This is a genomic window from Ralstonia sp. UNC404CL21Col (assembly GCF_000620465.1).
GTDB lineage: Bacteria > Pseudomonadota > Gammaproteobacteria > Burkholderiales > Burkholderiaceae > Ralstonia > Ralstonia flatus.
The window spans coordinates 286,747-341,868 of sequence record NZ_JIBE01000003.1 but is presented as its reverse complement, the minus strand read 5'-3'; the positions used below and the strand labels follow the sequence as shown (position 1 = coordinate 341,868).

The window sequence follows — 55,122 nt, the reverse complement described above, 5'->3', positions numbered from 1 at the left end:
GTAATACACCGAATAGCCTCCGTAGTACGGGTACGGCGTGTAGTACGGCGCGGCCGCATAAGCGCGCGCTTGGGCGTCACGCTGGATGGCCTGATCGGATTCGCGCAGCGCCTTGGCATTCAGCGCGTCCAGCTTCTTGCGCTCTTCTGGCGACAGCGGTGCCGGTGCCGCAGCCTGCGTATCGTCCGGCAGCCGGGCGGTGTAGGGTGTGCCGCCCGGGCCACGCGGTACCGCAACGCAGGCTGAAGCCAGCAGCGCCGCCCCGAGCGGCAAGGCCAGCGCGGCAGCGCGTGAAAGAATCAACGATCGTAGGGACGAAGTCGTGGGCTCGGACATGGTGCGTTCCGCAGCAGGCGGCAGATGAGGTAACTGGCGACTTAGAGCGTGGGCGGCCCTGATAAGTGCCGCGCGCCACGCGTACTTCATACTATGTCGCCGTGTTCAGTGGCGCTGGTCGGATGCTTCCTGAATGCCTTGTGCGACCGTCTCTTGGGCGAAGAGCTGTGCACAATCCACAGCATCGAAGCTGTAGTGCTGGCCGCAGAATTCGCAATCGATTTCCACCTTGCCGCATTCTTCCAGAATGCTGTCGACTTCGGGTTGGCCAAGCGTACGCAGCATGGAGCCCACGCGCAGCCGAGAGCACGAGCAGCGAAAACGCGGGCTCTGTGGCTCGAACATGCGGATGCCGGCCGATTCCATTTCTTCCCAATACAGGCGCTTGATGAGCGTGTCGATCGGCTGCTCGAGCAGTTCGTCGCGGCGCAGGGTCTTGCCGAGCTGGCAAACGCGTTCCCACGTGTCGAGGTCCTGCTCCTGCACGTCCTTGTGCAGCGGCTGGCCCGTTTCACCGACCTGCGCGGGGGCATGGCCGGTGCGGCCTTCCATTGCCCCGCCATATGAAGGCAGGCGCTGCAGCAGCATGCCCGAGGCGACCTTGTCGTTGGCAGCCAGCCACAGGCGCGTGTCCAGCTGCTCGGAGCTTTGCATGTAGTGCTCAAGCACCTCGGTAATGCTCGCGAGCGGTCCGTTCTCGTCGGACAGCGGCACGATGCCTTGATATGGCTGCTGGCCGGGCAGCTTGTCCTGCGGATCGAGCGTGATGGCGAATCGTCCGTTGCCATGCACGTTGACCATGGCGGCCAGCGTGGCGTCGTCGGCAATCTCAGCGTCTTCGGCAATCTTGGCGGTGGCGCGCATCGACAGGTCGGAGTTGCACTCGACGACCAGCATGTGCACCGGGCCGTCGCCGTGCAGCTGCATGACGAGCGCGCCGTTGAACTTGAGGTTGGCCGACAGCAGCGCGGCGGCGGCCATCATCTCGCCCAGCAGAGTACTGACCGGGGCAGGGTAGCGGCGGCGGCCCAGCACCTCCTGCCACGTCCCTTCCAGGCGCACCAGTTCACCGCGCACGGGCGCGGCGTCGAATACAAATTTCTTCAGCTCGTCAGTCATCCATCGATCCGTTTCAGTTGCTGCTTGTACATCGCCTGGCGCACCGCATACGTTTCGGTGTTCAAGTGCATCTTGGCGATGTCGTCTTCCGTCAGTTTGCGCACAGCCTTGGCGGGCGCGCCCAGAATAAGCGTGCCGTCTTCGAAGACCTTGCCTTCGGTGACGATCGCACCCGCGCCCACCAGGCAGTTCTTGCCGATCACCGCGCGATTGAGCACCACCGCCTGAATGCCGATCAGCGAGCCTTCGCCGATCGTGCAGCCATGCAGCATGGCCTGGTGGCCGATCGTTACGCGGTCGCCGATGTTCAGCGGGCAGCCAGGATCGGTGTGCAGCACCGAGCCTTCCTGCACGTTGCTGGCCTCGCCCACGGTAATCGGCTCGTTGTCGCCGCGGATGACGGCGCCGGGCCATACGCTCGCGCGCGCTTTCAGCTCCACGCGGCCGATGACGGTCGCTTCGGGGGCCACATAGGCGTTGGCGTCAATGGTCGGTGCAACATCGCCGAGTTGGTAGAGGGCCATGCGATCGGTCTCCAGAATCTGCGTAGATGGGGGAAAGGGGCGCGTCTTCAAGCTTGCCGGGCAAGGCAAGCCGATGCGTCGAATTAAAATGGCGGAAAGTCCAAATTGTACGCTGATGACCGCTCCGCAACCTCGCCACCCAACGCCCGCTGACACGCTCCGTCATGCAGCCCTTGCCGCGCTGTGTCTCACCGATCCGGCCAGCAAGGTGGACGTCACCCTTCGTCTGGGCGAGCGTGCCAAGGGCGTCGACGCCGCGCGCTGGGGTATTGACGAAGCCATTGCGGCACCGGAAGGCGGTGTGCCCGGGCGGCCGGAGGCCCCGGTGCTCGTGCCGCCTGCCGAGGTTCCGCGTCGCCGTGCGATCGATACGCCACGCGGTCGGGGCGCGCTGCTGCACGCGCTCGCGCACATCGAATTCAACGCCATCAATCTTGCGCTCGACGCCGTGTGGCGTTTTGCCGGCATGCCGGTGGCCTTCTATCAAGACTGGACGCGCGTGGCGGCGGAAGAGGCGACGCACTTTTCGCTGCTTTCCGCCCATCTGGCCACGCTGGATTGCCGCTACGGCGATCACCCCGCCCACGACGGCCTCTGGCAAATGACGGAGAAAACCGCCGCCGATCCGCTCGCGCGCATGGCGCTCGTGCCGCGCACGCTGGAGGCGCGCGGGCTCGATGCTTCGCCGCCGATCCGCGCCAAGCTCGCGCAGGCTGGCGATATGGCGGCTGCAGGCATCCTCGACATCATCCTGCGGGACGAGATTGGCCACGTCGCGGTCGGCAACCGGTGGTACCGCTGGCTCTGCGAGCGCGCAGGGCTGGACCCCGTGCCGACGTATCGCAAGCTGGCCGAACAATACGGTGCGCCGCGTTTGCGCGGGCCGTTCAACCTTGAAGCGCGGCGTCAGGCCGGTTTCGACGACGATGAGATTGCTGCGCTGGAAGCCTCGTTCTAAGCGCTACGGGGTTGTCCATCCGCCGCTATAATCGCCGGAAAAAGAACGATCGTTCGATTTCTACTCGGTGACGGAAACCATGGACTCCACCACACAGCCTGCCGCACGTCAGGCCTCCCGCTCGACCTATCTACCCGTGCGCGGCCTGCGCTACCACATCCGCGAATGGGGCGAGCCGGGGGCGCCCATCTTGTTCCTGTTTCACGGGTGGATGGATGTGTCGGCGTCGTTCCAGTTTCTGGTCGATGCGCTGCGCGAGCGCTGGCATATCGTGGCGCCGGATTGGCGCGGCTACGGCCAGACCGCCCGGCCCACCGATGCCCCCGGCGTCGAGAGCTACTGGTTTGCCGATTACGTGGCCGACCTCGAAGCCATCATCGATCACTATCAGCCGGAGGGGCAGGTGACGCTGGTCGGGCACAGCCTGGGCGCCAACGTGGTGTGCCTGTACGCGGGCATCCGGCCCGAGCGCGTTCGGCGCGTGGTAGATCTGGAAGGCTTCGGCATGTCGGCGTCGAAGGCGTCGCAGGCGCCGCGCCGCTATGCGCGCTGGCTCGATGAACTGAAGGACAAGCCGCGCCTCAACACCTACGCCACCGTCGAAGACGTCGCCGCGCGCCTCCAGAAAACGAATCCGCGTTTGCCGGCCGACAAGGCGGCATTCCTGGCGCAGCACTGGTCGAGCCGGAATGCCGAAGGCCGCTGGGAAATCCTTGGCGACCCGGCGCACAAGATCATCAATCCGCAGCTGTATCGGTTGGATGAGGTGATGGAAATCTGGCGCCGGGTTACCGCGCCCGTGCTCCACGTCGAGGCCGTCGATTCGCCCACGCTAAAAGCCATTGCAGGCGATGTGCCGCTGGCCGAATTCAAGACGCGCTTTGGGGCGTTCCCTGATTTCCGTGAGGTGCTGATTGCAGATGCGGGCCACATGCTGCATCACGATCAGCCGGAGCAGGTGGCCGCGCTCATTGAAGAGTTCTGCATGCAGCGTTGAGCGGAAGCTCAATCGAGAAACCGCTGTGCCGTGCCGGCCGGCGGCAGGATGCAGGTGTCTGACCGCCCAAACCATCGATAGCGGTTGCGCGCGACGCGGCGGTAAACGGCGTCGCGCAGTGCCGCAGGGATCAACCAACCGATCCATGCCAACCGCCACGGCCAGCCGAGCACATGCAGGATGCGCAGGACGGCAGCGCTTTCCCGCCACGCCTTGCCGTCACGCACGAACAGGACGGTATCGACGTCATCCGGATCCACGCCGGCCTGCGCGAGCAACCGTCGCCCGGTCTCGCCTTGCATGGAGGCAAAGCGCAGCATGCCTTGTCGATCATGTCGCAGCAGAAACTGGATGGAGCCGCTGCACAGCAGGCAGTGCGCATCGTAGACGACGATCATGCGCGTTCCACCGTCGCCAGATCGAGATAACCTCGATACGCCGCTACCACGCCGAGCAACGGCACGCTGGCGCGGACGTTGAAGTGGAAGCGGTCACCGTCGCCTGACTCCTCGGCCAACACGGCGGGCCGCAGCCAGGCAGGGCACGGGATGCCGAGAAAGCGTAAGCCTTGCAGGCGCATCTGCAACACGCCTTGATGTGTCTCCAGCGCAAAGAACAGACGCACCGCGCCGAGCCGCTCTGTGAGGTGCCCCCGGCGCAGCGACAAGGTCGAGCGCATCGTGTGGCGGGGGAATTGGCGTGTCCAGGTTTCTTCCGTGGCTGCGGTCTGAAGCGTGATGCGGATCGGGCCGCGCGTCGGTGTCCGCGGCGTGCGAATGCACCATGCAAGCACGCGTGCGAGGCGCGATGCGGGCGGTTCCGTTTCGACCTCGCCGTGCAGGGTCACCGCGCCGGTCATTCGGTGGAATGTCTGCACGGCCGGCGCCAGCTCCGCATACCGCGCGCCGAGCACGGTTTCGTAGAGCGACGGTGCGCGCATGCGAGAACTTATTCCTTATTCCGCCGTGACATGCAGCTTCGTCTGCAGCCCCGCATCGTTGCTCGAATGCGTATGCACGAGCGTTTTGTCGGGGTTCGCGTAGCGATAAGCGCGCCGCAGCGCCATCGCCACTTCATGGAAGCCAGACAGGATCAACTTCTGTTTGTTCGGATACAGCGCGATATCGCCGGCCGCAAACACGCCAGGGCGCGACGTCTCGTACGCCGTTGTTTCCACGGTGATGCGGCCCGCGCGCATTTCCACGCCCCAGTTGGCAATGGGGCCCGGCTCGGAGACCAGCCCATATAGCGCGATCAGTTCATCGCAGGGCAGCACGGTTTCGCCGTCGCGCCCGCGGATGGCTGCGCCGGTGAGTGTGCCGTCGGGCGTGCTGTCCAGGCGCGAAAGCATGCCGAGCACAAAGTCCATTTCGCCGGCGGCCACGGCGGCGCGCATTTCAGCAACGCTCGCGTCGGCTGCGCGGAAGCCCTCTCGCCGATGGACCAGCGTCACGCGTGCGGCGACGTTGCGCAACGCGAGTGCCCAGTCGAGCGCGGAATCTCCGCCGCCGGCAATGACGACGCGCTTGCCTGCAAAGCGCGCGGTGTCGCGCACGGCGTAATGGAGATGGCGACCTTCCAGCGCGGCCGCTTCAGGCAGGGCCACGCGTTGTGGCGTGAACGCGCCGTTGCCCGCCGTAATCAGGACGGCGGCGCAGTCGAACGCGTCCCCGGCGCTTGTCGTGACGCGAAAGCGCTGGCCGTGCTCGGTTTCCAGCGTTTCGACGGTCTCAGCGCGTCGGTTGCACAGAATGGGGTAATTGAACGGCGCGCACTGGGCCATCAGCCGATCGACGAGTTCCTGTGCGGTGCACGACACCAGCGCCGGGATGTCGTAGATGGGCTTTTCCGGGTACAGCTCGGTGCATTGACCACCCGGGCGGTCCAATGCATCCACCAACACACACGACATGCCGAGCACGCCCGCCTGGAACGCCGCAAACAGCCCGACCGGCCCGGCGCCCACGACGAGCACGTCGATACGTTGTTCCACGGGCTGGGGGGAAGCGGCATTCAGAGTGGCGGCGGAGGTCATGGCAAAGCGCAGGGAACGAAACAATGCGGGCACTATAGCCTGCAGCAAGCGGCGCGCCGCGAACACCGCCACGGGCTGTCAGGTCTTCCGGATGCCGAGCGGTGGCGGGCAGGGCCCCGCGTTGCGCGCCGCAGCAGTAAAATGGCGGAATGCCGAACATCTCCGCCGCCTCCGCCCGAAATGCCGATCTGCACTGCCATTCGACCGTGTCGGACGGCATGCTTGCGCCGCACGAAGTGGCCGCGCGCGCTGCCGCCCACGGCGTGACGCTCTGGGCGTTGACCGACCACGACGAAGTGGGCGGACAGGCCGCCGCACGCGAAGCCGCGACGGCGCTGGGCATGGAATACCTCGCGGGCGTCGAGATTTCGGTGACGTGGGCCGGGCGCACGCTGCACATCGTTGGCCTCGGCATCGATCCTGAAAATGCCGATCTGGTGCAGGGGCTGGAACGCACGCGCTCCGGCCGCTGCGCCCGCGCGGAAGACATCAGCGCGGCGCTTGCCAAACTCGGTATCGAAGGCGCTTACGAAGGTGCGTTGCGCTACGCCGGTAATCCGGACATGGTCTCCCGCACGCACTTCGCGCGCTTCCTCGTCGAGCATGGCCACTGCCGGGATATCCACGAGGTGTTCGACCGCTATCTGGGCGACGGCAAGCCGGGTTACGTGCCGCATCGCTGGTCGCGCCTCGCCGAGGCGATCCACTGGATCAAGGGCGCCGGGGGCGTCGCGGTGATGGCGCATCCGGGGCGGTACACGCTATCGCTGGTCGAGCACGGCGCGCTGTTCGATGAATTCAAGGCGCTGGGCGGGGAGGGCGTCGAGGTCATCACCGGCAGCCATACGCCCGACCAATACGCGTTGTATGCCGACGTTGCCCGTCGCTACGGCCTGCTGGCGTCGCGCGGTTCAGATTTCCACGGCCCGGGTGAGGGCCGCGTCGAACTTGGCACGCTGCCGCCGCTGCCCGACAACCTGACACCGGTCTGGAGCCGGTGGATGTCCTGAGCGCGCGCCTGCCATGTCCCAGTTCTTCCAGATTCATCCGACCACGCCGCAAGGGCGCTTGATTCGCCAAGCGGCGGAGATCATCCGCGCCGGCGGCCTGGTCGCGCTGCCTACCGATTCCTGTTACGCGCTCGCCTGCCATCTGGACGACAAATCCGCCGTCGAGCGCCTGCGCCGCGTGCGCGGCATCGACGAAAAGCATCACCTCACGCTGATGTGCCGTGACCTTTCCGAGCTGGCCACGTTTGCGCGCGTCGACAACAAGCAATATCGCGTGCTGAAGGCGGCCACGCCTGGGCCGTTCGTCTTCCTGCTGGAAGCGACCAAGGAGGTGCCGCGCCGGCTTTCGCATCCGTCGCGCAAGACGATCGGCCTGCGCGTACCGGAACACGCGATTCCCCTGGCGCTGATGGCCGAACTGGGTGAGCCGCTGCTTTCCGCCACGCTGCAGCTGCCCGGCGATGACGAGCCGCTCAACGAGGCCGAGACCATTCGCGATCGGCTCGAAAAGCAGCTTGAACTCGTCATCGACGGTGGCCCGGCCCCGGCCGAACCTACCACCGTCGTCGACCTGACGAGCGGCGAGCCCGAACTCGTGCGCCAGGGCCGGGGCGATCCTGCCCGCGTGGGGTTGTAGGCGACGCCTTGGCGCGTGCTTCGGTGGCGCCGTGGTGCGGCGCGCGCTTGCTACAATAGCCCGCCTATGGACCCCACACTGATCCAGAACATCGCGGTTTACGCGATCCCCGTCCTGTTTGCCATCACGCTCCACGAGGCGGCGCATGGCTATGTCGCGAAGCATTTCGGCGACGATACGGCCTATGTCATGGGCCGCATCAGCATCAACCCGCTGCGGCACATCGATCCCATCGGCACGATTGCGATGCCGCTGTTGCTGTATTTCGCCACCAAGGGCGCGTTCGTGTTTGGTTATGCCAAGCCGGTGCCGGTGCGCTTTGGCCATCTGCGTGATCCGCGCTGGCATGGCATGTGGGTGGCGCTGGCCGGGCCTGCCACCAACTTTGTCCAGGCGATTTTCTGGGGCGTGCTGGCAGTTGTGTTCGCGGTGGGCGGCGTGAATGAGCCGTTCCTGATCGGCATGGCGCGCGCCGGCATTCTGGTCAATATGGTGATGGCGGCGTTCAACATGTTCCCGCTGCCGCCGCTCGATGGCGGCCGTGTGCTGGCTGCACTGCTGCCGCCCAGGATGGCGCTGGGGCTGTCACGCATAGAACCGTTCGGCTTCTTCATCGTGATGGCGTTGATCATTTCCAACGTCATTACCAATGTCTGGATGCGCCCGATCATGGCGCTGCTGTTTCAACTGCTGCAGTGGATTCTGAGTCCGCTGCAGATGCTGTTTTCCTGAGTCTTCAACTCCATTTCCCACATGTTTCCTGACCGCGTTCTCTCTGGCATGCGTCCGACCGGTGCGCTGCACCTGGGGCATTACCACGGCGTCCTGAAAAACTGGGTCCGGCTGCAAGCCGAGTACCCGTGCTTCTTCTTCGTCGCCGACTGGCATGCGCTGACCACGCACTACGAGTCGCCCGAGGTGATCGAGGAGTCGGTGTGGGAGATGCTGATCGACTGGCTGGCTGCAGGCGTGGATCCGACCCAGTCCACGCTGTTCATCCAGAGCCGCGTGCCCGAACACGCCGAACTGTTCCTGCTGCTCTCGATGGGCACGCCGCTGGGCTGGCTCGAGCGCGTGCCGACGTACAAGGATCAGATCGAGAAGCTGAAGGAAAAGGATCTCTCCACCTACGGCTTCCTCGGCTACCCGCTGCTGCAGGCCGCTGACATCCTCATCTACCGCGCTGGCTTTGTCCCCGTGGGCGAAGACCAAGTGCCGCACGTCGAGATGACGCGTGAAGTGGCCCGCCGCTTCAACTACCTGTACGGCCGCGAACCCGGCTTCGAAGAGAAGGCGCTGGAAGCGGCCAAGAAGCTCGGTGGCAAGCGCGCCAAGCTGTATCTGGAACTGCGCACCGCCTACCAGGAGCGTGGTGAAGACGAAGCCCTGGAGCAGGCCCGCGCACTGCTGGCCGAGTCGCAGAGCCTTTCGATGGGCGACCGCGAACGCCTGTTCGGCTACCTGGAAGGTGCTCGCAAGATCATCCTGCCCGAGCCGCAGGTGCTGCTGACCGAGGCATCGCGCATGCCCGGTCTTGATGGCCAGAAGATGTCCAAGTCGTACGGCAACACGATCCGCATGCGCGAGGACAAGGAAACCGTCGAGAAAAAGGTTCGCACCATGCCGACCGACCCGGCCCGCGTGCGCCGCACCGATCCGGGCGATCCGGACAAGTGCCCGGTCTGGCAGCTGCACCAGGTCTACTCCGATGCCGACACGAAGGAATGGGTGCAGAAGGGCTGCCGCAGCGCAGGCATTGGCTGCCTGGAATGCAAGCAGCCGGTGATCGAGGGCATCCTGCGTGAACAGCAGCCGATGCTCGAGCGCGCTCAGAAATACATGGACGATCCGTCCCTGCTGCGCGCCATCATCGCCGACGGCTGCGACAACGCCCGGAAGGTCACGCAAGAGACCATGCGCGAAGTGCGCGAGGCGATGGGTCTGACGTACAGCTGATAGGCCGTCGATGTCTGCTGCCGCATCGGATCCGCATACGCTTGCTGCGCCGTCGCCGTGGGTGCTGCGCTGGGCGGCTGAACTGCCGGCGGGCGCCTCCGTGCTGGACGTGGCCTGCGGCAGCGGCCGCCATGCGCGTTGGCTGGCTGCACGCGGCCTGCGCGTAACCGGCATCGACCGTGACGCGGTAGCGCTTTCGGGCCTTGCGGGCATCGCCCAAACCCTCGTCGCCGACATCGAAGGGAACCCGTGGCCGTTGCCCGCCGGGGCCACTTTCGATGCGGTTGTCGTCACGAACTACCTGCACCGGCCGCTATGGTCGCGCTTGCTTGCAGCCGTCGCGCCGGGCGGCCGGTTGATCTACGAAACCTTTGCCGCGGGAAACGAAACCGTCGGGAAACCGTCGAACCCGGCATTCCTGCTGGCGCCGGGTGAATTGCTTGACGCGGTGCGAGGCCCGTTGCGGGTGATCGGCTACGAAGACGGTTTTCTCGCATCGCCCCGCGAGGCTTACGTGCAGCGGGTTTGCGCGGTTCGCGAGCCTGCTGGAGCGGTTGCGCCGCGCTACGCACTTTGAAGTTGCTGAGGACGGCGGCTTACCCGTCTCTTGGCGGGTCTCAGATGTGGCGAATCCGTTCTGACGATCCGGTACAATCCGACTGTTTACGTTCACGCTTTTGTCTGCTTTCGAAACCATGATCCAGATTTCCGGCAGTCTCGTCGCCATCGTCACGCCCATGCACGAGGACGGCAGCCTTGATTTCCCGTCCCTGCGCAAGCTCATTGACTGGCACATCGCCGAAGGCACCGACGGCATCGTGATCGTCGGCACCAGCGGTGAATCGCCGACCGTGTCGGTGGAAGAGCACCGTGAGCTGATCCGCGTGGCGGTCGAGCAGGCCAACAAGCGCATCCCCATCATTGCCGGCACCGGCGGCAACTCCACCACCGAAGCGGTGGAGCTGACGGCCTACGCCAAGCAGGTGGGCGCCGATGCCTCGCTGCAGGTCGTGCCGTACTACAACAAGCCGACGCAGGAAGGCATGTATTTGCACTTCCGCAAGGTGGCCGAGTCGGTGGATCTGCCGGTCATTCTGTACAACGTGCCGGGCCGCACTGTGGCCGATATGACGGTCGAAACGATGCTGCGTCTGGCTGAAGTGCCGGGCATCATCGGCGTGAAGGAAGCGACCGGTAACATCGACCGCGCCGCGCAACTCATCAAGGGCGCGCCGGCCTCGTTCAAGATTTACAGTGGGGATGATCCGACCGCCATCGCGCTGATGCTGCTGGGTGGGCACGGCAATATTTCCGTGACGGCCAACGTTGCGCCGCGCGCCATGCACGAACTGTGCGCGGCGGCGATGCGCGGCGACGTGGAAACGGCTCGCCGCATCCATATGCAACTGCTGTCGGTGCACAAGAATCTGTTCGTCGAGTCGAACCCGATTCCCGTCAAGTGGGCTCTCCAGGCCATGGGCAAGATGGAAGGCGGCATCCGCCTGCCGTTGACGCCGCTGGCACCCCAGTATCACGAGGTTGTGCGCGCATCCCTGAAGGATGCCGGGCTGCTCTCCTGATTGTTTCAAGGCGCTTCTCAGGCCCTTAAGCCATCGTTCTCATCTGAAGGATCGCAAGTCAATGAAACTGCACCAAACCCGTCGCGGGGCTGTGGCGACGTCCGCTCAACTGTTGCTGGCCGCGCTGTCGGTTGCCCTGATTTCCGGTTGCGATACCGTCAATGAGGTGATGCAGCCGGACCGCATCGATTACAAATCGCAGGCCAAGAAGGGCCCGACCCTTGAGGTCCCGCCCGACCTGACCGGCATCCAGGCGGATCGCCGCTATGCTGCACCGGACACGGGCACGACCACGCTGTCGGCCTATACGTCGACGGCGCCGAAGGTCACGACGCCGGGCTCGGGCACTGACAACGTGCTGCCCGCCGTGTCCGACATGCGCATCGAGCGTGATGGCAATCAGCGCTGGCTGGTCGTGAAGACCACGCCGGATGCCCTGTGGCCGCAATTGCGCACCTTCTGGCAAGAGCTGGGCTTCCTGTTGGTGATCGACTCGCCCGAGACCGGCATCATGGAAACCGACTGGGCCGAGAACCGCGCGAAGATTCCGCAGGACATCATCCGCCGCACCGTCGGCAAGGTGTTCGATGGTCTGTACTCGACGTCGGAGCGCGACAAGTTCCGCACCCGCATCGAGAAGGGGCCGAATGGCTCGGTCGAGGTCTATATCTCGCATCGTGGCGCGCAGGAACAATTGGTGGGTTCGTCCAAGGACCAGACCGTGTGGACGCCGCGCCCGGCCGATCCCGAACTCGAGGCCGAATTCCTCTCACGCCTGATGCAGCGTCTGGGCGCCAGCAAGGAAGCCGCGCAGCAGAAGCTCGCACAAACGCAGGCTGTGCATCCGGTGCAAGACGGCGCGAAGGCCGAGCCTGCTCCGCGCACGGGCCCGTCGCTGCTGACGCAATCGAATGGTCAGCCGGCTCTGCAAGTACCGGAACCCTTCGACCGCGCCTGGCGCACCGTGGGTCTTGCACTGGATCGCGTCAACTTCACCGTGGATGATCGCGACCGTTCGCAAGGCGTGTACTTCGTCCGCTACGCTGATACGCGTGCCGAAGCGAATGCACCGGGCTTCTTCTCGCGCCTGTTCTCGGGCACGAAGATCGAAGACCTCAAGCGTGCCAAGCGTTACCGCGTGGTGGTGAAGGATGCCGGCACGTCGTCGACGGTGCTGGTGCAGAACGACGACGGCTCCGCGCAAACCGGTGACATCGGCAAGCGCATCCTGTCGCTGCTCGACGAGCAACTGCGCTAATCGACGTTATGCAGTACGGCTGCCTGGGTGGGCGATGACACTGAGATTCGCCAGCCTTGGCAGCGGCAGTGAAGGGAATGCGCTGCTCGTCGAATCGGCGAGCGGTGCGACATGCACGCGCATTCTGCTCGACTGCGGATTCGGTATCCGCGAGACTGTGCGGCGGCTCGAACGCCTGGGCTGCACGCCGGAATCTCTCAACGCTATCCTTGTCACGCACGAGCATAGCGATCACGTTGGCAGCGCCTACGCGGTTGCCGCCAAATTCAATATCCCGGTCTGGACCAGCCACGGCACATATCGCGCGACCGAAAACCTGCGCGGCGCCGACCGCGCGGCCGTGCGTTTCTGCCGCGCCGACGATGTGTTCTCCGTCGGCGATCTGCAAATCTTGCCTTACACCGTGCCGCATGACGCGCGCGAGCCGCTGCAGTTCGTCTTCAACGACGGGGCACGGCGCCTGGGGGTGCTGACCGACGCTGGCATGTCGACGGAATATCTCTGCACGCATCTGGCAGGGATGCACGCCCTTGTGCTCGAATGCAATCACGACCGCGACATGCTGGCCAATTCAGCGTATCCGTGGTCGTTGAAGCGTCGCATCGGCGGGGATTTTGGCCACTTGGCCAATGACATTGCCGCCGCGATCCTCACGCGCGTGCGCCACGATGCGTTGCATACGGTGGTGGCTGCACATCTGTCCAAGCAGAACAACACGCCGTTGTTGGCTGCCGAAGCGATTGCCGCGCCGCTGGGCGCTTGCGTTGAAGACGTGCCGATCGCCGATCAGGAAGAGGGCCTGCTTTGGCGCACCGTTTGAGGGCCTGAGGCCTGTCTGGAGCGGCTTGTAAGATTCAGAAACAACTTTGAATGGCGGATGGGCGCGTCATTGCTGCCACGAACTGAAACTTAGATCGCGCCCATGAAAAAAGCCGACCCGAGGGTCGGCTTTTTGTCTCGCGAGAAACGCGATTATTGCTTAGCAGCCGGAGCCGAAGCGTCAGCAGCCGGAGCCGAAGCGGCAGCGTCCGAAGCAGCCGGGGCAGCCGGGGCAGCCGGAGCTGCAGCAGCGTCCGAAGCAGCCGGAGCCGGAGCAGCAGCGGCCGGAGCCGAAGCTTCCGGAGCAGCGGCCGGAGCAGCAGCTTCTTCTTTCTTACCGCAAGCAGCCAGAGCAACAGCAGCCATCAGCGAGGCGATCAGGAGAGACTTTTTCATTTTTTCGATCCTTAAACTGAATATGGAAAGCGAACAACAGAAAGGGCGATGAATAATTACCGGTAATTATCGCTCAGGTACTACACCTTCTTCTATGCTGGCAGCCAAGCCGCACGAGGGCTGCTCGGCTTGCAAGCTAGCGTCGGATTATAGCGACCTTTACCTACCCTGTGTAGTTGAGTCGGGCCTGACGCACGTACGATTCAAACGCTTTTGTAACGATCTGTTTCAACGCGGAATCATCGCTGCGCAGGGCCAGCCAACCTCAGCCAGCCTTCTTCGTACCATGCGTGCAGCGTGTCCATCAGATCCGGCAGGCCGGCCGCCGCATCCACCGACGCGGCGCTCGCACGACGTGCGTCGGCCAACGCGGAAAGCCACGCAAGCAGCGTTCCCGACGGCTCGAACGTGTCGCCGTTGATCCAGAAGCGTTGCGCGTCATACAGCGCCTGCGTTCGCGCATCGAGGACGATGCCTTCCTTGCGCGCCCGGGCCGTGAAGCGTGCAAGCGGCAAGCGGGGCTGCGTCACGAAGTCGACGTGATCCTTCGGCTCGGACAGATACGCGCCGAGGAATTCACCAACGAGATCAGGCGTCCAGCGCAATGCGTTGAGCTTCTGCGCAAGCGCCTTGACCATGGCGGCGGGCAGTTCGCCGGGGTGTTCGGTCGGCTTTTGGTCGGGGTCTGCGTAGCGACCTTCAAAGTTGGGATCGTCTTCCAGCGTTTGCGACAGGAAGCCCAGAAAGTGGCCCGCCAATTCTCGGTACGACGGTGAGCGGAAACCGATCGAGTATGTCATGCAATCGCCCTCGGCCACGCCGTCGTGCGCGTAGTGCGGGGGCAGATAGAGCATGTCGCCGGGTTCGAGCACGAATTCCTCTTCGGGCCGGAAATTGGCGAGGATTTTCAGCGGCAGATCAGGGATGAGCGTGAGGTCCTCCTGTGCGGAGATGCGCCAGCGGCGTTTGCCGTGCGCTTGCAGCAGGAACACATCGTACGAATCGAAGTGCGGGCCGACGCCGCCGCCGTCGGTTGCGAAGCTGATCATCACGTCATCGAGCCGCGCGTCGGGAATGAACCGGAAACGTTGCATCAGCGCTTCGACCGCCGGCTCGACGAGGTTCGCGCCTTGCACAAGCACCGACCAGTTGCGGGTCTTGCGCGACGGTAGCGGGCGTTCGTCGAAGGGGCCGTGATTGAAGGACCAGCGCCCGCGCGATTGCGCGATCAGTCGGGACTCGACATCGTGGCGCGCAGCCAGGGCAAGTACGCGTTCGGGCGAGAGCGGAAAGTGCAGCGCACGCATCTCGTCGGGAGAAAGTGCCTGACGGATCAGCAGAGGCTTTTTCTGCCAGTGCGTGCGCATGAAATCGCGCGGTGACAGACCGCCGAGAAGTTGCGCCGGATGCCCCGCTGGAAGAGCAGGTTGGACGCCGCCATCGGCAGCGTATAATGGGACTTCGTTCATGGAGTGCGCAATTGAAAATCGCGAAGAATACGGTGGTGTCGGTGGCTTACAAACTGTCCGACGCGCAGGGCAACGTCATCGAGGAATCCGATGAGCCGATGGTGTATTTGCACGGCGGCTATGATGGCACGTTCCCCAAGATCGAGGAAGCGCTGGACGGCCACGAGCAAGGCTACGAGACCAAACTGCAGCTCGAGCCGGACGACGCTTTCGGTGACTACGATCAAGAGCTGATCAAGATCGAGCCGCGCGATCGTTTCCCCGAGCCGCTCGAAGTCGGCATGCAGTTCGAGGGCGTGCCCGAAGATGGCGATGAAGAAGATGCCATCGTCTACACCGTCACGGATGTGGCGGAAGACAAGGTTGTGCTGGATGGCAACCACCCGCTGGCCGGCATGGCGCTGCGCTTCGAGCTGAAGGTGACGGAAGTGCGTGAAGCCACCGCGGAAGAAATCGAGCACGGCCACGTGCATGGTGAAACCGGCCTCGAAGTGGTGGACGAGGACGAAGACGACGACAAGCCGCACACGCTGCACTGATCGGCGGTTTATCGAGTTACGAAAACGGGAGCTTCGGCTCCCGTTTTTTATTGCGCGGGCGCCGGTGCAATCTCCGGGGCGGGCGCCGGCGTGTTGTCGAGGCGGCGGCTGCGGATATGGAAGAGCGGCGTGCGGCCCGGCGTGACAGACACCTCCAGCCAGCGGTCGAGCACCGGCGAACCATAGGTGCGTGCGCGCATGACGTGCGGATCCGGCCGGCCGTCTTCGTCCTTGAGCGGGCGGTCGAGCATGAACGTCTGGCTGGCACCGTGGATCAGGAGGACGGCACCGTCGTAGTCGCGCGTGAGCGTGCGCAACTGGCGCTTGAGCGCCAGATAACCGTCATGCGAACGGCGGCGCAATAAACCGTCGAGCAGGGTGGGTGCGCGGCGCCGCTCCCAGCCATCTTCGAAGAGCGGATCGGCTTGCATCATGACGACCACGCCGGCCATCTTGCGTTGACGCGCGACGGCAAAGGCGCGAGCGAGCCATTGACGATTGGCTTCGAGGCGGTCTTCGTATTCGCCGTTGCGCCCGCCCGCGGTTTTGTAGTTGTTGTTGTCGCCGGGCACGTTGAGGGTGACGAACAACACGTCGTTCATCGTCCAGCGCGTGTTTTCGCGGTAGCTGCGGAACTTGGCCTGATCCGACTGGCGCATGACCGTCATAGTGCGCTGGCCGAGCGTGTTGTCGTCGGGGTAGAACAGCTCGCGCAGGCGCACCAGGCGCTCCACCGGGTCGAAGCTGCCCGCCGCGGGGCGCTGGCAGTCGCTCCAGTCGTGGTCGCCCGGGATGTAGATGACGGGTGCGATCAGGCTGTCGAGCAGGTCGTGGCGCGCTTCGAGCAGCGTGTCGGCGCACGATTCATCGCGGCCCTTGAGGTTGCCCAGGTGAACGACGAAGGCCGGATGTTCGGCGTCGATGGCGTCCAGCAGCGTGCGCACGGGCGCGACATCTTCGGGGCGTTCGGGAAGGTTGCCGATGACCGTGAAGGCGAAGGCGGACGGCGCGTCATTTGCAGGCTTCGCGCTCTTGGACGCAGCGGGCGCAGCCACCGGCAGCAGCATCGCCAATGCCAAGGCGATGCATGGAAACCTGCGGGAAGTTGCGCCGCGCCGTGTCATCGGAATCAGGCGGACGGGCTCGCCAGCGCCTTGAGCCGGTACAGCGCATCGAGCGCTTCACGCGGCGTCATGTCATCGGGATCGATGCCGGCGAGTGCCTCCGTCAGTGCACTGTCGGGGGCGTCGGCCTCGTCTTCATCGTCGATGGGCGTATCGGCGGCAAGTGCGAAGAGGTCCAGCTGAGGGGTGGCGCCGGTGTCGGCGGAATGCTGCTCCAGCCACGCGAGCCGCTTGCGCGCGGCGCGAATGACCGGCTGCGGCACGCCCGCCAGCTGCGCGACCTGCAGGCCGTAACTCTGGCTGGCCGGGCCCTCCTGCACGGCATGCAGGAAGACGATACCGTCACCATGTTCGACGGCGGAGAGGTGCACGTTGGCGGCCTGAGCAAACTCCTGCGGCAGTTGCGTCAGCTCGAAATAGTGCGTGGCGAACAGCGTGTGGCTGCGGTTGTGCGACAGCAAGTGACGCGCGATCGCCCAGGCGAGCGCAAGGCCGTCGAACGTGCTCGTGCCGCGGCCGATCTCGTCCATCAGCACGAGGCTGTTGGGCGTTGCACGGTGCAGGATGGCGGCGGCTTCCGTCATTTCGACCATGAAGGTCGAACGACCGCCCGCCAGATCGTCGGCGGCGCCGATGCGCGTGAAGATGCGGTCGATCGGGCCGATGACGGCCGCTTCCGCCGGCACAAATGCGCCCACGTAGGCGAGCAGCACGACCAGCGCGGTTTGCCGCATGAAGGTCGATTTACCGCCCATGTTCGGGCCGGTGATCAGCAACAGCTTGCGCGCCTCCTGCAGCATGCAGTCGTTGGCGACGAACTGTTCGACTTGCTGTTCGACCACGGGATGGCGTGCGCGCGTCAGCTCAATGCCGGGTGCATCGGTCAGCGTGGGGCGCGACCACGACAGCGCATGCGCGCGCTCGGCGAGCGTTGCCAGCACATCAGCCTGCGCCAGCGCGGCGGCAATGCGCTTGAACTCGGCCAGATGCGGCAGCAGTTTTTGCAGCAACTCTTCGTAGAGGACTTTCTCGCGCGACAGGGCACGGTCCTGCGCGGACAACGCTTTGTCTTCGAACGCCTTCAGCTCGGGTGTGATGTAGCGCTCGGCGTTCTTCAGCGTCTGGCGGCGGCGGTAATCGTCCGGCACCTTGGCGGCCTGGCCGTTGGTGACTTCGATGTAGAAGCCATGCACGCGGTTGTATTCGACGCGCAGATTAGCGATGCCGGTGCGCTCGCGTTCGCGGGCTTCCAGATCGACGAGGAACTGGCCGCAGTTTTCCGAGATGTCGCGCAGCTCGTCGAGGTCGGCATCGTAGCCGCGCGCGATGACGCCGCCGTCGCGCACCATGGCCGCCGGCTCGGCCATCACGGCGCGCTGCAGCAGGGCGTGGGCGTCTTCGGGCAAGCTGAGCGCGGCGTACAGCTCGGTCAACAGCGGAGCCGCGTCGCTTTGCGGCAGTTCTTCGCGAATCTCGGGCAGGCGCGCCAGCGTGTCACGCAGCGACGACAGATCGCGCGGCCGCGCTGACAGCAGCGCCAGCCGCCCCGTAATGCGCTCCACGTCTGACAGCGTGCGCAGCGTCGCACGCAACGTTTGCCAATCGCTGCCGAGCAGCACTTCAATCGCCTGCTGACGCGCTTGAGGCACGGCGCGATCCCGCAGCGGATGATGCAGCCAGTGGCGCAGCAGGCGGCTGCCCATGCTGGTCGCGCAGGTGTCGAGCAGCGAGAACAGCGTCGGCGATTCCTGCCCGCGCAGCGTCTCGGTCAGCTCAAGGTTGCGGCGCGTGGCGGTGTCCAGGCCGATGAATTCGCTTTCGTGCTCGACGGTCAGGCCGATCACGTGGCGCAGCGATTGGCCTTGCGTGGCCGCTGCGTAGTTCAGCAGCGCGCCGGCAGCCGCCAGTGCGGCCGTCAACGTTTCCGCGCCAAAGGCGACGAGGCTCGCCACGCCGAGTTGTTCACGCAGGCGGCGCGTGCCGGCTTCCACGTCGAAATGCCAATCGGGCAGGCGCGTGCGGGCGACATCCACCTGGAGGGTATTGAGCGTCGCATCGTCGGCCAGCACTTCGGCGGGGCGGATGCGTTCGAGTTCGCGGTCGAGCTGGTCGGGGCTGCATTCCATCACGCGCAATTCGCCGCCCACGAGGTTGAGCCACGCCAGGCCCATCAGCGGTGCCGCGCCCCGCTTGCCGGGCAGGTGCGCGATGGCCAGCAGATGGTTGTTGACCTTGTCGGAGAGCAGCGCGGCGTCCGTCAACGTGCCGGGTGTGACGACGCGCACGACCTTGCGCTCGACCGGTCCCTTGGTCGTGGCGGGGTCTCCGATTTGCTCGCAGATGGCGACGGATTCGCCCAGCTTGACCAGCTTGGCGAGGTATTGCTCCGCGGCGTGGAACGGGATGCCCGCCATGCGGATCGGATGTCCGTTGGAACTGCCGCGTGCAGTGAGGGTGATGTCGAGCAGGCGGGAGGCTTTTTCGGCGTCTTCAAAGAAGAGTTCGTAAAAGTCGCCCATGCGGTAGAAGACAAGCGTGTCCGGATGCCCAGCCTTCAAGCGAAGGTACTGTTGCATCATCGGAGTGTGCTTGTCGAAAGGGCCGTATTTCGGGTCGATCTCCAGAACCGGAGCGGAGTGTTCAGCCATGAGTGCTCAAAGCGCAGCGCGCCGCCCGATGTGATCCGATCAGGCCGCGCGCGGAAGGTGTTGAATCGCGCAATTGTTGCACACCCGCGATGCGGCTTCACCGTCCATCGTCGGTGAGCCGGGCTTCGAGAAAGTCGAGAAAGCACGCGATCCGCGAGGCCAGCTGCGTGTTGCGGTAGTACACCGCGTGAATCGGCTGCAGCACCTCGACCGTGGCATCCGGCAGCACCTGCACGAGATCCCCCGTGCGTCGGTCTTCAGCGCTCATGAAGTCAGCCAGGCAGACGATGCCGACGCCCTGCAGAGCAAGCTGCCGCAGCGTTTCACCGCTGGAGGCCTTGAGGGTGGGTTCGATGCGCAACCGGTCGCCATGCGGGCCGCGCAGGGGCCATTGGTTCAGCGATTCCGGCTGCCCGAAACCGAGCAGGATGTGCTTCTGCAAGTCGTCGACGTTGCGTGGCCGGCCGTGCGCTTTCAGATAGGCGGGGCTTGCCAGCACGCGCAGCCGCCGCGTGCCGAGCAGCCGCGCCCGCAGGGTGGAGTCACGCAGCGGGCCGATGCGGATCGCCACGTCGGTGTCTTCTTCCAGCAGATCGATGATCAGGTCGTCGGTGTTCAGCTCCAGCTCGATCTGCGGATACTGCGCGCGGAAATCCGGCACCAGCGGCGCCACCACATGCAGCATGAACGGCATGGCAGCGTTGATGCGCAGACGGCCGGCGGGCTGCTGGCGGCGCAGGGCCATCTGCTCTTCGGCCTCGTCGACGGCGGCGAGGATGCTGCGCGCCTGCGCCAGAAACGTCGCGCCCTCGTCGGTGAGCGACAGCCGCCGCGTGGTGCGCGAGAGCAGGGTGGTGTCCAGCTTCTCTTCCAGGCGGCGCAGCGCGCGGCTTACGCCAGATACCGTCTGGCCGAGCTGCTCAGCCGCCGCCGTGACAGAGCCCGTGTCGACCACCGTGCGGAAGGCGAGCAGTTCTTCGAGCGTGGTTTTCATGTTCGATTATCAATTTCAGATCAAAAGAATTCTGCCCAATATGGCGCCATTTGCAAAGATCGCTTGGGGCGCGGCTCGCGGTGGATCGGTGCAAACGGAGGGCGGCCGGCCGTTGCTCGGGGTCGTCCCCTCAAGGTTGGCGGCCTGCCTGCCGATAGACCATTCGGACCCCTAAAACCATAGTGGGAACGCGTTTGCGCAAATGGCGCCTCGCGGTTCCGCATCCGGAGACTCTGGAATGAGCAAGCTCAGCTTTCGCCAAAAGCTTTGGCTGCCGTTGGTCATCAGCCTTGTCGCGCTGACGTTGATCTCGGTATTCAACGCATATCAGGCGCGCGAGATCCGCGTGGAGGAGCGCAAGAACAACCTCATCAGCGTGACGACCATGGCGATGAACCTGGTCAAGCAGTACGACGACCTGACCAAGAACGGCACGTTAAGCAAAGAGGCCGCGCAGAAGCAGGCGCTCGACCGTTTCAAGGCGCTGCGCTACGACAAGGACGGCTACTTCACCATCACCAGCTCCAACAACGTGGTGGTGATGCACCCGATCAAGCCGGAGTTCATCGGCAAGGATCAATCCGGCTTCAAGGATGCGCAAGGCAATGCGGTCTACGTGGGCCTGACCAACGCGGCCAAAGACCCGAAGGGCGGATTCACGAGCTACGTTTGGCCGAAAGTCGGTGGCACGGATCCGGTGCCCAAGACGGCGTTTGCAATGCGCTATGAGCCGTGGGATTGGGTCTTCTCGACTGGCGTCTACATGGACGACATCAACGCCGCGTTCATGACTTCGCTTTACCAGACCGGCGGCCTGCTCGTGCTCGTGGGCGGCTTGCTGGTCCTGCTGGGCAGCATCGCCAATCGCGGCCTGCAACGCACGCTGGGCGGTGATCCGGCTTACGCGGCCGATGTGGCCAACCGCATCGCCGGTGGCGACCTGACGGTGGAGATTGCCACCCGCGCCGACGACAACCACAGCCTGCTCTACGCCATGAGCCGCATGCGCGGCGCGCTGGTGGACACCATCGGCCGCATCAAGGGCGCGTCGGAAACCATCGGTACGGCCACGCGCGAGATCGCCAGCGGCAACCTGGACCTGTCGTCGCGCACGGAACAGCAGGCCAGCTCGCTCGAAGAAACGGCTTCGGCCATGGAGCAGCTGATGTCGACCGTGCAGCAGAACGCCGACAACGCGCAGCAGGCCAACCAATTGGCGGCCTCTGCCTCGGATGTGGCCGTGCGCGGCGGCGATGTGGTGACGCGCGTGGTGGAAACCATGGGCTCGATCAACGCGTCGTCCCGCAAGATCGTCGACATCATCGGCGTGATTGACGGCATTGCGTTCCAGACGAACATCCTTGCGCTGAATGCGGCGGTGGAAGCCGCCCGTGCGGGCGAACAGGGCCGTGGTTTTGCCGTGGTGGCCGGTGAGGTGCGCAGCCTTGCGCAACGCAGCGCTGCTGCCGCCAAGGAGATCAAGGCGTTGATCGACGATTCCGTGGTCAACGTGGATGCAGGCAGCGCGCTGGTGGAAGAAGCCGGCACGACTATGCGCGAGATCGTCGCGAGCGTGAAGCGCGTGACCGACATCGTTGGCGAAATTTCGTCGGCGAGCCAGGAACAGCGCTCGGGCATTGAAGAAGTGAGCCACGCGGTCACGCAGCTTGACGACGCCACGCAGCAGAACGCTGCGCTGGTGGAGCAGGCGGCCGCCGCTGCGCAATCGCTGGAAGAGCAGGCCGTGAGCCTGACGCAGGTGGTGGCGCAGTTCCGCCTTGACGCGCATGCGCTGCGTGCGCCGGCCATGGTGGCGCGGGTTGAACCGCCTGTTGCGCCGGCCAAGCCCGTGGCACTCGCAACGCCGACGGCACCGGCAGCACCCAAGGACGAAGCGCCGCGGCGCGGGGCCGCCAAGCCGAGCACCGAAGCCGCTAAGCCCAAGCTGACGTCGCGCAAGCCGCCTGTGTTGCGAAAGGCGGCTGCCAAGCCGGTCGAGCGAACCGAAAAGAGCCCGGCTGCACCGGCAGCGATTCCCGCGAGCCTGACCAAGGCGAAGCCTCTGGTCGCCGCTGGAGACGACGCCGACTGGGAAACGTTCTGACCCACGACTGACCTTCCCCTCGTTGACCCCGCGCACCGCAAGCATGGGCTTGCCTGTGGGGATCCCGGAGACAAGATGGACCGCGTTTTGAAGAACACCAGCGTGCGCGCTGGCCTGCTGGCGATTCTGATCACCTTTGCACTGATGATTGTGGTCGGGGCGGCGGTGGGTGTATTGGCGCTGCGTACCACGAACGCCGCGACTGAGCGCGTGCACGAGATTTCCGAGCGCAGCATGCTGCTGAACGACGCGTACAAGGACATGCAGCGCGCACGCACCGGCATGTCACGCCTGTACAGCGTCCTGCGTGAAAACATGGACGACGCGGCAAAGACGGCAGCGCTTGCCAGTTCGGAGAAAGGCCTCAAGAAGGCTATCGAACAGGTGGAAGCCTTCAAGAATGCGCCACGCATCGAAGGGGTCGACGAGTCGCTGCGTCAGGCGATCGTCCAGGCCGCGCAAACGCACATCGAAGCCGTGCAGCGCGCCCTGGCGGCGTTGCGCGCCGGCGATGCCGCTGCATATGCGCAGCTCAACTACAAAGACGTGACCGATACCGGCGCCGCGTGGTCGGTGCAGATCGAGAATTTCCAGCAGCTCGTCAAGAAGCTGGCCAAGGACGAGGCCGACGACGGCCGTGCGCGTTACGAAACGATCCTGAAGTTCGTGGCGCTCGGCATTGCCATGGCACTCGCGTTGATCGTGGCGGTGTTCTACGGTCTCAAGGCCTTCGTGATCACCCCGCTTAACGAAGCCGTCGCTGTGCTCAGCCGCGTGGCCGAGGGCGATCTGGCCGTGCACGTCAGAACGGGTGGCCGCAATGAACTCGGCCGCCTGCTGGCTGCCGTGGGCCGCATGCGCGAGAGCTTGGTGAACACCGTGCGCCAGGTGCGCAACAGCTCGGATTCGGTCAACACCGGCGCGCACGAAATCGCCAGCGGCAATCTCGATCTGTCTTCGCGTACCGAGCAGCAGTCCGCCTCGCTGGAGAAGACGGCCGCGAGCATGGAGCAGATGACCTCCACCGTCACCAACAACTCCGAGAACGCCCGCCAGGCCAGCGCGCTGGCGTCAAATGCGGCAGACCTCGCTTCGCGCGGCGGCGAGGTCGTACGCGGCGTGGTAGCCACCATGGACGACATCAGCGCGGGCTCACGAAAGATGGCCGACATCATTGGCGTGATTGACGGCATTGCCTTCCAGACCAACATCCTCGCGCTGAATGCGGCAGTGGAAGCGGCCCGCGCCGGCGAGCAGGGCCGCGGTTTTGCCGTGGTGGCCGGCGAGGTGCGCGCGCTGGCTCAACGCAGCGCTGCGGCCGCCAAGGAAATCAAGACGCTGATCGACGATTCGGTGTCGCGCGTGCAAGCCGGGCACTCGCAGGTGGCGCAAGCCGGCGAGACCATCTCCGAGACGGTGGAAGCCGTGCGCCGCGTCGCCAATATCGTTGAAGACATTGCTTCCGCCTCGGCCGAGCAGACGCAGGGCATCCTGCAGATCGGCCAGGCTGTGACGGAAATGGAGCAGGTGACGCAGCAGAACGCCGCGCTGGTCGAACAGGCGGCCGCTGCCGCGCAGTCGCTGGAAGAACAGGCGCAGAACCTCACGCAGGTGGTGTCGCAGTTCCGGCTGGATGGTGCAGAGACCGCCGCCGTAGCCGTGCAGAAGCCGGAGAAGGTTGCCAAGCCTGCGGCCAAGGCCACTGCCAAGCCGGTCAGCGCAGCCAAGCCCGCACGTGCCGCGCTGCGCAAGCGTGAAGCGAAGACGGCAACTCAGGCGTCGGCGCCGGTCGCTGCTGCCGCAGTCGTTTCGGCTGCCGCTCCCGCACGCAAGCAACCGCTGGCTGTGGCCGGTGGTGGTTCCGACGCCGATTGGGAAACGTTCTGATCGGTTGCGAACTCAAGCTTCGAGCGCTGGGCCATCGATGCGTTTGGCCCAGCTTTCCACCTCGCCTCGCGCAAGGCGGCCTTCCACCAGCTTGCGCCATGACGGCGTGAGCGGCAGCCTCAGCATGTCGGTCAGCGCTGCACGGTCGAGCATGTTGCGGTAAAGCACATCCAGCACGCGCGACAGCGGCCATTGCGGCCACGGGCGCTCGAGCCATTCCAGCGTATCGCCCGCGCGCAGCGTGCCGCCTTCCAGAACCCGGTAATACCAGCCCGTGCGGCCCGTGTGTTGCACGCGGCGCGCCATGTCGCGCGTGTTGAAGCGGTCGTTGAGCTTCCAGCACGGCTGGCGCAGTTGCGACACTTCCAGCATCACACTGCCCGCGCGCAGACGGTCGCCCACGCAGATGTCCGCTTCGGTGATGCCGGTGGTGCTCACGTTCTCGCCAAACGCGCCGGGCTGTGCGAGCACGGGTTGCGCGCCGATATCCACTTGCCAGGCCGCGTAGTGGTCGAACGGATAGTGGTGGATTGCCTTGTCAGGGCCGCCGTGCACACGCAAGTCGCCTTGCTCGTCGCCCACGATGCCGTTGATGCCGACTTCCACTGTGTCGCGTACGGGGCGCTTGTCGATGGCGCTGCGTGAGCCTGGGCGCGTGTAGTCGACCGCGCGTCCGGCGAGGAGGGTCTCGATGCGGATGGGGCCGGGCAGCGTCATGCGGCCTCCACGCGGTCGAGCCAGGCAGCGAAGACCTCGCGCGCACGTTGCGACAGGCGCTGCGCCACCGAGGGCACCTGTGCTCGCAACGCGCGCGGGTCGACACCCGCTGCGCCGAGTTCCGCAGCATGCCCGATCAGCCAGGCTTCCAGCTCCTCCAGATTTGCCTCCAGGTGGAATTGCAGCGCGAGCGCGTGGTTGCCGATGGCGAAAGCCTGTTCTGTACAGACTTCCGTGAACGCCAGCCGTCGCGCGCCGGGCGGCAAATCGTATCGGTCGCCATGCCAGTGCAGCACCGGCGTGCCGTCGGCCAGCGGCGCGAGCGGCGAGTCTGCGCCGTCGGCTGTGAGCGTCACCGGTGCAAAGCCGATCTCCTTTACGCCCATCGGCTTGACTGCCGCACCCAGCGCCCGTGCGATCAGCTGGGCGCCGAGGCAGATGCCCAGCAGCGGCTTGCGGGCGGCCAGCCGCTGCGCAATGGCGGCGGCTTCATCGCGTACGAACGGATACGTCGCATCGTCATACGCGCCGATGGGCCCGCCCAGCACGATCAACAGATCGGCATCCACCATGTCGTCGGTCGGCACCGGCTGCACGCCCACGTCGACGGTGCGCACCGTGTAGCCGCGCGCTTCCACCAGCGGCTGCAGGATGCCAAGGTGCTCGAATGGAACGTGGCGCGGGGCGAGGGCGGTCTTCATGGCAGGCGATGGCGTTGAGGGCGGGGGCTCATTGTGAATGAGGTACGCGGCACGCAAAACCCGTGCGGTTTGCGGGGGATTGCCGGGATATGGTGTTCTATTGAGCGAACTGCGTTTCCAGGCAGTTGCGTATTGCTGGATAGCTCAAACAAAAAAGCCCTCGCACTGGGCGAGGGCTTTTCAGTGCCTGCTTGAAGCAATCAAGCTTCAGCCTTCGACCGCGAGAATGGCGAGGTGATCTTGATCATCTGCACGAAAGCCTTCGGGTTGCCGGCCAGGATTTCGCCTTGGTCCAGATAGCCCGATTCGCCGGTGTAGTTGCCCACCAGGCCGCCCGATTCCGTCACGAGCAGCGAGCCTGCGGCCATGTCCCACTTGCTCAGGCCTTGCTCGAAGAAGCCGTCGAGGCGGCCGCAGGCGACGTAGGCGAGGTCCAGCGCGGCGGCGCCGGGGCGACGCAGGCCGGCGCAGTTTTCCGTCATGGTCGCAAACAGGCGGGTGTAGTCGTACAGGCCTTCCAGATCGCGGTAGGGGAAGCCCGTGCCGATCAGGCAGTCAGCCAGCTTGTCGCGGCGCGTGACGCGGATGCGACGGTTGTTCAAAAACGCGCCGGCGCCCTTGGAGGCGGTGAAGAGTTCGTCGCGCGTCGGGTCGTACACCACGGCCTGCGTGACGACGCCACGCTGCATCAGCGCGATCGATACGCCATATTGCGGAAAGCCGTGGATGAAGTTGGTCGTGCCGTCCAGCGGGTCGATCACCCAGACGTTTTCGCTGGCGGTTTCGCCGTCGGCCCAGGATTGGCCGGACTCTTCCGCTAGAATCGCGTGATCGGGGTAGGCAGTCTTGATGACTTCGATGATCGCCGCTTCAGCTGCGCGGTCGACTTCGGTGACGAAATCGTTGTGTTGTTTGCGCTCGGTGCGCAGGCTATCGACGTCGAAGGACGCGCGGTTGATGACGGTGCCGGCCTTGCGAGCAGCCCGGACGGCGATATTGAGCATCGGATGCATGTGGGATCTCCGCGCCTGGCGCGCCGATTTTTCGGAAGCGGCTGCAGGCGAAACAACACAACGAATTGTAGAAGAACGAGCGGCGGGCCAATCTCGCGATCCTGCCCGCCGTCAAAAGAGTGGCCGTATTGTATATGAACCCCGCCTCCGGCGCCCCGCGAATTGCGCCAATGAGCACCCCGAACACCACCCCCGCCGACCCCGAAACGCTGCGCCAGCGCGCCGCGCGGTGCCGTTTTGTCCTGGTCGAGACCAGCCACCCGGGCAATGTCGGGTCCACGGCACGTGCGCTCAAGACGATGGGATTTGGCGAGCCCGGCAGCTTCGTGCTCGTCCGCCCGCGCGAGGCTGAGGCCCAACGCCACGCCGATGCCGTTGCCATGGCAAGCGGCGCCGATGACGTGCTGGCCGCCGCCCGCGTGATTGACGACATTGGCGAAGCGCTGGCCGGCGCCTCGCTCACCATTGCGCTGACGGCCCGCCCGCGCGAATTCGGTCCGCGCCGCATCGGCCCGCGTGCCGCTGCAGAAGAAGTGGCCGCATTGCTGGCCGCGCCGGACACCACCGTCGCCTTCGTCTTCGGCAACGAGCGGTTCGGGTTGCCCAACGAGGTGGTGGAGCGCTGCCATGTGGTCACGCACATTCCAGCCAACCCGGCGTATGCCTCGCTGAACCTGTCGCAGGCCGTGCAGTTGATTGCGTACGAGGTGCGCATGGCGCTGCTGGCCGGCACCGGCACGGGCGACACGCGCATGGAAGGCGTCGGCTTTGTCGGCGAGCCAGCCACGGCCGAGCAGATCGACGGGATGTTCGAACATCTGGAGCTGGGCCTGGTCGAGATCGGCTTTCTCGACCCGGCCCAGCCGAAAAAGCTGATGCCGCGCCTGCGGCGTCTGTTCGCCCGCACGCAGCTGGAGACCGAAGAGGTCAACATCCTGCGCGGGATCGCCAAGCGCATGCTCGGCCGCCGTGCCGAAGCCACTACGCCGCCCACCGGCGCTGCCGACGACTGTCGCTGATCGCCCCGAAAGCCGCCCCCTTGTTGATCCAGCAGGGCGGCATTCCCTGCATGTCTGGCTAAAACCCTTGCCGCAGCGCGGTAAGGCAATGCCTTACACTGCCCTCAGCGCATCGCGCATATAGATATAACAATCCACACACCTCAAGATGTTCACACGCATTCGCGAAGATATCGGCGCCATCATGGAGCGAGACCCGGCCGCGCGCAGCCGCTGGGAAGTGCTGACCTGCTACCCAGGTCTGCACGCCATCATCGTCCATCGGGTCGCGCATGCGTGTTGGCACGGCGGCTTCCGGTGGCTGGGGCGGTGGTTCTCGCACCTCGGGCGCTTTCTCACCGGCATCGAGATTCATCCCGGCGCGACGGTCGGCCGGCGCGTGTTCATCGACCACGGCATGGGTGTCGTGATTGGCGAAACGGCTGAGATCGGTGACGACTGCACGATCTACCAAGGTGTCACGCTCGGCGGCACGTCGCTCTACAAGGGCGCCAAGCGGCACCCGACGCTCGGCAAGGGCGTGGTGGTCAGTGCGGGTGCCAAGGTGCTTGGCGGTTTTGTCATCGGGGATGGCGCGCGCGTTGGCTCCAACGCGGTCGTGCTCAAACCCGTGCCGCCGGGGGCAACGGCGGTTGGCATTCCGGCGCGCATCATCGAACGCGATGTGGCGACCGAGGCCCAGTCTGTGCTCAAGCAGGAGTTTTCAGCGTATGGCATTACGCCGGATGCGGACGACCCGGTATCGCTGGCGCTTAAGCGGCTGATCGACCACAGCGAGCTTCAGCAGGAGCGCATCGAGTCGATTCTTTCTGCGTTGGATCGCCTGGGCGCGCACCTGGAGAATTCGCCGAACGATCCATTCGACGCAAGCCAACTGAAGCAGATGCTCAAGTAAGCGGCGGGCGCGTGATGACAGGTCAGGCCGTCACTTGCTCGACCGTGAGCGCGCCGTCCTGCAGTTTGAGGAAGCTGCCGCGCGGCTGTACCTGATCGAAATCCCAGTCGGAAAGAACCCAGCGGTCACCGCTCGGCTCATGATGCAGTTGCGGGCGGTGCGTGTGGCCGTGAATGAGCGTGGACGTGCCCGATGCCTTGAGCAGCGCATCCACCGCTTCGGGAGCGACGTCGCCCATCATCGCGGCAGCGCGGGGCTCACCGGCGACATTGGCGGACATGGCGCGGCCGGCTTCGCTTTCCGCGCGCATCTTCTGCGCGATCCTCAGCCGCCAGCGCAGCGGCATCGCCAGGAATATCGACTGCACCCAGCGCTTGCGCGTCCAGTGGCGGAAGCGCATGTACGCCGTGTCGCGCGTGCAGAGGGCGTCGCCGTGCGCAAGCACGATGCGCCGGCCTTCGTCCGTTTCGAGCACGGAGGGGTCGGGCAGCAGCGTGGCGTGCGCAGCCTTCAGAAAACGCTTGCCGAGCAGGAAGTCCCGATTGCCGTGCATAAACAGCACGCGCGTGCCGGCCGCTGCGAGTTCGGCAAGCAGGTGGGCGATGTGCTGGTGGAACGGATCAGCGAGTTCTTCATCGCCGACCCAGTATTCGAAAAAGTCACCCAAGATGACGAGCGTGCGTGCCTCGCGGGCGCGCGTGCGCAGGAAGCGCTCGAACACGGCGGCAGTGGCCGGCATGCTGGCCGTGAGGTGCAGATCCGAAATAAAAAACACCGGCCCGGAAACCCGGACCGGTGTCTTCAGCGCGGAGGCCTGTGCGGCGTGCGCTGCGTCGATCATTCGATCACTTCAGCGCTTTCGATGATCACGTCTTCCATCGGCACGTCCTGGTGGAAGCCACGGTTGCCCGTGCGCACCGAGCGGATCTTGTCGACCACGTCCATGCCTTCGGTCACCTTGCCGAACACGGCGTAGCCCCAGCCTTGCGGCGTCGGCGACGTGTGGTTCAGGAAGTCGTTGTCGACCGTGTTGATGAAGAACTGGGCCGTGGCCGAGTGCGGGTCGTTGGTGCGTGCCATGGCAATGGCGCCGCGCTCGTTCTTCAGGCCGTTGTTGGCTTCGTTGTCGATCGGAGCCTTCGTGGGCTTCTGGTTCATCTTCTCGCCCGGCTCGAAGCCGCCGCCCTGGATCATGAAGCCCTTGATGACGCGGTGGAACACCGTGCCGTTGTAGTGGCCATCCTTCACATAGGAGACGAAGTTCGCAACCGACTTCGGTGCCTTCTCGGCGTCCAGGGCCAGCGTGATGTCGCCGTGGTTGGTGTGCAGCTTGACTTGGGTCATGGTGAATTCCTTGGGTAGGGCAAAAAGCGTTACTTGGAGACGACGGTGGCCGATTCAATCAAGATCGGCTTCACGGGCACGTTCTGGTGCGGGAACTTGGTGGTGGTTTCCACCGCCTTGATCTTGTCGATGGTGTCGGTGCCCTCGACGACCTTGCCGAAGACGGTATAGCCGTAACCGTCCTGACCAGGGTAGTTCAGCATGTTGTTGTCGACCACGTTCACGTAGAACTGCGCGGTGGCGGAGTTCGGGTCCATGGTGCGCGCCATGGCGATCGTGTACTTGTCGTTCTTCAGGCCGTTCTTCGATTCGATTTCGACCGGCGGGCGCGTGTCCTTCTGTTTCATGTCGGGCGTGAAGCCGCCGCCTTGGATCATGAAGCCGTCCATCACGCGGTGAAAGATCGTGCCCTTGTAGAAACCGTCCTTCACATACTGAAGGAAGTTGGCGACCGTCTTCGGTGCCTTGTCCGGATACACCTCAACGGTGAAATTGCCCATCGACGTCTTGAACTGCACGCGCGGCGCAGACGCGGTGGCTGCCGTGGCGGCGGTGGCCGTTACGGCGAGTGCACACAGGAGTCCGGCTAAGAGAGAGCGAATACGGAGCATGGTCAGCGAGAGAGAACTTGGGTTGGGAAAAGCAGGATCGGCCGCGTCTTTTTACTGACGCTTGGCCGGCTTGGCGCTCACGCCGCTGGCTGCGGGCAGCGTGGTCGTGGCGGGTTTCGACGCAGGGCGTACGCCCGGCAGATCGGGCAAGGCATCCAGGCGTGCACGCGCGGTGGCGTTCTTCGGGTTCAGCTTGATGGCGCTTTGGTACGACTGTGCGGCCAGGCGAACGTAGACATCGCCCAGATTCGATTGCGCCAGCGCATTTTCCGGCGCCACGCGGTTCGCCATGATCAGGCTGTCACGTGCACGGAGGAGTTCGCCCCGCTCGGTGTACAGCGCGGCCAGGTTGATGTACGGCTCGGGCAGCTCCGGGAAGTCCTGCGTCATCTGGCTGAAGGCGACGATCGCGTCGTCTGCGCGGCCGAGGCCGGCAAGTGCAACACCGCGTTGGAAGCGGGCCTGCGCGTTGCGCGGCTGAGAGGCGACATCCTTGTCCAGCTCGGTCAGCGCCTCGGCGTATTGCTTCTTGGCCAACGCGTCGTCGATGCGCTTCTGGCGTGCCACCTCGGGCGCTTGCTGCGTGCTGGGCATCAAATCGGCCGGCAAGGCAAAGCCGGCGGTCTGGGCGAAGGCCGGTGCCGCGGACATCGCGAGCAGGCTAGCCAGGGTTGCAGCGGTCTGACGCAGCGGTCTGTTCATGAGAATCGGTTCCGTTATACTCCGCCGCATTCTAACAAACCGTCTTTGTGCGCAGCAGCGGCCGTGCGCGCCGGGAAAGGTTCTTGACGGGGAGCATGCCAGGCGCACTGGCAGGCGGTCCCGTCAGCGCAGTTCCGGTAAGATATGCCGCTAGTTTTGCAGGCGCCTCGCCGGCGCCGATTGCCTCCAATTTAGTCCGCCCGCAACGTTGTACCTCGCATGCGCGGCGCGCTGAGTCTCCCGACACCGCTTCATGGAATCACTCAAGATCTACAACACGCTCGCGCGTGAGAAACAGACGTTCGTCCCCATCGAGCCCGGCCGCGTGCGCATGTACGTGTGCGGGATGACGGTGTACGACTACTGTCACGTGGGGCATGCGCGGGTCATGGTGGTGTTCGACATGGTGCAGCGTTGGCTGCGTGCGTCAGGTTACGAGGTGACCTACGTGCGCAACATCACCGACATCGACGACAAGATCATCAAGCGTGCAGTGGAGAACGGCGAGACGATGAGTGCGCTGACGGGCCGCTTCATCGCTGCCATGCACGAAGACGCCGATGCACTTGGCGTGCAGCGCCCCGACCACGAGCCCCGCGCCACCGAATACGTGCCGCAGATGCTGAACATGATCGGCAGGCTGCAGACGAACGGCCTCGCCTATCAGGCCACCGACGGCGACGTGAACTACGCGGTCCGCAAGTTCCCCGGTTACGGCAAGCTGTCGGGCAAGTCGCTCGAAGACCTGCGTGCGGGCGAGCGTGTGGCTGCCAACGATGCCAAGCAGGATCCCCTCGACTTCGTGTTGTGGAAATCCGCCAAGGCCGATGAGCCGGCCGAGTCGCGCTGGGCGTCGCCGTGGGGCGAGGGCCGCCCGGGCTGGCATATCGAGTGCTCGGCGATGAGCTGCGAGTTGCTGGGCGAGCATTTCGACCTGCACGGCGGTGGCGCCGATCTGCAGTTCCCGCATCACGAGAACGAAATTGCCCAGTCCGAAGGCGCGACCGGCAAGACCTTCGTCAACACGTGGATGCACAACGGCTTCGTCCGTGTGAATGACGAGAAGATGTCGAAATCGCTCGGCAACTTCTTCACCATCCGCGATGTGCTGAAGGTGTACGACGCAGAGGTCGTGCGTTTCTTCATCCTGCGGTCGCACTATCGCAGCGACTTGAATTACAGCGACGCCCATCTCGATGATGCGCGCCATGCGCTCACACGTTTGTACACGGCGCTCAAGGATGTGCCGGCCGCGGCGGGTGCCAAGCCCGATTGGAACGAGTCGCACGGCAAGCGCTTCCTGGAAGCGATGAACGACGACTTCAATACGCCGGTTGCCGTGTCGGTGCTGTTTGAGCTGGCGAGCGAAGTGAACAAGACGCGCTCGGCGGAGTTGGCCAGCCAGCTGGCGGCGCTGGCCGGCGTGATGGGTCTGCTGGGCCGCGATCCGCACGTTTTCCTGCAGGGCGGTGTGTCGGCCGATGGTGTCGACGCGGCAGCGGTGGAAGCGCGTATCGAAGAGCGCCGCGCCGCCAAGGCCGCTCGCGATTTCGCCCGCGCTGATGCGATCCGTGCCGATCTGCTGGCCGCAGGCATCGTCCTGGAAGACAAACCGGGTGGCGTGACCGAATGGAGACGCGCATGAACGCGGTGGCCAAGAAAGCCAGCGTAACGCGCAGCACCGCCGCCAAGAAAACTCCGGCGGTGAAGGTGCCGGCTGCGAAGAAAACGGCCGCCAAGAAAGTCGACGGCGTAGCAAGCAAGACGGTCGCCGCCAAGAGCGCGGTCAAGGTGGCCAAGGCTCCCGCCAAGCGCGCGCCTGCGAGCAAGGTGCCGCTGCCAGAAACGCTCGCCGCCGGCGAGACGTTGCCGGTGCCGGCGGAAGTGGTGCTGTCCGGCCCACCGGAGTATTGGCAAGAAGCTTGCGCAGACTTGATGAAGCGTGACCGCATCCTGCGCAAGATCATCCCGACCTACGGGCCGGCGCACTTGGCTTCGCGTGGCGACCCGTTCGTCACCCTGGCACGCTCGATTGTCGGTCAGCAGATTTCGGTCAAGGCCGCACAATCGGTGTGGGAGCGCGTGGTGGCCGTGTGCCCCAAGCTGGTGCCCGCCCAATTCCTGCGTGCGGGCCAAGAGAAGCTGGCCGGCTGCGGTCTCTCGAAGCGCAAGGCCGAGTACATCCTTGATCTGGCCGATCACTTTCGCAACGGCACGGTACATGTCGCCAAGTGGGCCGAGATGGAAGACGAGGATGTCATTGCCGAACTGACACAGATTCGCGGCATCGGCCGGTGGACCGCGGAGATGTTCCTCATGTTCAACCTGATGCGTCCGAATGTGCTGCCGCTGGACGACATCGGGCTCATCAACGCGATTTCACAAAATTATTTCAGTGGCGAACCCGTCACTCGCAGCGAAGCGCGCGAAGTGGCCGCCAACTGGGAACCGTGGCGCACCGTGGCCACTTGGTATATGTGGCGCAGCCTAGACACGGCGACCACCTATTGATCTGTTCATTTCGATGAAACGGAGCGCGTCGCCGGGCGGTCAAAATCCGGTAGAATGCGCGCCTTCAAGAGCCTTTCAGAAGATCCATGAAAACAACCTTCCTGGAGTTCGAGCAGCCGATCGCAGAACTTGAGGCGAAGATCGAAGAACTTCGCTTCGTACAAGACGATTCCGCTGTCGACATTTCTGAAGAAATTTCCCGCCTGGCTTCCAAGAGCCAGCAGCTCACCAAAGATCTGTACGCCAACCTGACGCCATGGCAGGTCGCGCAGATCGCCCGGCACCCGCAGCGTCCGTACACGCTCGATTACGTCCGCGAGATCTTCACCGACTTCCACGAACTGCACGGCGACCGCACCTTTGCGGACGACCTGTCGATCGTGGGCGGTCTGGCGCGCTTCAATGGCCAGGCTTGCATGGTGATCGGTCACCAGAAGGGCCGCGATACGAAGGAGCGCGCGCTGCGCAACTTCGGCATGTCCAAGCCCGAGGGCTACCGCAAGGCTAAGCGCCTGATGGAGCTGGCGGACAAGTTCGGCCTGCCGATCTTCACGTTTGTCGATACGCCTGGTGCATTCCCGGGCATTGATGCGGAAGAGCGCGGCCAATCCGAAGCCATCGGCCACAACCTTTTCGTGATGGCAGGCCTGAAGGTGCCCTTGATCGCCACCATCATCGGTGAAGGCGGTTCGGGCGGCGCACTGGCCATCGCCATGGGTGATTCCGTGATCATGTTGCAGTTCGCCACCTACGCCGTGATCTCGCCGGAAGGCTGCGCGTCGATCCTGTGGAAGACCGCAGAAAAGGCGCCCGAAGCCGCCGAGGCGCTGGGCTTGACGGCGCATCGTCTGAAGGCGCTGGGCCTGATCGACAAGATCGTCAACGAGCCGCTGGGTGGCGCACACCGTGATCCGAAGGGCATGGCGACGATGCTCAAGCGCGCGCTGGCCGAATCGCTGCGTCAGTTCCAGGGCATGAAGACGTCGGAACTTCAGGCGCGCCGTCACGAGCGCCTGATGGCTTATGGCAAGTTCAAGGAAACCGACGGTCGCTGATTCGTCGGCTCATCTCGTCAACAAGGTCGCACAACGCGTTGCCGCGTGTGCGGCCTTCGTTGTTTCTGGAGACGCTGAGCCGCCGACTGTGGCGATTGCCCTGTCAGGCGGGCGGGATTCCGCGGCGCTCCTGCACGCGTGTGCCGCGTGGCGTGATGCGGGCGCCCGTGTGCAGCTCGTTGCCCTGCATATTCACCATGGCCTGCATGCCGACGCTGATGTCTGGGAATGCGCGTGTCAGCGCATGGCCGAAGCGGTCGGCGTGGCGTTTCATGCGCGCCGGGTCCAGGTAGCGGTTGACGCGGGGCGGGGCGTTGAGGAGGCGGCGCGCGATGCCCGGTACGCGGCGCTCGAAGCGCTCTGCATGGAGACGGGCGCCTCCATTCTGCTGACGGCACATCATCAGGATGACCAAGCGGAAACGGTGCTGCTGCAGTTGATGCGCGGTGCAGGTCTCGATGGCCTGGCCGCCATGCCGATGGCGCGGGCGGGTGCGGTCACGTTGCTGCGTCCATGGGTCGATGCACCGCGCAGCGAGATCGAGCTGTACGCACATGCTCATGCGCTTAGCTGGGTCGAAGATCCCTCCAACGCCGATGCACGCTACGCACGTAATGCATTGCGTCCACTGCTTGCGGGCATGGCCGATCATTTCCCCGCGTATCGAGAGGCGCTATCGCGCAGCGCAGCGCATTTGGCGGATGCGGCTGCATTGATCGACGAGATTGCGCAGGCGGACTTGACCCAAATCGCGTCGGCGAACGGACTCGATGTGGCGGCGCTGAGCGGGCTGTCCGTGCCGCGTCAGCGTGCGGTGCTACGTGCGTGGTTGGCCGAGGCGGGCATGCGCGCGCTGCCAAGTCGACGTCTGGAGGATCTGCGTACGCAGTTGACCGACGCGCGAGATGACGGTGCGCTGCGTATTGAATTACCGGCTGGGCAGGTCAGGCGCTACCGCGGCATTGCATGGATCGACGCCGGCGCCAATGATGTCCCCGAGCCGCGCACTGTCGCTATCAGCCCGGCGCTGTTCGAGCCCGCGCATCTGGCTGAGCAGCGCGTGACGTTGGATGCATGGGGGGGGACGCTGTTGTTTGCGCCCGTGGCAAGCGACGGGGTCGCCGCTCAAACCTTGCAAGCGCCGCTGTCGCTGGCTCCTCGCCGTGGCGGGGAGCGCATCGTGCTGCGCACCGGCGCACCATCCCGCGCGCTCAAACAGGCCTACCAGGAGGCGGGCATTCCGGCCTGGGAGCGCGAACGCTTGCCGCTGCTTTATGCGGGCGAAATGCTGGTGTTCGCAGCCGGGCTTGGAATGAACCGAGCGGCCATGCATAGCGGCGCGGGTTGGCAGATCACGTGGGTGGCTGGCGGCCAAGGTGCGCTCTGACACACATCGTCACCGGTGGTTTGCTTGCCGATCGATGCAAATTGCTGTATTTTCAAAAGCTTTTGCACCGCTCCGCCTCCTCCTGATCTTTCCAAGATGGCTCTCATCGTTCACAAATACGGTGGCACCTCGATGGGTTCGGTTGAACGCATCAAGAATGTCGCCAAGCGCGTTGCCAAGTGGCACCGTGCAGGTCACCAGATCGTGGTCGTTCCGTCGGCCATGTCCGGCGAAACCAACCGCCTGCTGGGTATGGCCAAAGAGATTTCGGCCCAACCCGACCCGCGTGAACTCGACATGATTGCCTCGACCGGCGAGCAGGTGAGCGTGGGCCTGCTGGCCATCGCGCTGCATGCCGAAGGCATCGACGCCCGCAGCTACACCGGCTGGCAAGTGCCGGTGAAGACCGATTCGGCCTACACCAAGGCGCGCATCCAGTCGATCGACGACGAGCGCGTCCGCGCTGATCTCGACGCGGGCCGCGTGGTCGTCATCACGGGCTTCCAGGGCATCGACAGCGAAGGCCATATCACCACGCTGGGCCGTGGTGGTTCCGATACCTCGGCTGTGGCGGTGGCTGCCGCGCTCGAAGCCGAGGAATGCCTGATCTACACCGACGTCGACGGCGTCTACACCACCGATCCGCGCGTGGTGGACGACGCTCGCCGGCTGGACAAGATCACCTTCGAAGAGATGCTGGAAATGGCCAGCCTTGGCTCGAAGGTGCTGCAGATTCGCTCGGTGGAGTTTGCCGGCAAGTACCGCGTGAAGACGCGCGTGCTGTCGTCGCTGACCGACCCGCTGATGCCGCTCGATGTTGAGATGAACTCGGGCACGCTGATTACTTTTGAGGAAGATTCGAACATGGAAGCCGCCGCCATTTCCGGCATCGCCTTTGCCCGCGACGAAGCCAAGATCACCGTGATCGGTGTGCCGGACAAGCCCGGCATCGCTTATCAGATCCTGGGCCCGGTCGCCGACGCCAACATCGACGTCGACATGATCATCCAGAACCAGTCGGTGGAAGGCAAGACGGACTTCACCTTCACCGTGCCGCGCGGCGAATACCAGCGTGCCCTGGCGATCCTGAACGACAGCGTGAAGGCGCACATCGGCGCAGCCAGCGTGTCGGGCGACCCGAAGGTGTCGAAGGTGTCGGTGGTGGGTGTGGGCATGCGCTCGCATGTGGGCATCGCCAGCAAGATGTTCCGCACGTTGTCGGAAGAGGGCATCAACATCCAGATGATCTCCACCTCGGAAATCAAGATCTCGGTGCTGATCGATGAGAAGTACATGGAGCTGGCCGTGCGCGCGCTCCACAAGGCGTTCGAGCTGGATCAGGTGTAATCGTCTGAACTGGCACCGGATGGCCGGGGTGGCGATCCCGGAGGCCACAGATTCTCACCGCGTGTCATGCAGTTGTCGTTGACCGGGTGGGGTGAAGTGGCTAGAATACGCGCTTCGTTGCACGGGCTCCTTCGTGTGACGCAAGTTTGGGAGACGTGGCCGAGAGGTCGAAGGCACTCCCCTGCTAAGGGAGCATCCGGGCCAAAACCTGGATCGAGGGTTCGAATCCCTCCGTCTCCGCCAGTTTGGCGCTTCTCGCGGGAAGCGCACATAACAGGCGGATGCGAGTCGAGATGACGTGACGGCTCGCATTGCACTGCACGTCAAAAAGCCCGCATGGTTTGCGCCATGCGGGCTTTTTCTTTGTCTGCTGCTTTGTAGGCCGCTCAGCCTGACATGCGCGCCCCATCCGGAGATGGCGCGCGCATCCATACATCAGCCTTGACCGACGCTCTCCGGCACGCCTGCGGTCACGTTGAAGCCGCAATCGACGTAGGTGATCTCGCCGGTCACGCCGCTGGCCAGGTCCGACAGCAGGAACGCAGCCACGTTGCCGACTTCCTCGATCGTGACGTTACGGCGCAGCGGAGCTACGTCTTCCATGTACTTCAGCAGCTTGCCGAAATCCTTGATGCCGGAGGCCGCGAGCGTCTTGATCGGGCCGGCGGAGATGCCGTTGGCGCGAATGCCCTTCGGCCCGAGCGCGCCGGCAAGGTAGCGCACGCCGGCTTCCAGCGACGCCTTAGCCAGGCCCATCGTGTTGTAGTTCGGGACGATGCGCTCAGCACCCAGGTACGTCAGGGCGAGCAACGAAGCATTGGGCGACAGCATCGGCAGCGCAGCTTTTGCCAGCGCGGGGAAGCTGTACGCCGAGATGTCGTGCGCGATGCGGAACGATTCGCGCGACAGGCCATCGATGAAGTTGCCGGCGATCGCTTCGCGCGGTGCAAAACCGATCGAATGCACCAGACCGTCGAAGTGGCCCCAGTGCTGGCCGAGGTCTTCGAAGACCTTGGCGATCTGTTCATCGCTGCCGACATCGCAGTCGAACACCAGCTTGCTGTCGAACTCGGTGGCGAATTCAGTGATGCGGTCCTTGAAGCGTTCGCCGACGTAGGTGAAGGCGAGTTCTGCGCCTTCGCGCTTGCAGGCGTTTGCGATGCCGTAGGCGATCGAGCGGTTGGACAGAAGGCCGGTAATCAGAATGCGCTTGCCAGCGAGGAATCCCATGGTTTCTCCGTACAAATGTGGGGCAACGTCGCGCCCGTATGTTGCTGTGGTCACTCGTCACTGCGGCTGCGCAGCGGCGGCATCCGGGGCACGAGGCAATTAGGTGGGCGCGATCATACCGGAAAGCGGGGGGCGCCTGCCCATTTGCGCGGTGCCGCACAATCCCCGCCAGCCTTGTCAATGCGGGACGATCCCGGGCCGGAATTGGTGGGATTGCCGCGTGAGGGCGTTAGAATCGTCGAAAACAGTTTTTCAGACAGCGATCAATCGGATCAACGCATGCAAGGACTTTGGGGGCAAGGGGCGCAATGAGCGTGCGCGTTGTGGCACACAAGCGATTCATGGCGCTGTTCAGCCTGCTGGCGGCGATCTGCGCGACACCCGCCTGGGCGGCACACGGTTACGCCGAATATGGCGACCTCAAGTATCCGGCCGGTTTCTCCAACTTCGGCTATCTGAACCCGAAGGCGCCCATCGGCGGCATGCTGCTGCTCGGCAATCCGGACCGCCGCACGAGCTTCGACAAGTTCAATCCGTTCACGATCAAAGGGACGTCGGCGCCGGGCCTGAATCAGCTGGTGTTCGAAAGCCTGCTCATTACGAGCTGGGACGAAACCGCCAGCGGCTATGGCCTGCTTGCGGACGACGTGGCAGTCGCACCTGACGAACTTTCGGTCACGTTCCACATCAACCCGCGTGCGCGATTCTCCAATGGCGATCGCGTGCGCGCGTCAGACGTCAAATACTCCTACGACATGCTGATGGGCAAGGGCGCGAGCCCGGCCTATCGCAGCATGACCGCGGATGTGGCCAAGGTGACCGTGGTGGACGCCAGCACCATCCGTTACGACTTCAAGCGCAAGAACAAGGAGCTGCCGCTCATCGTCGGCGGCCTGCCGGTGTTCTCGCCCAAGTGGGGCAAGGGCAGCGGCAAGCCCGACGACCCGGATGGCGGCAAGGATGTCGCATTCGACAAGCTGACCTTCCAGGATCCCGTTGCCAGCGGGCCGTATGTGGTCGAGCGCTTCGATCCGTCGCGCGGCATTACCTTCCGTCGCAATCCCGACTACTGGGGGCGTGACCTGAATGTGCGCCGTGGCTCGTTCAATTTCGAGCGCATCCAGTACAAGCTCTACAAGGATGAAACCGCCCGCCTGGAGGCTTTCAAGGCCGGCGAGTACGACGCCATGGTGGAATACCGCGCCAAGAACTGGGCCAAGAGCTATGTCGGCGTGAAGTTCCGCAGCGGCGAGTTGATCAAGAGCGAATTCCCGCATCGTAACGGTGCCGGCATGCAGGGCTTTGTGATGAACCTGCGGCGGCCGCTGTTCCAGGATCTTCGCGTGCGCAAGGCGCTGGCGTTGGCGCTCGATTTCGAATGGCTCAATCGACAGCTTTTCTATGGTGCATATCGCCGGCTGGACAGCTATTTCGCCAATAGCGAGCTGGCCGCATCGGATTCGCTCACGGGCACGCCCAGCAAGGGTGAGCTGACGTTGCTGGAGCCGCTGCGCAGCAAGCTCGATCCGGACGTGTTTGGCGTGCTGTCCGCCCCGCCTTCGACGGATCCCCCCAGCTCACTGCGTGACAACCTGCGGCAGGCACGTCGCCTGCTGGCCCAAGCCGGCTGGACGTACACGGACGGCGCGCTGCGCAACAGCAAGGGCGAGCCGTTCGTCTTCGAGATGCTCGACGACGGCGGCGCCATGAGCCGTGTCATGGCGGCGTATGCGCGCAACCTCGAGAAGCTCGGCATCCAGGTCAACCAGCGCATGACCGATTTCGCGCTCTACCAGAAGCGGTTGGAAGAGTTCGATTTCGACATGATCTCGCTGCGCTTTCCGGATTCGCAAAGCCCCGGCAACGAGCTGAAAGACCGCTTCGGTTCAGCGGCGGCTGATGAGGCCGGCTCGGACAATGTGATCGGCCTGAAATCGCCTGCCGTGGACGCGCTGATCGACGATGTGCTGCGCGCCGACAATCGCGACGAGTTGATCACGGCATCGCGCGCGCTCGACCGTGTGCTGATGCAAGGCTGTTATGTGATTCCGCACTGGTATTCGGCCTCGCACCGCGTGGCTTACAACAAGAACCTGATGTACCCGGATCGTTTGCCGTATTACTACTCGGCCGAGGCCTGGGTGCTGACGGCCTGGTGGCGGATGCCGGAATCCGCCCAATCGGCTGCCAAATGACCGCATCGGTGACACCATGTTCGCGTACCTGATCAAACGGTTGCTGCTCCTGATCCCGACGCTGATCGGCGTGATCACGCTCACGTTTGTCGTGATCCAGTTCGTCCCTGGCGGGCCGGTCGAGCAGATGATGATGGAGATGAAGGGGCGGGGCGCGGGCGGCGAGGCCAGCGGTGGCGGCGCCTTCGACTATCGCGGGCGGCGGGGCGTCGACGCCGAGAAGATCAAGGAAATCCGCGCCTTGTATGGCTTCGACAAAAGCCCCGTCGAACGTTACTTCCTGATGCTTGGCCGTTTTGCGCGCTTCGATCTGGGTGAGAGCTACTTCCAGCACCGCAGCGTGTGGGATCTCATCAAGTCGAAATTGCCGGTATCGATTTCGATCGGGTTGTGGACATTCTTTCTCACGTATCTCATAGCGGTGCCGCTCGGCATTGCGAAGGCCGTGCGCGCAGGCAGCCGGTTCGACCTGGTGACCAGCATCATCGTGCTGGTCGGTTACGCCATCCCAGGTTTCGTGCTGGGGGTGCTGCTGCTGGTGCTCTTTGGCGGCGGTACCTTCTTCCAGTGGTTCCCGATCCGTGGCATCACGTCCGACAACTGGGACCAACTCAGCTTGCTCGGCAAGATTACCGATTACCTTTGGCACATCACGCTGCCCGTCATGGCTTCGGTGGTCGGCAGCTTTGCCGTCATCACCATGCTGACAAAAAACGCGTTCCTGGAGGAAATCCGCAAGCAGTACGTGCTGACCGCGCGTAGCAAGGGCCTGTCGGAGCGGCGCGTGCTGTGGAAGCACATCTTCCGCAACGCACTGCTGCCGCTGGTGACGGGCTTCCCCTCGGCGTTCATTGGCGCATTCTTCACAGGTTCGCTGCTGATCGAGCAACTGTTCTCGCTCGACGGCATGGGCCTGCTCTCGTACGAGGCCGTGATGCGACGCGATTATCCGGTCGTGCTCGGCACGCTGTACTTGTTCACGCTGATTGGCCTGGCGGCGCGGTTGATTTCCGACGTGTGCTACGTGCTGGTCGATCCGCGCATCCACTTTGGCTCGGTTGGGCGATAGGCGGGCCGGCAACTATGACCCAGTATTCGCGCGCTTCCACGCATGCATCCAATACGGCAGCGCCGCATCCGGTGCGCCATTCGCCGTCACCGCTCAAGCGCGCGTGGCGTCGCTTCAAACAACATCGGCTGGGCTATTGGAGCCTGCTTATCTTCGTGGTGCTGTTCGTGCTCAGCCTGGGCGCCGAGTGCATCTCCAATGACCGGCCGCTGGTGGTCAAGTATCACGGCAACTGGTATTTCCCGATCGTCAAGACGTACCCCGAAACGACCTTCGGTGGGGATTTTCCGACACCGACGGATTACCTCGATCCGTTCATCCGAGACAAGTTCAAGGAGCCGGGCAGCTTTGCGATTTATCCGCCCAATCCGTATTCGTACGAGACGCTGAACTACTTTTCGAAAGAGCCTAATCCGGCACCGCCCTCTGCGGAAAACTGGCTCGGCACGGATGATCGCGGCCGCGATGTGTTTGCGCGGCTGCTGTATGGCTTCCGTGTGTCGGTGCTGTTCGGCCTGGCGCTGACGGTGCTCGGCGTGCTGGTCGGCACGCTCACGGGCGCGCTGATGGGCTTCTTCGGCGGGCGCTTCGACATGGTGTCGCAGCGGCTGATTGAAATCTGGAGTTCGATGCCCGAGCTGTATCTGCTCATCATCTTCGCGTCGATCTTCACGCCCAGCCTCGGGCTGCTGATCATCCTGTTGTCGCTGTTCGGCTGGATGAGCCTGTCCGATTACGTGCGTGCGGAGTTCTTTCGCAACCGCTCGCTCGACTACGTAAAGGCCGCGCGGGCGATGGGCCTGTCGAGCTGGCAGATCATGTGGCGCCACATCATGCCCAACAGCCTGACGCCCGTGATTACCTTCCTGCCGTTCCGAATGAGCGCGGCCATTCTCGCGCTCACGAGCCTGGATTTCCTTGGCTTGGGCGTACCGCCATCGACCCCGAGCCTCGGTGAGCTGCTTGCGCAAGGCAAGGCCAACCTGGATGCGTGGTGGATCTCGCTGTCGACCTTCGTGGTGCTCGTGCTGACCCTCGTGCTGTTGACCTTCATGGGCGACGCGCTGCGCGATGCCTTCGACACGCGCCTGTCATTCGCGCAGCTGCGCACGCGCCAGAAACCGGCGGGGGTGAAATGACCCGCGTCGATCTGCGTTCCTCCACGCCGAAGTCCGACGGTCCGCTGCTGCGCCTGGATGACCTGTGCGTGCATTTCGAATCCGAGCACGGCGAGGTGACGGAAGCCGTCAAGCATGTCTCGCTCGACTTGCACGCCGGCGAGCGCTTCGCGTTGGTGGGCGAATCGGGCTCCGGCAAGTCCGTGACCGCGCTGTCGATCATGCGATTGCTGGCCGACGCACAATACAGCGGCCGCATCCTGCTCGAAGGCCGCGACCTGCTGGCCGCCAGCGAGCGCGAAATGCGCGGCCTGCGTGGCGCCGATGTCGCCATGGTGTTCCAGGAGCCGATGACGGCGCTCAACCCGCTGTACACCATCGGCAACCAGATCGTCGAAACGCTGGAATTGCACGAAGGCCTGGACAAGCGCGCCGCCAAGGCACGAGCGATTGCGCTGCTGGAACGCACCGGCATCGCCGAGGCGCCGCGCCGGTTTGACGCCTTCCCGCATCAGCTTTCAGGCGGTCAGCGCCAGCGCGCGATGATTGCCATGGCGTTGGCATGTTCGCCCAAGCTTCTGTTGGCCGACGAGCCGACCACCGCGCTCGACGTGACGGTGCGCATGCAGATCCTGCAATTGCTGCGCGAGCTGCAGGCCGAATTCGGCATGGCCATCATGCTGATCACGCACGACCTGAACATGGTGCGTGCCTTTGCCGAGCGTGTCGGCGTGATGGAGCGCGGCGTCTTGGTCGAAACCGGCAACACGGCCGACGTGTTTGCCGCGCCTCAGCATCCTTACACCGTGCGCCTGCTCGAGAGCCGTCCGCAGCGCGACGTGCTGCCGCTGGTGCCGCTTGCGCCCGTGCTGCTCGAAGCCGACAAGCTGACCGTCACCTACGAACGCCATCGCCCCGGGTTTGCCGGCTGGTTCCGGACCGATCCGTTTACTGCCGTCGATGCCGTGTCGCTGCAACTGCGCGAAGGCGAGACGCTCGGCATCGTCGGCGAATCCGGTTCCGGCAAGACGACGCTCGCGCAGACGCTGCTGGGCCTGCAAACGGCAAAGAGCGGCGACCTGCGTTTCCTGGGCAACTCGCTGCTGCGCATTTCGCGCGACGAGCGCCGGGCGGTGCGCGCGCGCATGCAGGTGGTGTTTCAGGATCCGTACGGCTCGCTGTCGCCGCGCATGACGATTGAGGAGATCGTCGGCGAAGGGCTGGCGCTGCACCAACCGCACGTCAACGCCACCGAGCGCCGTCACCGCGTGATCGAGGCGCTGCGCGAAGTGGGCCTCGACCGCACGGCGCTGGGCCGCTATCCGCATGAATTCTCGGGTGGGCAGCGCCAGCGCATCGCCATTGCGCGTGTGCTGATCCTCAAGCCGCAGTTGCTGGTGCTCGATGAGCCGACTTCGGCACTTGACGTGTCGATCCAGCAGCAGGTGCTTTCGCTGCTGTCAGCCCTTCAGAAAAAGTACAACCTGTCGTATCTATTCATCAGCCACGACCTTGCGGTCATTCGTGCGATGTCACATCGCGTGGTGGTGATGAAGGACGGGAAAGTGGTGGAAGAGGGCGACACTGAAGCGGTGTTGGCGTCGCCTTCACACCCGTACACCTGCAAGCTGATGGCGGCGGCTTCGCTCAACCCCTCCCGGGATAACCCGTAAAATCCACCGTTTTCGCCCCAGGGCAGTGCAGTTTGGATGCGCTGTTTTTGTAAGAATGCGCATCTAAAGTCATGTCTAAGTACATGATTTGCATGTGGATTCCGAGGAATTTGTAACGACCTTTGACAAGTCAAAGTGTCACTTTTATCATCCTGCGAGATTGTTTTAACAAGATTCGGACTGTTCTCATTTGCGGCGGCGTATGTCGACCGCATCATTACAAGTTTCCGAGGGAGAGCCAATGCAGCATTTCGTACTTCATTCCATGGCGCGCCTAGCGGTAGGGGTTGTGATCGGCTGCGGCGTGATCGTGTCGAATGCAGTGCATGCTGATACGGTCTTCAAGGACACGGAAGTCCGCGCCGACGTCAAGCCCGAAGCCAAGCCGGGCCTCATTTCCAACGTGATGAGCAAGACCGGCGACGTGGTCATGAACGCCCTGGGCATGATCGGTCTGCGCTACCGTTTCGGCGGTAACACGCCGGAATCGGGCCTCGACTGCAGCGGCTTCGTCCGCTACGTTTTCAACGACACGTTCGGTTTCCTGCTGCCGCGTCGCGCCGTGGAAATGAGCCGCGTCGGCACCAGCGTGGACACGGCTGAACTGCGTCCGGGCGACTTGGTGTTCTTCAACACCATGCGCCACACTTTCTCGCACGTTGGCATCTACATCGGCGACAACAAGTTTGTGCACGCACCGTCCACCGGCAGCAAGATCCGCGTGGATGACATGACCGCCTCGTACTGGGTGACGCGCTATAACGGTGCCCGCCGCATCGAAGGCAACTCCGGTGCCGCAATCAAGGACGGCGCCGACAACTTTGTCGAGCAACTCAAGCGCGTCGATCCGAACGCCGCTGGCAAGCCGCTGGCCATGTACGGCGGTTGATTCGCTCCGATTTGCTATTTGCTATCGCGCAATAGAAAAAAGACCGCCGCGGCGGTCTTTTTTGTTGCCTGCTGACGGCCGCGTCAGTGCGGTGGCAGCGGGGCGCCCACGACGGTCTGCGTCAGATGCAGCTTTTCGCGCAGCAGCGGCATGGCGGCCTGGGCAGCCTGCTCGCCTGCCAGGATCGCCTCGTTGCGCGCGGTAAAGTCGCTGCCCTTCACAAACGGCAGCGACGGCGTGATGACCACATCGGCCTGGGCCAGCTCCGTCTTGCTGATGCTCTGGCCCATGATGGCCGTCGTCTGTAGCAGCATGCTGGCCTGTCCCGACACCGCTTGGTTGGCGGGGTCTGCCGAGATGTTCACCGCAATCACGAACGTCGCGCCCATCTGCTTGACGTAGGTAACCGGCACGGGCGCCACAAGGCCGCCGTCCACATATTGGCGTCCGCTGATCGTTACCGGCTGGAACACGCCCGGGATACTGCACGACGCGCGAACCGCCTGACCGGTATTGCCGCGCCGGAACAGGATCGGCTTGCCGCTTGTCAGGTCCGTCGCGACGATGCCGAGCGGAATGCGCATCTGCTCGATGCTCTTTTGCTTGACCAGCCGGTTGATGTATTTCTCCAGCGCCTCGCCCTTGAGCCAGCCGCCGAAGCGCGTGCCGAACGGCAGTGCCCAGTCGGCGATCATGGCCTCGTCCATCTTGAGCGCCATGCGGTTCATTTCGAGCCCCGACATGCCCGATGCGTAGATCGCTGCCACCACGCTACCCGCGCTCGTGCCGGTGATGAAGTCGATCTGAATGCCCTGGGCTTCCAGCATCTTAATCACGCCGATGTGCGCAAAACCGCGCGCGGCGCCGCCGCCCAGTGCCAATCCGATCCGCACGGGCTGCGTGGCTGGTTGGGCCGTGGGTGGAAGCACGGCCGTGGCGGGGGTGACGGGCGTTTCGGTTTTGCCGGACGAAAAGCCCGTCACGGTGCAGGCGGAGAGCATCGAGGCGCCGGCGGCGCCCAGGAAGAGGCGGCGTTGCATGAGGAGGTTGGGGCGGTTGGGTATGTCGCGCAGTGGTGTTCGGTCGTACCCGAGCGCGCTGCGGCCGGCCGCCATTGTGCCAAAGTTCGGCGACGGATCGGCCAGACAGGCGCAGCTCGGTTGCTATAATTTCGGTTTTGATAGAGGCCGCTCAGGATCCGCGCTCAGGATTCGATCACGCGGCCTTATTCGTTCGGCCATTCCTATGACACAGCGCGTCCGCACTCGTTTCGCCCCCAGCCCCACCGGCTTCATCCACCTCGGCAACATCCGCTCGGCACTTTATCCGTGGGCCTTCGCACGCAAGATGAAGGGCGATTTCATCCTGCGCATCGAAGACACCGACGTGGAGCGCTCCAGCCAGGAAGCCGTCGACGTGATCCTCGAGGCGATGGCGTGGCTGGACATGGATATTGACGAAGGCCCGTTCTACCAGATGCAGCGCATGGACCGTTACCGCGCCGTGGTCGCGCAGATGGTGCAGCAGGAGCTGGCTTACCCGTGCTACATGAGCACCGAAGAACTCGATGCCCTGCGCGAAGCGCAACGCGAGCGCGGCGAGAAGCCCCGCTACGACGGCACCTGGCGCCCTATGCCTGGCAAGGTGTTGCCGACGCCGCCGGCCGGCGTGCAGCCTGTGATCCGTTTCAAGAACCCCATCGGCGGAAGCGTCGTGTGGGACGACGCCGTGAAGGGCCGCATCGAAATCTCCAACGACGAACTCGACGACCTGGTGATCGCGCGCCCCGATGGCACGCCCACGTACAACTTCTGCGTGGTCGTCGACGACATGGATATGCAGATCACCCACGTGATCCGCGGCGATGACCACGTCAACAACACCCCCCGCCAGATCAACATCCTGCGCGCGCTCGGCGGTACGCCGCCGGTCTACGCTCACTTGCCGACCGTGCTCAACGAGCAGGGCGAGAAGATGAGCAAGCGCCACGGCGCCATGGCCGTGACGGGCTATCGTGATGCTGGCTATCTGCCCGAGGCGATCGTCAACTACCTTGCGCGCCTGGGCTGGGCCCACGGTGATGCCGAGATCTTCTCGCGCGAACAGTTCATCGAATGGTTCGACCTCGAGCACCTGGGCAAGTCGCCGGCGCAATACAACCCCGAAAAGCTCGCCTGGCTGAACAACCACTACATCAAGCAGGCCGATAACGCGCGCCTGGCCGATCTGGTGAAGCCGTTCATTGAAGAGCTGGGTGGCAAGGTCGATGGCGGCCCTGTGCTGGCCGACGTGATTGCGCTGGTGAAGGATCGCGCCAACACGCTTCGTGAAGTCGCCCAGACGGCGCTGCTGTTCTATCGCACGGATATCACCGTCGAGCCGGAACTGGCCGCGCAGCATCTTACCGACGACGTACGCCCTGGCATTGCCGCGCTGGCAGAGAAGCTCGGCGCGCTGCCTGAGTGGAAACGCGAGGCTATTGGCGCTGCCTTCAAGGAAGTGTTGGCCGCACAGGGCTGGAAGATGCCAAAGCTGGCAATGCCGGTGCGCCTGCTGGTGGCGGGCCAACTGCAAACGCCGTCGATTGATGCCGTGCTGGAACTGTTCGGTCGCGACGTTGTTCTGCGTCGCCTGGCTGCGTGATGAATGCGGCTCAAAAATTTTTGCGAAAGGGTATTGCCAAGCGCTAAACACTTCCCCTATACTCTTGTTTTCGCTGCAACACGAAGCGAAATGCAGTAAGAAGCAAGCAGTAAAAGGCAGTACCTTGGGGCTATAGCTCAGCTGGGAGAGCGCTTGCATGGCATGCAAGAGGTCAGCGGTTCGATCCCGCTTAGCTCCACCAAAATGCCGGAAGATTCGATTCAAAAATAAATTTTGAAAAGAGGCTTCCAAAACGCAAAAAAGTTCGTTATAGTAGCGGACTTCGCAGCGTAAGACAGAAAGCGTTGCAAAACAGTTTCTGTCCCCTTCGTCTAGAGGCCTAGGACATCACCCTTTCACGGTGAGTACAGGGGTTCGAATCCCCTAGGGGACGCCAAAACAAGAGCTTAACCAGAAGCTCATTAGCAGAATCAGTCTCTAGCTGATTTTGCAACCGACACGGAGCGGTAGTTCAGTCGGTTAGAATACCGGCCTGTCACGCCGGGGGTCGCGGGTTCGAGTCCCGTCCGCTCCGCCAAATCAAAACCCGCTGCTTGCAGCGGGTTTTTTCTTTTGCGCTTTCTATTCAATTCCAGTCGATCCGGATTGATGTCGTTTTAAAGCGGCCGCGAATGGCTTGCTTTAATCGGCGGTGCGGCTGACGCGATTGAAATAGCTGAGCAGCAACGCACCGGCCACCATCAAACTGAGCGCATTGGCGGCCCAGAACCCGGCTGCGCCACGCAGTGCCGTCGCAACGTCCCCCAGCAGTCCAAATCCGAGCACATAGCCGCCGCCCAGGCCTACGCCCCACAGTGAGAGCGCGTAGATAACGGTTGGGATGAGCGCGATCTTGTATGCGCGCAGGATAAACGCCGTCATGACCTGCACCGCATCGAACATCTGGTAGAAGGCGATGAAGGGCAGCAGGGGCACCGCAGTCGCCAGGACAGCGGCATCGTGCGTGTAGAGGCTCACCAACTCCCGCCGTAAGAACAAGACGGCCGCGCCAACAATGACCGCACACATCACCGCCAACCTGATGCCGTTCAACGAGATGCGCCGGGCCGCCACGCGATCGCGCGCGCCGATCGACTGCGCAGCCAGTATCGACGTCGCGATCGACAGGGATAGCGGCACCATGTAGGCCACCGCGCCAAGGTTGGCGGCAATCTGATGCCCTGCCAGGACTACCGTGCCAAGGCGTGCGATGAAGATCGCCATCAACGTGAACGACGTGATCTCGATCAGGTAGGTGAAGCCCATCGGCACACCCAGGCGTACCAGCGCCCACAGCCGCGCGCGATTGGGTGGCGAGTACTGCGTGAAAATCGCAAACGGCTTGTACGCCGGGTTACGCATCAGGATGGCAGCCGCAGCGACAAACCAGAGCCAACTGATGATCATCGAGGCGAGTGCGCATCCCGGGCCGCCCATCGCTGGGATGCCCATGCCGCCATACAGGAACAGCCCGTTCAGCGGAAATTTGATGACCAGGCCGGCAAGCTGCAGCACCGTCACCATCACAGGGCGCGACAGCGCGTTGTTCAACGCGGAGTAGATCCGGAAGCCGAGCGCTGCGGGCAACGCGAGCGCTTCATACCGCAGGTAGGCGGTGGCTTTCTCGGTGAGTTCGGGCGTGGCGTCCGCCAGCTGCAGGAGTGGGGCAGGGAACCACAGGATCAGCATGCCGATCGCCGCGAGCACCAGTCCGAGCCAAACGGCCTGGCGGACCTCCTCGCCGATCTCGCTGTGCCTTTGCGCGCCGTACAGTTGGCCGGCGATGGGCGAGAGCGCTTGCAGCACGCCCATCAGGCTGATGTAGACCGTCACATAGATCGACCCGCCGAGCCCGATGGCAGCAAGATCTGCCGCCGAGGCGCGGCCGGCCATCGCCGTATCCAATACGCCGAAGGCAATCACAGCCAACTGGCCGATCAGTACCGGCCAAGCCAGTGCGGTAATGCGGCGGACGTCGGCGACAAACATGTGCGTGCTACCGGATGCGTTACGGGCGCAGCTTGCGTCGGCGTGTGGTGGCCGGTGTGGGCGGCGGATGTGTGGCGGCAGCCGCCTCGGTCAGGCGGTACATGCGGAAGTGCTCGTCGCGGTCGGCGGGGCGGCGGCCTTCCCAGATCAGGCGCCACTCGTAGTTCGACACGCTTGTCGGCGCGCCATAGTCATACGGGTCATGACGCAGCAGGATGTCGCAGTTGTCCTCGGCGCTGCCAAAACGGATATGGCCGAAGTACGCGAACGACGCGAGCTGCGCATCGCCCATGCGGATCGGCTGCACACACGTGTAGGTGCGCGGCAGCGCCAGGGCGGCTGACTGTGCGACATCGCGGTACGTCTTGGCGTAGTTGATGGTGGGCAACCACAGCGTCATCATCAGCACCCACATGAGCGTGGTGCCGGCGGCCGAGATCACCACTGCGCGCCAGATGGCCTTGGGCGCACGTGATGTGCGCCAGACGACGATCAGCACCCACGCCGCGGTCACGAGCAGCGCGCAGACCAGTGCGGTCCAGCTGAACTCGGGGCGATAGCCCGGCACGATGCGGTACACGTTGCGTGCAAGCTGAGGCGGAAAGCCGGTCATCTTGGCAATCCACAACAGCCAGAGAGTGCCGCCCAGAATGGTGAAGGCCAGCAGCGCAAACCAGTCGATTGCGCTGATTGCGCCACGCTTGAGCGTGGGCAGCGCGAACGTCGCCATCACGGCCATCGGCGGAATCAGCAAGAGGAAACCATCGTCGCCCGGGTGAGGCTGCATGAGCAGCAACACAAATTGCGGCAGGAAGACAGCCAGCGGCAGGGTGATATGCGGAGCGGTGCGCATGCCGCCCCAGCTCTTCCATGCCCATGCGGCCAACGGCCAGACCGGCCACGCAAACAGCGGCAGGTTGCGTGCGACAAAGCCAAGCGAATGGGCGGTCGGGCCCGCATATTGGTGGCGATCGAAGCGCGCCCATTCGCGGATGTAGGTCACGGCGTCAGTCGGATTATTTGCCAGCAAGTACGCCATCGCCGGCCACGAGCAGCCGAGTACGAGCGACACGGGCAGCGCCACTGTCAGCAGCGGGCGCAGCGGTATCACTCGCGTGGCATGTGCGGCGATCAATACGGCCACCGCGATTGCCAATGGCAGGATCGGGCCGCCGGCCAGCGAGAGGCAACCGATGCCGATGCCGTAGATGAGGCTGCCGTGCACCGGTTTGTCGAGCGCTCGGATCAAGCCATACACCGCGACCGCAACGAAGCACAGCGCGCCGACCAGCGGTGTCGTTTCGTGGCCGCGCTGTGCAAGGCCCACACAGGCCAGGAAGATCAGCAGTGCACCATCCGCCAGCGTACGGCCGTAGTCACGCGTGTTGGGCTGGCCGCCGAAGACGAATTCAAAGGGTTGGACTTCTGCGCGGCGACCCAGCAGATACGCGCCATACCAAATGCACGCGCTGGTGACGAAGAAGAAGAGAGCGGTGGCCAGGCGCGACGCATCTGCCGGCCCCAGCCATTGTCCGAAGAGGCGAATGAAGGCGCCACCGATCCAGAACACCAGCGGCCCCGATTGCACGATCGGGCGGCCGACGATGTTGGGCATCAGCCAGTCCTGCGCATTGCCCGTGGCGAGCGTCCACATTGCGCCGAAGCCGGCGGCGTCTTCGTTCTTCCACGGGTCGCGCGAGAATAGCCCCGACAGGCCGTAGATAACGCAGATGGCGAGCAGCAGCCAGCGCGGCAGCTCGCGGGTGGCGGCGGCAGTCAGGCGGATGCGCGAGACGCGGGTGGTGTTCATCGAGTGTCAGACCGGGCGAGCCCAGCCGGGGTTGCACAGCGACGTGCGGATCGTAAAGAGGGGCCGAATCAATGGCCTACCATGTGCCGAGAAACAAAAAAGGCAGCCGGAGCTGCCTTTTTCTGACCACTAAGACGGTCTGCACTGAGCGGGTCATGCGCTGAGCCGTCTCCGGCGCCGGTATTACTTGGCAGCCTTGCCGATCTTGCTGCCGAACTTGTTGCGGAACTTTTCGACGCGGCCGGCCGTGTCCAGGACCTTTTGCTGGCCCGTGTAGAACGGGTGCGATTCGGACGAGACTTCGATCTTGGCCAGCGGATATTCCTTGCCGTCCAGCGTGATCACTTCCTTGGTCTGGATGGTCGAGCGGGTGATGAACTTGAAGTCGCTGGACATGTCCTGGAACACGACTTCGCGGTAATTCGGGTGAATGCCTTCTTTCATGATGGGCCCTGGGGTAGAGGTAGCCAATTCGCGGCGCGCTTCAGGTGCTCACAGGGTAGGAGCCACCGTGCGACCAGCCCTCGAATCACTTGCCGGGTGGAGAAACGAGAATTATGCCAGAGAAACAAAGGCTTGAGCAACGCGCTTGCCGCAAAATCCGTCGTGCCGGTGCATCGAAAAGTGACTAATCAAGCCTATCTCGATCAAGGCGCGGCCAAGCGCTCGATCGTCAGCACGCCGTGGCCGTCCAGATCCATCGTTTTGGTGTCGCCGATGCGCAACGAGGTGTCCAGGTTGCGCGTCCAGGTATCGACCCGGGCAGGGGCCTCCGCGTCGGGCGAGGGCTGGAACCGATGCAGCGTTACCCCGATGGACAGCGTCTGGAACTCGCCCGACACGACCATCGGCTGCAGGGTGACGTCGACGCCAGTCTTCGCCCAGCGGTGACGTATGAATTGGCACGTGGTGGTGTCGCAGCCCTGCGGGATCGTGTCGTCGGGAAGGCCTGCGGCGAAGCGCGTCTCCCATTCTTTGCGCGGCATCGAACCGCCTACGTCGTACGTATGCGTACGTTCGAGCACGGCAACGTGCTGCCCCGTGGGGGACGTGTCCGTCGCAAGCGTGACGCGTTTGGTCTCGGATTGCCCATCGAATTGCGCGGTGACGCTGAGGACCACGGGCACGGTCGGTTGTGCCGACACCGTACCGGCAGCGAGCCAGCTACCGAGCAGCGTTGCACGAAGCGCTTGGCGAATCGTCATGGCAGGAAGCCCTCCTGGCGTGGTTCAGATTCCAGCACGCGCCGTGCCGGATCCTGCAGGTAGAAGGCCTGCAGGAGCGCGTACAACGACGGCAGCGTCTCGAGCATGGCCACCGGTTCGACGAAGAACACCTCCGACGCCACCGCAAAGAACTCAGCCGGATGCTCTGCGCCATAAGGGTCGAGCAACGACAGGATCGGATCGTCGCCCCACCGGCGCTCGGGAATCTGCTCGCAACGATGGGCAAAGGCGTCGTACTCGGCGAAGAGGTCATCGGCCCATTGCTCGCGGTCGACGCTGCCATGCAGGCGCGAAGAAAACGCCGGGATGCCGTCCGATTCGCCGTTGAGCATGTCCAGCTTGTGCGCGAACTCATGCATGACCACGTTGTACGGCTGCCCGCCGGGCTCGGCCAGTGCGCCTCCGAGTTCGATGTCCTGCCACGACAGGATGACCGGGCCGTGCTCCCATGCTTCGCCGGCGGCTTCTTCACGCACGTTGTGGACCACGCCGTCTTCGTCCATGACTTCCTTGCGGATGATGAACTCGCCGGGGTAGATCACCACGCCGTGCCATCCGCCGTACCACGACATGCCCAACTCCAGGATCGGCACACTGGCCTGCACGGCAATGCTGATGACCATGTCGTCGGTGAGCGGCAAATCGTGCGCGGTTGTGAATTCCTTTTCGGCGATGAAGAGCGTGGCTGTTTCACGAAGGCGTGCGAGGTCGGCGTCGGACCAGTTGAGCAGAAAGGGCAGGCCATCGAGTGCGCGTGACCACAGCGCGTCGGAAATGGCGTAACGCGCCAGGCGCCGCGTACGTGCGCGGCCTGAGAACCAGCGGAAAACGGACGAAAGCATGCGGCCAGTATATCGGCCGTCGCGTGCGACTTTGCGACGTGCGCTCTCGCTTTGGATGGAATCAGGCGACCGAGAGCAGGCGCGCGCCGCGCTGATTGGCGACGTACACCGCCTCGGTACGGCTGCGGACCTTCAGGCGCCGATACAGCGTGCTGATATGCGCCTTTGCTGTTGCTTCGGAGATATTCAGCATGCGGCTGATCGTCTTGACCGGATGCCCGCGCGAGAGCAGCACCAGAATCTCGTACTGCCGCGGCGTAATGCCGAGCAGCTTCGGATCGGTCTGCGGATCGCCTGCCAGCGCCGGGTTAGGCGCGCCATCCAGGCGCGACTCCGGTAGCAGGGCGCTGGCCGGAATGTATTGACCGCCCACCAGCACGAGTTCAAGAGAGGCCGCGATGACTTCGCCGGGCGAATGTTTGAGCGTGTAGCCGGACAAGCCCATCTGCATGAGCGTGCGGATGATGTCGGGCGATTCGGATTCGGCCAGCACGACCACGTGGCGCGCGTGCGGCCGGTGCATGATCTCGCCGATGGCTGACAGCTCATCAAGATGTGGCAGCGGCAGGCCGATGACAAGAAGGCCCGCGTCGGCATTGGTTTCGATGGCGTCGAACATCCCTTCGTCTGGCTCGACGACAGTGACGCCAGTGACGCCCTTGAGCGTCCGTAGCAGGTGCGCAATGCCTGTACGCACCAACGGATGGGCTTCGATCAAAACAGTGTTCATCGTTGTTCTCGACCTG

General features: G+C 64.0%; 52 protein-coding genes and 4 tRNA genes (1 of these 56 only partly in view). 30 read left to right on the top strand and 26 right to left on the bottom strand.

The window, feature by feature from the left end; all coding sequences use genetic code 11:
* The 3 genes from N511_RS0101625 to N511_RS0101615 all read right to left on the bottom strand — a co-directional run.
* Positions 1-336, bottom strand: the 5' portion of a protein-coding gene (locus N511_RS0101625) for a hypothetical protein (protein ID WP_027677704.1). Its footprint begins 78 nt before the window's first position; the window shows 336 of its 414 coding nt (coding positions 1-336); the start codon lies at positions 334-336; its stop codon lies off the left edge, out of view.
* A gap of 105 nt (positions 337-441) precedes the next feature.
* Positions 442-1,455 carry an Hsp33 family molecular chaperone HslO gene (hslO, locus tag N511_RS0101620; RefSeq protein ID WP_027677703.1) on the bottom strand — a complete coding sequence of 338 codons (1,014 nt, stop codon included), beginning with the start codon at positions 1,453-1,455 and terminating at the stop codon, positions 442-444.
* Complete coding sequence (locus N511_RS0101615; RefSeq protein WP_004626140.1) at positions 1,452-1,979, bottom strand: gamma carbonic anhydrase family protein; 528 nt, start codon at positions 1,977-1,979, stop codon at positions 1,452-1,454. The genes hslO and N511_RS0101615 overlap by 4 nt, the downstream gene beginning before the upstream one ends.
* Before the next feature lie 88 nt (positions 1,980-2,067).
* Between N511_RS0101615 and N511_RS0101610 the strand changes: the two genes are divergently transcribed.
* On the top strand, positions 2,068-2,937 hold the full coding sequence (locus N511_RS0101610) for a ferritin-like domain-containing protein (RefSeq protein ID WP_442965432.1): 870 nt from the start codon (positions 2,068-2,070) through the stop codon (positions 2,935-2,937).
* Positions 2,938-3,016: 79 nt separating this feature from the next.
* Entirely contained in the window at positions 3,017-3,934 is a 918-nt protein-coding gene (locus N511_RS0101605) for an alpha/beta fold hydrolase (RefSeq protein ID WP_027677701.1), read from the top strand.
* Positions 3,935-3,942: 8 nt separating this feature from the next.
* Here N511_RS0101605 and N511_RS0101600 read toward each other — a convergent pair whose 3' ends face one another.
* From N511_RS0101600 to N511_RS0101590, 3 genes are read right to left on the bottom strand one after another with little or no spacing between them, the layout of a single operon-like run.
* Positions 3,943-4,332 carry a thiol-disulfide oxidoreductase DCC family protein gene (locus N511_RS0101600; RefSeq protein ID WP_027677700.1) on the bottom strand — a complete coding sequence of 130 codons (390 nt, stop codon included), beginning with the start codon at positions 4,330-4,332 and terminating at the stop codon, positions 3,943-3,945.
* Positions 4,329-4,874 (bottom strand): DUF4166 domain-containing protein, encoded by a 546-nt coding sequence (locus tag N511_RS0101595; RefSeq protein ID WP_027677699.1) that lies wholly within the window; start codon positions 4,872-4,874, stop codon positions 4,329-4,331. The genes N511_RS0101600 and N511_RS0101595 overlap by 4 nt, the downstream gene beginning before the upstream one ends.
* A 15-nt stretch (positions 4,875-4,889) precedes the next feature.
* Entirely contained in the window at positions 4,890-5,969 is a 1,080-nt protein-coding gene (locus N511_RS0101590) for an NAD(P)/FAD-dependent oxidoreductase (RefSeq protein ID WP_027677698.1), read from the bottom strand.
* A gap of 149 nt (positions 5,970-6,118) precedes the next feature.
* On the opposite strand from N511_RS0101590, the gene N511_RS0101585 reads away from it, so the two are divergent.
* The 8 genes from N511_RS0101585 (at position 6,119) to N511_RS0101550 (ending at position 13,230) form a co-directional block, all read left to right on the top strand.
* Complete coding sequence (locus N511_RS0101585) at positions 6,119-6,979, top strand: 3',5'-nucleoside bisphosphate phosphatase (RefSeq protein ID WP_027677697.1); 861 nt, start codon at positions 6,119-6,121, stop codon at positions 6,977-6,979.
* Positions 6,980-6,992: 13 nt separating this feature from the next.
* Entirely contained in the window at positions 6,993-7,616 is a 624-nt protein-coding gene (locus N511_RS0101580; RefSeq protein ID WP_027677696.1) for an L-threonylcarbamoyladenylate synthase, read from the top strand.
* 66 nt (positions 7,617-7,682) lie between these two features.
* Complete coding sequence (locus N511_RS0101575) at positions 7,683-8,348, top strand: site-2 protease family protein (protein WP_027677695.1); 666 nt, start codon at positions 7,683-7,685, stop codon at positions 8,346-8,348.
* 21 nt (positions 8,349-8,369) lie between these two features.
* Positions 8,370-9,572: a tryptophan--tRNA ligase gene (locus N511_RS0101570; RefSeq protein ID WP_027677694.1), complete on the top strand. Its 1,203-nt coding sequence runs from the start codon at positions 8,370-8,372 to the stop codon at positions 9,570-9,572.
* Between the two features lie 10 nt (positions 9,573-9,582).
* The gene (locus tag N511_RS0101565) at positions 9,583-10,149 is read left to right on the top strand and encodes a class I SAM-dependent methyltransferase (RefSeq protein WP_027677693.1); all 567 of its coding nucleotides are present in this window, start codon (positions 9,583-9,585) and stop codon (positions 10,147-10,149) included.
* 118 nt (positions 10,150-10,267) lie between these two features.
* Positions 10,268-11,152, top strand: coding sequence for a 4-hydroxy-tetrahydrodipicolinate synthase (gene dapA / locus N511_RS0101560; RefSeq protein ID WP_027677692.1), 885 nt, complete (start codon positions 10,268-10,270; stop codon positions 11,150-11,152).
* Between the two features lie 61 nt (positions 11,153-11,213).
* Positions 11,214-12,410 (top strand): outer membrane protein assembly factor BamC, encoded by a 1,197-nt coding sequence (gene bamC / locus N511_RS0101555; protein ID WP_027677691.1) that lies wholly within the window; start codon positions 11,214-11,216, stop codon positions 12,408-12,410.
* Positions 12,411-12,444: 34 nt separating this feature from the next.
* Positions 12,445-13,230, top strand: a complete 786-nt coding sequence (locus N511_RS0101550) for an MBL fold metallo-hydrolase (protein ID WP_027677690.1) — start codon at positions 12,445-12,447, stop codon at positions 13,228-13,230.
* 152 nt (positions 13,231-13,382) lie between these two features.
* Here the strand turns inward: N511_RS0101550 and N511_RS25430 are convergent, their stop codons facing one another.
* Both N511_RS25430 and N511_RS0101545 read right to left on the bottom strand, forming a co-directional pair.
* A complete protein-coding gene (locus N511_RS25430) occupies positions 13,383-13,625 on the bottom strand; it encodes a hypothetical protein (protein WP_081785305.1) in 243 nt (80 codons plus the stop codon).
* Positions 13,626-13,864: 239 nt separating this feature from the next.
* On the bottom strand, positions 13,865-15,094 hold the full coding sequence (locus N511_RS0101545) for a ribosomal protein uL16 3-hydroxylase (protein ID WP_027677689.1): 1,230 nt from the start codon (positions 15,092-15,094) through the stop codon (positions 13,865-13,867).
* 11 nt (positions 15,095-15,105) lie between these two features.
* On the opposite strand from N511_RS0101545, the gene N511_RS0101540 reads away from it, so the two are divergent.
* The gene (locus tag N511_RS0101540; RefSeq protein WP_027677688.1) at positions 15,106-15,633 is read left to right on the top strand and encodes an FKBP-type peptidyl-prolyl cis-trans isomerase; all 528 of its coding nucleotides are present in this window, start codon (positions 15,106-15,108) and stop codon (positions 15,631-15,633) included.
* A 47-nt stretch (positions 15,634-15,680) separates the two neighbouring features.
* Here N511_RS0101540 and N511_RS0101535 read toward each other — a convergent pair whose 3' ends face one another.
* The 3 genes from N511_RS0101535 to N511_RS0101525 all read right to left on the bottom strand — a co-directional run bounded on the left by N511_RS0101535 (position 15,681) and on the right by N511_RS0101525 (position 20,399).
* Positions 15,681-16,757, bottom strand: a complete 1,077-nt coding sequence (locus tag N511_RS0101535; protein WP_027677687.1) for a metallophosphoesterase — start codon at positions 16,755-16,757, stop codon at positions 15,681-15,683.
* 5 nt (positions 16,758-16,762) lie between these two features.
* Entirely contained in the window at positions 16,763-19,405 is a 2,643-nt protein-coding gene (gene mutS, locus N511_RS0101530; RefSeq protein ID WP_027677686.1) for a DNA mismatch repair protein MutS, read from the bottom strand.
* A 97-nt stretch (positions 19,406-19,502) separates the two neighbouring features.
* A complete protein-coding gene (locus N511_RS0101525) occupies positions 19,503-20,399 on the bottom strand; it encodes a LysR family transcriptional regulator (protein ID WP_027677685.1) in 897 nt (298 codons plus the stop codon).
* A 238-nt stretch (positions 20,400-20,637) separates the two neighbouring features.
* Here N511_RS0101525 and N511_RS0101515 point away from each other — a divergent pair, with 238 nt between their 5' ends.
* Together N511_RS0101515 and N511_RS0101510 are read left to right on the top strand one after the other, a co-directional pair.
* On the top strand, positions 20,638-22,503 hold the full coding sequence (locus N511_RS0101515) for a methyl-accepting chemotaxis protein (RefSeq protein ID WP_027677684.1): 1,866 nt from the start codon (positions 20,638-20,640) through the stop codon (positions 22,501-22,503).
* A 75-nt stretch (positions 22,504-22,578) separates the two neighbouring features.
* Complete coding sequence (locus N511_RS0101510; protein ID WP_027677683.1) at positions 22,579-24,390, top strand: methyl-accepting chemotaxis protein; 1,812 nt, start codon at positions 22,579-22,581, stop codon at positions 24,388-24,390.
* 12 nt (positions 24,391-24,402) lie between these two features.
* Here the strand turns inward: N511_RS0101510 and N511_RS0101505 are convergent, their stop codons facing one another.
* From N511_RS0101505 to N511_RS0101495, 3 genes are all read right to left on the bottom strand, one after another.
* Positions 24,403-25,107: an MOSC domain-containing protein gene (locus tag N511_RS0101505; protein WP_027677682.1), complete on the bottom strand. Its 705-nt coding sequence runs from the start codon at positions 25,105-25,107 to the stop codon at positions 24,403-24,405.
* Complete coding sequence (locus N511_RS0101500; RefSeq protein ID WP_027677681.1) at positions 25,104-25,808, bottom strand: glutamine amidotransferase; 705 nt, start codon at positions 25,806-25,808, stop codon at positions 25,104-25,106. Before N511_RS0101500 ends, N511_RS0101505 begins: the two co-directional genes overlap by 4 nt.
* Positions 25,809-26,008: 200 nt before the next feature.
* Positions 26,009-26,821, bottom strand: a complete 813-nt coding sequence (locus N511_RS0101495) for an inositol monophosphatase family protein (RefSeq protein WP_012435285.1) — start codon at positions 26,819-26,821, stop codon at positions 26,009-26,011.
* A 134-nt stretch (positions 26,822-26,955) separates the two neighbouring features.
* On the opposite strand from N511_RS0101495, the gene N511_RS0101490 reads away from it, so the two are divergent.
* Both N511_RS0101490 and cysE read left to right on the top strand, forming a co-directional pair.
* Entirely contained in the window at positions 26,956-27,840 is an 885-nt protein-coding gene (locus N511_RS0101490) for an RNA methyltransferase (protein WP_027677680.1), read from the top strand.
* A gap of 148 nt (positions 27,841-27,988) precedes the next feature.
* Positions 27,989-28,735: a serine O-acetyltransferase gene (cysE, locus tag N511_RS0101485; protein ID WP_027677679.1), complete on the top strand. Its 747-nt coding sequence runs from the start codon at positions 27,989-27,991 to the stop codon at positions 28,733-28,735.
* A 22-nt stretch (positions 28,736-28,757) separates the two neighbouring features.
* Here cysE and N511_RS0101480 read toward each other — a convergent pair whose 3' ends face one another.
* Genes N511_RS0101480 through N511_RS0101465 form a run of 4 tightly spaced genes read right to left on the bottom strand, consistent with a single transcriptional unit; the run spans position 28,758 to position 31,392 of the window.
* Positions 28,758-29,576, bottom strand: coding sequence for a UDP-2,3-diacylglucosamine diphosphatase (locus N511_RS0101480; RefSeq protein ID WP_027677678.1), 819 nt, complete (start codon positions 29,574-29,576; stop codon positions 28,758-28,760).
* Complete coding sequence (locus N511_RS0101475) at positions 29,573-30,079, bottom strand: peptidylprolyl isomerase (protein ID WP_027677677.1); 507 nt, start codon at positions 30,077-30,079, stop codon at positions 29,573-29,575. Before N511_RS0101475 ends, N511_RS0101480 begins: the two co-directional genes overlap by 4 nt.
* A gap of 29 nt (positions 30,080-30,108) precedes the next feature.
* On the bottom strand, positions 30,109-30,690 hold the full coding sequence (locus N511_RS0101470) for a peptidylprolyl isomerase (protein ID WP_027677676.1): 582 nt from the start codon (positions 30,688-30,690) through the stop codon (positions 30,109-30,111).
* 51 nt (positions 30,691-30,741) lie between these two features.
* Positions 30,742-31,392: a tetratricopeptide repeat protein gene (locus N511_RS0101465; protein WP_027677675.1), complete on the bottom strand. Its 651-nt coding sequence runs from the start codon at positions 31,390-31,392 to the stop codon at positions 30,742-30,744.
* Between the two features lie 253 nt (positions 31,393-31,645).
* Here N511_RS0101465 and cysS point away from each other — a divergent pair, with 253 nt between their 5' ends.
* The 6 genes from cysS (at position 31,646) to N511_RS0101435 (ending at position 37,935) form a co-directional block, all read left to right on the top strand.
* Positions 31,646-33,037, top strand: coding sequence for a cysteine--tRNA ligase (cysS, locus tag N511_RS0101460; protein ID WP_027677674.1), 1,392 nt, complete (start codon positions 31,646-31,648; stop codon positions 33,035-33,037).
* Positions 33,022-33,903 (top strand): DNA-3-methyladenine glycosylase family protein, encoded by an 882-nt coding sequence (locus tag N511_RS0101455; RefSeq protein WP_027677673.1) that lies wholly within the window; start codon positions 33,022-33,024, stop codon positions 33,901-33,903. The genes cysS and N511_RS0101455 overlap by 16 nt, the downstream gene beginning before the upstream one ends.
* An 86-nt stretch (positions 33,904-33,989) precedes the next feature.
* On the top strand, positions 33,990-34,958 hold the full coding sequence (locus tag N511_RS0101450; protein ID WP_027677672.1) for an acetyl-CoA carboxylase carboxyltransferase subunit alpha: 969 nt from the start codon (positions 33,990-33,992) through the stop codon (positions 34,956-34,958).
* Complete coding sequence (gene tilS, locus N511_RS0101445) at positions 34,927-36,345, top strand: tRNA lysidine(34) synthetase TilS (RefSeq protein ID WP_027677671.1); 1,419 nt, start codon at positions 34,927-34,929, stop codon at positions 36,343-36,345. Before N511_RS0101450 ends, tilS begins: the two co-directional genes overlap by 32 nt.
* Positions 36,346-36,441: 96 nt before the next feature.
* Complete coding sequence (locus N511_RS0101440) at positions 36,442-37,692, top strand: aspartate kinase (protein ID WP_027677670.1); 1,251 nt, start codon at positions 36,442-36,444, stop codon at positions 37,690-37,692.
* Positions 37,693-37,841: 149 nt separating this feature from the next.
* A tRNA-Ser gene (locus N511_RS0101435) sits at positions 37,842-37,935 on the top strand.
* 192 nt (positions 37,936-38,127) lie between these two features.
* Here N511_RS0101435 and fabI read toward each other — a convergent pair.
* Complete coding sequence (gene fabI / locus N511_RS0101430) at positions 38,128-38,922, bottom strand: enoyl-ACP reductase FabI (RefSeq protein WP_027677669.1); 795 nt, start codon at positions 38,920-38,922, stop codon at positions 38,128-38,130.
* Between the two features lie 308 nt (positions 38,923-39,230).
* Between fabI and N511_RS0101425 the strand changes: the two genes are divergently transcribed.
* The 5 genes from N511_RS0101425 (at position 39,231) to N511_RS0101405 (ending at position 45,866) form a co-directional block, all read left to right on the top strand.
* Positions 39,231-41,117, top strand: coding sequence for an extracellular solute-binding protein (locus N511_RS0101425; RefSeq protein WP_027677668.1), 1,887 nt, complete (start codon positions 39,231-39,233; stop codon positions 41,115-41,117).
* A gap of 16 nt (positions 41,118-41,133) precedes the next feature.
* The gene (locus N511_RS0101420) at positions 41,134-42,186 is read left to right on the top strand and encodes a microcin C ABC transporter permease YejB (RefSeq protein ID WP_027677667.1); all 1,053 of its coding nucleotides are present in this window, start codon (positions 41,134-41,136) and stop codon (positions 42,184-42,186) included.
* A gap of 14 nt (positions 42,187-42,200) precedes the next feature.
* Positions 42,201-43,325: an ABC transporter permease gene (locus N511_RS0101415; protein WP_027677666.1), complete on the top strand. Its 1,125-nt coding sequence runs from the start codon at positions 42,201-42,203 to the stop codon at positions 43,323-43,325.
* Positions 43,322-44,977: an ABC transporter ATP-binding protein gene (locus tag N511_RS0101410; RefSeq protein WP_027677665.1), complete on the top strand. Its 1,656-nt coding sequence runs from the start codon at positions 43,322-43,324 to the stop codon at positions 44,975-44,977. The genes N511_RS0101415 and N511_RS0101410 overlap by 4 nt, the downstream gene beginning before the upstream one ends.
* Before the next feature lie 241 nt (positions 44,978-45,218).
* Positions 45,219-45,866, top strand: a complete 648-nt coding sequence (locus N511_RS0101405; RefSeq protein ID WP_027677664.1) for a C40 family peptidase — start codon at positions 45,219-45,221, stop codon at positions 45,864-45,866.
* 83 nt (positions 45,867-45,949) lie between these two features.
* On the opposite strand, the gene N511_RS0101400 is transcribed toward N511_RS0101405, so the two are convergent.
* On the bottom strand, positions 45,950-46,906 hold the full coding sequence (locus N511_RS0101400) for a patatin-like phospholipase family protein (RefSeq protein WP_027677663.1): 957 nt from the start codon (positions 46,904-46,906) through the stop codon (positions 45,950-45,952).
* Between the two features lie 205 nt (positions 46,907-47,111).
* Here N511_RS0101400 and gltX point away from each other — a divergent pair, with 205 nt between their 5' ends.
* From gltX to N511_RS0101380, 4 genes are all read left to right on the top strand, one after another.
* Entirely contained in the window at positions 47,112-48,509 is a 1,398-nt protein-coding gene (gltX, locus tag N511_RS0101395; protein ID WP_027677662.1) for a glutamate--tRNA ligase, read from the top strand.
* A 126-nt stretch (positions 48,510-48,635) separates the two neighbouring features.
* A tRNA-Ala gene (locus N511_RS0101390) sits at positions 48,636-48,711 on the top strand.
* A 119-nt stretch (positions 48,712-48,830) separates the two neighbouring features.
* A tRNA-Glu gene (locus N511_RS0101385) sits at positions 48,831-48,906 on the top strand.
* A 64-nt stretch (positions 48,907-48,970) separates the two neighbouring features.
* Positions 48,971-49,047, top strand: a tRNA-Asp gene (locus N511_RS0101380).
* 104 nt (positions 49,048-49,151) lie between these two features.
* Here N511_RS0101380 and N511_RS0101375 read toward each other — a convergent pair.
* The 6 genes from N511_RS0101375 to N511_RS0101350 form a co-directional block, all read right to left on the bottom strand.
* Positions 49,152-50,498 carry an MATE family efflux transporter gene (locus N511_RS0101375; RefSeq protein ID WP_027677661.1) on the bottom strand — a complete coding sequence of 449 codons (1,347 nt, stop codon included), beginning with the start codon at positions 50,496-50,498 and terminating at the stop codon, positions 49,152-49,154.
* Positions 50,499-50,517: 19 nt separating this feature from the next.
* Positions 50,518-52,308: an ArnT family glycosyltransferase gene (locus N511_RS0101370; protein WP_027677660.1), complete on the bottom strand. Its 1,791-nt coding sequence runs from the start codon at positions 52,306-52,308 to the stop codon at positions 50,518-50,520.
* A gap of 183 nt (positions 52,309-52,491) precedes the next feature.
* Positions 52,492-52,752 (bottom strand): type B 50S ribosomal protein L31, encoded by a 261-nt coding sequence (locus N511_RS0101365; protein ID WP_027677659.1) that lies wholly within the window; start codon positions 52,750-52,752, stop codon positions 52,492-52,494.
* A 203-nt stretch (positions 52,753-52,955) separates the two neighbouring features.
* Positions 52,956-53,513, bottom strand: a complete 558-nt coding sequence (locus tag N511_RS0101360) for a hypothetical protein (RefSeq protein WP_027677658.1) — start codon at positions 53,511-53,513, stop codon at positions 52,956-52,958.
* Positions 53,510-54,376 carry a zinc-dependent peptidase gene (locus tag N511_RS0101355; protein ID WP_027677657.1) on the bottom strand — a complete coding sequence of 289 codons (867 nt, stop codon included), beginning with the start codon at positions 54,374-54,376 and terminating at the stop codon, positions 53,510-53,512. Before N511_RS0101355 ends, N511_RS0101360 begins: the two co-directional genes overlap by 4 nt.
* A gap of 61 nt (positions 54,377-54,437) precedes the next feature.
* Positions 54,438-55,106 (bottom strand): LuxR C-terminal-related transcriptional regulator, encoded by a 669-nt coding sequence (locus tag N511_RS0101350; protein ID WP_009238433.1) that lies wholly within the window; start codon positions 55,104-55,106, stop codon positions 54,438-54,440.
* Between the last annotated feature and the right edge of the window lie 16 nt (positions 55,107-55,122).

What these genes read in the sequence shown, in the direction of transcription:
- N511_RS0101595 (WP_027677699.1), bottom strand. Translation starts at nt 4,874, where the DNA reads ATGCGCGCACCGTCGCTCTACGAAACCGTGCTCGGCGCGCGGTATGCG.
- N511_RS0101570 (WP_027677694.1), top strand. Translation starts at nt 8,370, where the DNA reads ATGTTTCCTGACCGCGTTCTCTCTGGCATGCGTCCGACCGGTGCGCTG.
- tilS (WP_027677671.1), top strand. Translation starts at nt 34,927, where the DNA reads ATGGCAAGTTCAAGGAAACCGACGGTCGCTGATTCGTCGGCTCATCTC.
- N511_RS0101490 (WP_027677680.1), top strand. Translation starts at nt 26,956, where the DNA reads ATGAACCCCGCCTCCGGCGCCCCGCGAATTGCGCCAATGAGCACCCCG.
- N511_RS0101410 (WP_027677665.1), top strand. Translation starts at nt 43,322, where the DNA reads ATGACCCGCGTCGATCTGCGTTCCTCCACGCCGAAGTCCGACGGTCCG.
- N511_RS0101580 (WP_027677696.1), top strand. Translation starts at nt 6,993, where the DNA reads ATGTCCCAGTTCTTCCAGATTCATCCGACCACGCCGCAAGGGCGCTTG.
- dapA (WP_027677692.1), top strand. Translation starts at nt 10,268, where the DNA reads ATGATCCAGATTTCCGGCAGTCTCGTCGCCATCGTCACGCCCATGCAC.
- mutS (WP_027677686.1), bottom strand. Translation starts at nt 19,405, where the DNA reads ATGGCTGAACACTCCGCTCCGGTTCTGGAGATCGACCCGAAATACGGC.
- N511_RS0101470 (WP_027677676.1), bottom strand. Translation starts at nt 30,690, where the DNA reads ATGCTCCGTATTCGCTCTCTCTTAGCCGGACTCCTGTGTGCACTCGCC.
- N511_RS0101500 (WP_027677681.1), bottom strand. Translation starts at nt 25,808, where the DNA reads ATGAAGACCGCCCTCGCCCCGCGCCACGTTCCATTCGAGCACCTTGGC.
- N511_RS0101440 (WP_027677670.1), top strand. Translation starts at nt 36,442, where the DNA reads ATGGCTCTCATCGTTCACAAATACGGTGGCACCTCGATGGGTTCGGTT.
- N511_RS0101360 (WP_027677658.1), bottom strand. Translation starts at nt 53,513, where the DNA reads ATGACGATTCGCCAAGCGCTTCGTGCAACGCTGCTCGGTAGCTGGCTC.
- cysE (WP_027677679.1), top strand. Translation starts at nt 27,989, where the DNA reads ATGTTCACACGCATTCGCGAAGATATCGGCGCCATCATGGAGCGAGAC.
- N511_RS0101545 (WP_027677689.1), bottom strand. Translation starts at nt 15,094, where the DNA reads ATGAACGAAGTCCCATTATACGCTGCCGATGGCGGCGTCCAACCTGCT.
- N511_RS0101585 (WP_027677697.1), top strand. Translation starts at nt 6,119, where the DNA reads ATGCCGAACATCTCCGCCGCCTCCGCCCGAAATGCCGATCTGCACTGC.
- fabI (WP_027677669.1), bottom strand. Translation starts at nt 38,922, where the DNA reads ATGGGATTCCTCGCTGGCAAGCGCATTCTGATTACCGGCCTTCTGTCC.
- N511_RS0101605 (WP_027677701.1), top strand. Translation starts at nt 3,017, where the DNA reads ATGGACTCCACCACACAGCCTGCCGCACGTCAGGCCTCCCGCTCGACC.
- N511_RS0101525 (WP_027677685.1), bottom strand. Translation starts at nt 20,399, where the DNA reads ATGAAAACCACGCTCGAAGAACTGCTCGCCTTCCGCACGGTGGTCGAC.
- N511_RS0101455 (WP_027677673.1), top strand. Translation starts at nt 33,022, where the DNA reads ATGGAGACGCGCATGAACGCGGTGGCCAAGAAAGCCAGCGTAACGCGC.
- N511_RS0101615 (WP_004626140.1), bottom strand. Translation starts at nt 1,979, where the DNA reads ATGGCCCTCTACCAACTCGGCGATGTTGCACCGACCATTGACGCCAAC.
- N511_RS0101590 (WP_027677698.1), bottom strand. Translation starts at nt 5,969, where the DNA reads ATGACCTCCGCCGCCACTCTGAATGCCGCTTCCCCCCAGCCCGTGGAA.
- N511_RS0101375 (WP_027677661.1), bottom strand. Translation starts at nt 50,498, where the DNA reads ATGTTTGTCGCCGACGTCCGCCGCATTACCGCACTGGCTTGGCCGGTA.
- N511_RS0101365 (WP_027677659.1), bottom strand. Translation starts at nt 52,752, where the DNA reads ATGAAAGAAGGCATTCACCCGAATTACCGCGAAGTCGTGTTCCAGGAC.
- N511_RS0101535 (WP_027677687.1), bottom strand. Translation starts at nt 16,757, where the DNA reads ATGACACGGCGCGGCGCAACTTCCCGCAGGTTTCCATGCATCGCCTTG.
- N511_RS0101505 (WP_027677682.1), bottom strand. Translation starts at nt 25,107, where the DNA reads ATGACGCTGCCCGGCCCCATCCGCATCGAGACCCTCCTCGCCGGACGC.
- N511_RS0101465 (WP_027677675.1), bottom strand. Translation starts at nt 31,392, where the DNA reads ATGAACAGACCGCTGCGTCAGACCGCTGCAACCCTGGCTAGCCTGCTC.
- N511_RS0101575 (WP_027677695.1), top strand. Translation starts at nt 7,683, where the DNA reads ATGGACCCCACACTGATCCAGAACATCGCGGTTTACGCGATCCCCGTC.
- N511_RS25430 (WP_081785305.1), bottom strand. Translation starts at nt 13,625, where the DNA reads ATGAAAAAGTCTCTCCTGATCGCCTCGCTGATGGCTGCTGTTGCTCTG.
- N511_RS0101415 (WP_027677666.1), top strand. Translation starts at nt 42,201, where the DNA reads ATGACCCAGTATTCGCGCGCTTCCACGCATGCATCCAATACGGCAGCG.
- N511_RS0101355 (WP_027677657.1), bottom strand. Translation starts at nt 54,376, where the DNA reads ATGCTTTCGTCCGTTTTCCGCTGGTTCTCAGGCCGCGCACGTACGCGG.
- hslO (WP_027677703.1), bottom strand. Translation starts at nt 1,455, where the DNA reads ATGACTGACGAGCTGAAGAAATTTGTATTCGACGCCGCGCCCGTGCGC.
- cysS (WP_027677674.1), top strand. Translation starts at nt 31,646, where the DNA reads ATGGAATCACTCAAGATCTACAACACGCTCGCGCGTGAGAAACAGACG.
- N511_RS0101610 (WP_442965432.1), top strand. Translation starts at nt 2,068, where the DNA reads ATGGCGGAAAGTCCAAATTGTACGCTGATGACCGCTCCGCAACCTCGC.
- N511_RS0101475 (WP_027677677.1), bottom strand. Translation starts at nt 30,079, where the DNA reads ATGACCCAAGTCAAGCTGCACACCAACCACGGCGACATCACGCTGGCC.
- N511_RS0101420 (WP_027677667.1), top strand. Translation starts at nt 41,134, where the DNA reads ATGTTCGCGTACCTGATCAAACGGTTGCTGCTCCTGATCCCGACGCTG.
- N511_RS0101600 (WP_027677700.1), bottom strand. Translation starts at nt 4,332, where the DNA reads ATGATCGTCGTCTACGATGCGCACTGCCTGCTGTGCAGCGGCTCCATC.
- N511_RS0101550 (WP_027677690.1), top strand. Translation starts at nt 12,445, where the DNA reads ATGACACTGAGATTCGCCAGCCTTGGCAGCGGCAGTGAAGGGAATGCG.
- N511_RS0101425 (WP_027677668.1), top strand. Translation starts at nt 39,231, where the DNA reads ATGAGCGTGCGCGTTGTGGCACACAAGCGATTCATGGCGCTGTTCAGC.
- N511_RS0101495 (WP_012435285.1), bottom strand. Translation starts at nt 26,821, where the DNA reads ATGCATCCGATGCTCAATATCGCCGTCCGGGCTGCTCGCAAGGCCGGC.
- N511_RS0101350 (WP_009238433.1), bottom strand. Translation starts at nt 55,106, where the DNA reads ATGAACACTGTTTTGATCGAAGCCCATCCGTTGGTGCGTACAGGCATT.
- N511_RS0101510 (WP_027677683.1), top strand. Translation starts at nt 22,579, where the DNA reads ATGGACCGCGTTTTGAAGAACACCAGCGTGCGCGCTGGCCTGCTGGCG.
- N511_RS0101450 (WP_027677672.1), top strand. Translation starts at nt 33,990, where the DNA reads ATGAAAACAACCTTCCTGGAGTTCGAGCAGCCGATCGCAGAACTTGAG.
- N511_RS0101400 (WP_027677663.1), bottom strand. Translation starts at nt 46,906, where the DNA reads ATGCAACGCCGCCTCTTCCTGGGCGCCGCCGGCGCCTCGATGCTCTCC.
- N511_RS0101480 (WP_027677678.1), bottom strand. Translation starts at nt 29,576, where the DNA reads ATGATCGACGCAGCGCACGCCGCACAGGCCTCCGCGCTGAAGACACCG.
- N511_RS0101405 (WP_027677664.1), top strand. Translation starts at nt 45,219, where the DNA reads ATGCAGCATTTCGTACTTCATTCCATGGCGCGCCTAGCGGTAGGGGTT.
- N511_RS0101515 (WP_027677684.1), top strand. Translation starts at nt 20,638, where the DNA reads ATGAGCAAGCTCAGCTTTCGCCAAAAGCTTTGGCTGCCGTTGGTCATC.
- N511_RS0101370 (WP_027677660.1), bottom strand. Translation starts at nt 52,308, where the DNA reads ATGAACACCACCCGCGTCTCGCGCATCCGCCTGACTGCCGCCGCCACC.
- gltX (WP_027677662.1), top strand. Translation starts at nt 47,112, where the DNA reads ATGACACAGCGCGTCCGCACTCGTTTCGCCCCCAGCCCCACCGGCTTC.
- bamC (WP_027677691.1), top strand. Translation starts at nt 11,214, where the DNA reads ATGAAACTGCACCAAACCCGTCGCGGGGCTGTGGCGACGTCCGCTCAA.
- N511_RS0101565 (WP_027677693.1), top strand. Translation starts at nt 9,583, where the DNA reads ATGTCTGCTGCCGCATCGGATCCGCATACGCTTGCTGCGCCGTCGCCG.